The organism is Sphingomonas faeni (genome assembly GCF_040407505.1).
Taxonomy (GTDB): domain Bacteria; phylum Pseudomonadota; class Alphaproteobacteria; order Sphingomonadales; family Sphingomonadaceae; genus Sphingomonas; species Sphingomonas faeni_E.
On record NZ_JAPZPQ010000001.1, the window covers coordinates 622,735 to 679,421 of the forward strand.

At 65.3% G+C, this 56,687-nt stretch carries 52 protein-coding genes, 1 tRNA gene and 1 riboswitch (2 of these 54 only partly in view); of the genes, 36 read left to right on the top strand and 17 right to left on the bottom strand.

The genetic code is table 11. The features are described from left to right. Positions 1-26, top strand: partial view of a double-strand break repair helicase AddA gene (gene addA, locus O6X71_RS02940; protein WP_353464364.1) — the end only. 3,406 nt of this gene lie to the left of the window's left edge; only the last 26 of its 3,432 coding nucleotides appear in the window; the start codon falls outside the window, past its left edge; its stop codon occupies positions 24-26. A 64-nt stretch (positions 27-90) separates the two neighbouring features. After that, on the top strand, positions 91-414 hold the full coding sequence (trxA, locus tag O6X71_RS02945) for a thioredoxin TrxA (protein ID WP_055877560.1): 324 nt from the start codon (positions 91-93) through the stop codon (positions 412-414). Between the two features lie 53 nt (positions 415-467). On the opposite strand, the gene argJ is transcribed toward trxA, so the two are convergent. Continuing rightward, entirely contained in the window at positions 468-1,688 is a 1,221-nt protein-coding gene (argJ, locus tag O6X71_RS02950) for a bifunctional glutamate N-acetyltransferase/amino-acid acetyltransferase ArgJ (RefSeq protein ID WP_353464365.1), read from the bottom strand. A gap of 102 nt (positions 1,689-1,790) precedes the next feature. Here argJ and O6X71_RS02955 point away from each other — a divergent pair, with 102 nt between their 5' ends. The 5 genes from O6X71_RS02955 to O6X71_RS02975 all read left to right on the top strand — a co-directional run bounded on the left by O6X71_RS02955 (position 1,791) and on the right by O6X71_RS02975 (position 6,850). Then, complete coding sequence (locus O6X71_RS02955; RefSeq protein ID WP_353464366.1) at positions 1,791-2,282, top strand: TonB family protein; 492 nt, start codon at positions 1,791-1,793, stop codon at positions 2,280-2,282. A gap of 47 nt (positions 2,283-2,329) precedes the next feature. Next, positions 2,330-2,581: a hypothetical protein gene (locus O6X71_RS02960; protein WP_353464367.1), complete on the top strand. Its 252-nt coding sequence runs from the start codon at positions 2,330-2,332 to the stop codon at positions 2,579-2,581. 99 nt (positions 2,582-2,680) lie between these two features. Continuing rightward, positions 2,681-5,419: a preprotein translocase subunit SecA gene (gene secA, locus O6X71_RS02965; protein ID WP_353464368.1), complete on the top strand. Its 2,739-nt coding sequence runs from the start codon at positions 2,681-2,683 to the stop codon at positions 5,417-5,419. Between the two features lie 266 nt (positions 5,420-5,685). After that, positions 5,686-6,102: a secondary thiamine-phosphate synthase enzyme YjbQ gene (locus O6X71_RS02970; RefSeq protein ID WP_353464369.1), complete on the top strand. Its 417-nt coding sequence runs from the start codon at positions 5,686-5,688 to the stop codon at positions 6,100-6,102. A gap of 127 nt (positions 6,103-6,229) precedes the next feature. Further along, positions 6,230-6,850 carry a CC0125/CC1285 family lipoprotein gene (locus O6X71_RS02975; protein WP_353465049.1) on the top strand — a complete coding sequence of 207 codons (621 nt, stop codon included), beginning with the start codon at positions 6,230-6,232 and terminating at the stop codon, positions 6,848-6,850. Between the two features lie 167 nt (positions 6,851-7,017). Here the strand turns inward: O6X71_RS02975 and mfd are convergent, their stop codons facing one another. Together mfd and O6X71_RS02985 are read right to left on the bottom strand one after the other, a co-directional pair. Beyond that, entirely contained in the window at positions 7,018-10,488 is a 3,471-nt protein-coding gene (gene mfd / locus O6X71_RS02980; protein ID WP_353464370.1) for a transcription-repair coupling factor, read from the bottom strand. A gap of 117 nt (positions 10,489-10,605) precedes the next feature. Then, a complete protein-coding gene (locus tag O6X71_RS02985) occupies positions 10,606-10,872 on the bottom strand; it encodes a succinate dehydrogenase assembly factor 2 (RefSeq protein ID WP_353464371.1) in 267 nt (88 codons plus the stop codon). A gap of 73 nt (positions 10,873-10,945) precedes the next feature. On the opposite strand from O6X71_RS02985, the gene recG reads away from it, so the two are divergent. After that, positions 10,946-12,997, top strand: a complete 2,052-nt coding sequence (recG, locus tag O6X71_RS02990) for an ATP-dependent DNA helicase RecG (RefSeq protein ID WP_353464372.1) — start codon at positions 10,946-10,948, stop codon at positions 12,995-12,997. 4 nt (positions 12,998-13,001) lie between these two features. On the opposite strand, the gene O6X71_RS02995 is transcribed toward recG, so the two are convergent. The 5 genes from O6X71_RS02995 to serS all read right to left on the bottom strand — a co-directional run bounded on the left by O6X71_RS02995 (position 13,002) and on the right by serS (position 17,955). Continuing rightward, positions 13,002-13,319, bottom strand: a complete 318-nt coding sequence (locus O6X71_RS02995; RefSeq protein WP_056058490.1) for a PilZ domain-containing protein — start codon at positions 13,317-13,319, stop codon at positions 13,002-13,004. 107 nt (positions 13,320-13,426) lie between these two features. Further along, a complete protein-coding gene (tyrS, locus tag O6X71_RS03000; protein ID WP_353464373.1) occupies positions 13,427-14,665 on the bottom strand; it encodes a tyrosine--tRNA ligase in 1,239 nt (412 codons plus the stop codon). 100 nt (positions 14,666-14,765) lie between these two features. Next, on the bottom strand, positions 14,766-15,914 hold the full coding sequence (locus O6X71_RS03005) for a M23 family metallopeptidase (protein WP_353464374.1): 1,149 nt from the start codon (positions 15,912-15,914) through the stop codon (positions 14,766-14,768). Beyond that, positions 15,914-16,678, bottom strand: coding sequence for a 5'/3'-nucleotidase SurE (gene surE, locus O6X71_RS03010; protein ID WP_353464375.1), 765 nt, complete (start codon positions 16,676-16,678; stop codon positions 15,914-15,916). The genes O6X71_RS03005 and surE overlap by 1 nt, the downstream gene beginning before the upstream one ends. Next, positions 16,678-17,955, bottom strand: coding sequence for a serine--tRNA ligase (serS, locus tag O6X71_RS03015; RefSeq protein ID WP_353464376.1), 1,278 nt, complete (start codon positions 17,953-17,955; stop codon positions 16,678-16,680). Before serS ends, surE begins: the two co-directional genes overlap by 1 nt. A gap of 103 nt (positions 17,956-18,058) precedes the next feature. On the opposite strand from serS, the gene O6X71_RS03020 reads away from it, so the two are divergent. The 5 genes from O6X71_RS03020 (at position 18,059) to O6X71_RS03040 (ending at position 20,928) form a co-directional block, all read left to right on the top strand. Next, positions 18,059-18,499 carry a host attachment family protein gene (locus tag O6X71_RS03020; protein WP_353464377.1) on the top strand — a complete coding sequence of 147 codons (441 nt, stop codon included), beginning with the start codon at positions 18,059-18,061 and terminating at the stop codon, positions 18,497-18,499. A 101-nt stretch (positions 18,500-18,600) separates the two neighbouring features. After that, entirely contained in the window at positions 18,601-18,876 is a 276-nt protein-coding gene (locus O6X71_RS03025) for a hypothetical protein (protein WP_353464378.1), read from the top strand. Between the two features lie 114 nt (positions 18,877-18,990). Further along, positions 18,991-19,335, top strand: coding sequence for a hypothetical protein (locus O6X71_RS03030; RefSeq protein WP_353464379.1), 345 nt, complete (start codon positions 18,991-18,993; stop codon positions 19,333-19,335). A gap of 673 nt (positions 19,336-20,008) precedes the next feature. Further along, positions 20,009-20,479 carry an RNA polymerase-binding protein DksA gene (gene dksA / locus O6X71_RS03035; RefSeq protein ID WP_353464380.1) on the top strand — a complete coding sequence of 157 codons (471 nt, stop codon included), beginning with the start codon at positions 20,009-20,011 and terminating at the stop codon, positions 20,477-20,479. A gap of 59 nt (positions 20,480-20,538) precedes the next feature. Then, entirely contained in the window at positions 20,539-20,928 is a 390-nt protein-coding gene (locus O6X71_RS03040; protein ID WP_353464381.1) for a PilZ domain-containing protein, read from the top strand. A gap of 50 nt (positions 20,929-20,978) precedes the next feature. On the opposite strand, the gene O6X71_RS03045 is transcribed toward O6X71_RS03040, so the two are convergent. Further along, complete coding sequence (locus O6X71_RS03045) at positions 20,979-21,134, bottom strand: YdcH family protein (protein ID WP_082441033.1); 156 nt, start codon at positions 21,132-21,134, stop codon at positions 20,979-20,981. Between the two features lie 252 nt (positions 21,135-21,386). Between O6X71_RS03045 and O6X71_RS03050 the strand changes: the two genes are divergently transcribed. Together O6X71_RS03050 and O6X71_RS03055 are read left to right on the top strand one after the other, a co-directional pair. Continuing rightward, positions 21,387-21,584, top strand: a complete 198-nt coding sequence (locus O6X71_RS03050) for a DUF465 domain-containing protein (protein WP_056058507.1) — start codon at positions 21,387-21,389, stop codon at positions 21,582-21,584. A gap of 115 nt (positions 21,585-21,699) precedes the next feature. Continuing rightward, on the top strand, positions 21,700-22,161 hold the full coding sequence (locus O6X71_RS03055; protein WP_353464382.1) for a DUF1465 family protein: 462 nt from the start codon (positions 21,700-21,702) through the stop codon (positions 22,159-22,161). A gap of 111 nt (positions 22,162-22,272) precedes the next feature. On the opposite strand, the gene O6X71_RS03060 is transcribed toward O6X71_RS03055, so the two are convergent. After that, a tRNA-Pro gene (locus O6X71_RS03060) sits at positions 22,273-22,349 on the bottom strand. A 108-nt stretch (positions 22,350-22,457) separates the two neighbouring features. Between O6X71_RS03060 and lepA the strand changes: the two genes are divergently transcribed. Continuing rightward, complete coding sequence (gene lepA, locus O6X71_RS03065) at positions 22,458-24,278, top strand: translation elongation factor 4 (protein ID WP_133031123.1); 1,821 nt, start codon at positions 22,458-22,460, stop codon at positions 24,276-24,278. 330 nt (positions 24,279-24,608) lie between these two features. On the opposite strand, the gene O6X71_RS03070 is transcribed toward lepA, so the two are convergent. Further along, entirely contained in the window at positions 24,609-24,827 is a 219-nt protein-coding gene (locus O6X71_RS03070) for a hypothetical protein (RefSeq protein WP_353464383.1), read from the bottom strand. A gap of 305 nt (positions 24,828-25,132) precedes the next feature. Between O6X71_RS03070 and O6X71_RS03075 the strand changes: the two genes are divergently transcribed. From O6X71_RS03075 to O6X71_RS03095, 5 genes are all read left to right on the top strand, one after another. Next, on the top strand, positions 25,133-27,451 hold the full coding sequence (locus O6X71_RS03075; RefSeq protein WP_353465050.1) for a TonB-dependent receptor: 2,319 nt from the start codon (positions 25,133-25,135) through the stop codon (positions 27,449-27,451). Positions 27,452-27,698: 247 nt separating this feature from the next. Continuing rightward, the gene (locus tag O6X71_RS03080; RefSeq protein WP_353464384.1) at positions 27,699-31,067 is read left to right on the top strand and encodes a polysaccharide deacetylase family protein; all 3,369 of its coding nucleotides are present in this window, start codon (positions 27,699-27,701) and stop codon (positions 31,065-31,067) included. A 79-nt stretch (positions 31,068-31,146) separates the two neighbouring features. Then, positions 31,147-31,905: a molybdate ABC transporter substrate-binding protein gene (gene modA, locus O6X71_RS03085; protein ID WP_353464385.1), complete on the top strand. Its 759-nt coding sequence runs from the start codon at positions 31,147-31,149 to the stop codon at positions 31,903-31,905. Then, positions 31,905-32,594: a molybdate ABC transporter permease subunit gene (modB, locus tag O6X71_RS03090; protein ID WP_353464386.1), complete on the top strand. Its 690-nt coding sequence runs from the start codon at positions 31,905-31,907 to the stop codon at positions 32,592-32,594. The genes modA and modB overlap by 1 nt, the downstream gene beginning before the upstream one ends. Further along, positions 32,584-33,195, top strand: coding sequence for an ATP-binding cassette domain-containing protein (locus O6X71_RS03095; protein ID WP_353464387.1), 612 nt, complete (start codon positions 32,584-32,586; stop codon positions 33,193-33,195). The genes modB and O6X71_RS03095 overlap by 11 nt, the downstream gene beginning before the upstream one ends. A 44-nt stretch (positions 33,196-33,239) precedes the next feature. Here O6X71_RS03095 and htpG read toward each other — a convergent pair whose 3' ends face one another. Then, positions 33,240-35,144, bottom strand: coding sequence for a molecular chaperone HtpG (gene htpG, locus O6X71_RS03100; protein ID WP_353464388.1), 1,905 nt, complete (start codon positions 35,142-35,144; stop codon positions 33,240-33,242). A 370-nt stretch (positions 35,145-35,514) separates the two neighbouring features. Here htpG and O6X71_RS03105 point away from each other — a divergent pair, with 370 nt between their 5' ends. From O6X71_RS03105 to O6X71_RS03140, 8 genes are all read left to right on the top strand, one after another. Then, positions 35,515-37,140, top strand: a complete 1,626-nt coding sequence (locus O6X71_RS03105) for a flavin monoamine oxidase family protein (protein ID WP_353464389.1) — start codon at positions 35,515-35,517, stop codon at positions 37,138-37,140. A gap of 259 nt (positions 37,141-37,399) precedes the next feature. Further along, entirely contained in the window at positions 37,400-39,970 is a 2,571-nt protein-coding gene (locus O6X71_RS03110) for a TonB-dependent receptor plug domain-containing protein (RefSeq protein WP_353464390.1), read from the top strand. A gap of 53 nt (positions 39,971-40,023) precedes the next feature. Beyond that, positions 40,024-40,542, top strand: a complete 519-nt coding sequence (locus tag O6X71_RS03115) for a RidA family protein (RefSeq protein WP_353464391.1) — start codon at positions 40,024-40,026, stop codon at positions 40,540-40,542. A 170-nt stretch (positions 40,543-40,712) separates the two neighbouring features. After that, positions 40,713-41,192 (top strand): DUF4126 domain-containing protein, encoded by a 480-nt coding sequence (locus O6X71_RS03120; RefSeq protein ID WP_353464392.1) that lies wholly within the window; start codon positions 40,713-40,715, stop codon positions 41,190-41,192. Next, positions 41,189-42,571 (top strand): FAD-containing oxidoreductase, encoded by a 1,383-nt coding sequence (locus O6X71_RS03125; RefSeq protein ID WP_353465051.1) that lies wholly within the window; start codon positions 41,189-41,191, stop codon positions 42,569-42,571. The genes O6X71_RS03120 and O6X71_RS03125 overlap by 4 nt, the downstream gene beginning before the upstream one ends. Then, positions 42,568-44,226 carry an FAD-dependent oxidoreductase gene (locus tag O6X71_RS03130; protein ID WP_353464393.1) on the top strand — a complete coding sequence of 553 codons (1,659 nt, stop codon included), beginning with the start codon at positions 42,568-42,570 and terminating at the stop codon, positions 44,224-44,226. Before O6X71_RS03125 ends, O6X71_RS03130 begins: the two co-directional genes overlap by 4 nt. 17 nt (positions 44,227-44,243) lie before the next feature. Next, the gene (locus tag O6X71_RS03135; protein WP_353464394.1) at positions 44,244-44,528 is read left to right on the top strand and encodes a UBP-type zinc finger domain-containing protein; all 285 of its coding nucleotides are present in this window, start codon (positions 44,244-44,246) and stop codon (positions 44,526-44,528) included. A 392-nt stretch (positions 44,529-44,920) separates the two neighbouring features. After that, entirely contained in the window at positions 44,921-45,598 is a 678-nt protein-coding gene (locus tag O6X71_RS03140) for a peptidylprolyl isomerase (protein WP_353464395.1), read from the top strand. 368 nt (positions 45,599-45,966) lie between these two features. On the opposite strand, the gene O6X71_RS03145 is transcribed toward O6X71_RS03140, so the two are convergent. Next, positions 45,967-47,583, bottom strand: a complete 1,617-nt coding sequence (locus tag O6X71_RS03145) for an NAD(P)/FAD-dependent oxidoreductase (RefSeq protein ID WP_353464396.1) — start codon at positions 47,581-47,583, stop codon at positions 45,967-45,969. A gap of 54 nt (positions 47,584-47,637) precedes the next feature. On the opposite strand from O6X71_RS03145, the gene cobO reads away from it, so the two are divergent. From cobO to cobS, 5 genes are all read left to right on the top strand, one after another. Then, the gene (gene cobO, locus O6X71_RS03150; protein WP_353464397.1) at positions 47,638-48,243 is read left to right on the top strand and encodes a cob(I)yrinic acid a,c-diamide adenosyltransferase; all 606 of its coding nucleotides are present in this window, start codon (positions 47,638-47,640) and stop codon (positions 48,241-48,243) included. 191 nt (positions 48,244-48,434) lie between these two features. Then, positions 48,435-48,628: riboswitch (cobalamin riboswitch) on the top strand. A gap of 172 nt (positions 48,629-48,800) precedes the next feature. Continuing rightward, the gene (locus tag O6X71_RS03155; RefSeq protein WP_353464398.1) at positions 48,801-49,208 is read left to right on the top strand and encodes a DUF1636 domain-containing protein; all 408 of its coding nucleotides are present in this window, start codon (positions 48,801-48,803) and stop codon (positions 49,206-49,208) included. Then, positions 49,205-50,218, top strand: coding sequence for a nicotinate-nucleotide--dimethylbenzimidazole phosphoribosyltransferase (gene cobT, locus O6X71_RS03160; RefSeq protein WP_353464399.1), 1,014 nt, complete (start codon positions 49,205-49,207; stop codon positions 50,216-50,218). The genes O6X71_RS03155 and cobT overlap by 4 nt, the downstream gene beginning before the upstream one ends. Before the next feature lie 11 nt (positions 50,219-50,229). Then, the gene (locus O6X71_RS03165) at positions 50,230-50,787 is read left to right on the top strand and encodes a histidine phosphatase family protein (RefSeq protein WP_353465052.1); all 558 of its coding nucleotides are present in this window, start codon (positions 50,230-50,232) and stop codon (positions 50,785-50,787) included. Continuing rightward, positions 50,784-51,515: an adenosylcobinamide-GDP ribazoletransferase gene (cobS, locus tag O6X71_RS03170; protein WP_353464400.1), complete on the top strand. Its 732-nt coding sequence runs from the start codon at positions 50,784-50,786 to the stop codon at positions 51,513-51,515. Before O6X71_RS03165 ends, cobS begins: the two co-directional genes overlap by 4 nt. On the opposite strand, the gene O6X71_RS03175 is transcribed toward cobS, so the two are convergent. Genes O6X71_RS03175 through O6X71_RS03185 form a run of 3 tightly spaced genes read right to left on the bottom strand, consistent with a single transcriptional unit; the run spans position 51,495 to position 54,854 of the window. Then, entirely contained in the window at positions 51,495-52,949 is a 1,455-nt protein-coding gene (locus tag O6X71_RS03175) for a cobyric acid synthase (protein ID WP_353464401.1), read from the bottom strand. The two genes, cobS and O6X71_RS03175, sit on opposite strands and share 21 nt — an antisense overlap. After that, positions 52,937-53,875 (bottom strand): adenosylcobinamide-phosphate synthase CbiB, encoded by a 939-nt coding sequence (gene cbiB / locus O6X71_RS03180; protein ID WP_353464402.1) that lies wholly within the window; start codon positions 53,873-53,875, stop codon positions 52,937-52,939. Before cbiB ends, O6X71_RS03175 begins: the two co-directional genes overlap by 13 nt. After that, a complete protein-coding gene (locus tag O6X71_RS03185) occupies positions 53,868-54,854 on the bottom strand; it encodes an aminotransferase class I/II-fold pyridoxal phosphate-dependent enzyme (protein ID WP_353464403.1) in 987 nt (328 codons plus the stop codon). The genes cbiB and O6X71_RS03185 overlap by 8 nt, the downstream gene beginning before the upstream one ends. An 82-nt stretch (positions 54,855-54,936) precedes the next feature. Here O6X71_RS03185 and cobU point away from each other — a divergent pair, with 82 nt between their 5' ends. Both cobU and O6X71_RS03195 read left to right on the top strand, forming a co-directional pair. After that, positions 54,937-55,494 carry a bifunctional adenosylcobinamide kinase/adenosylcobinamide-phosphate guanylyltransferase gene (cobU, locus tag O6X71_RS03190; RefSeq protein WP_353464404.1) on the top strand — a complete coding sequence of 186 codons (558 nt, stop codon included), beginning with the start codon at positions 54,937-54,939 and terminating at the stop codon, positions 55,492-55,494. Positions 55,495-55,818: 324 nt separating this feature from the next. Beyond that, on the top strand, positions 55,819-56,556 hold the full coding sequence (locus O6X71_RS03195; RefSeq protein WP_056058576.1) for a Crp/Fnr family transcriptional regulator: 738 nt from the start codon (positions 55,819-55,821) through the stop codon (positions 56,554-56,556). Positions 56,557-56,561: 5 nt separating this feature from the next. On the opposite strand, the gene O6X71_RS03200 is transcribed toward O6X71_RS03195, so the two are convergent. Beyond that, positions 56,562-56,687, bottom strand: the 3' portion of a protein-coding gene (locus tag O6X71_RS03200; RefSeq protein ID WP_056058579.1) for a hypothetical protein. The gene runs 93 nt beyond the window's last position; the window shows 126 of its 219 coding nt (coding positions 94-219); the start codon falls outside the window, past its right edge — the gene reads right to left on this strand; it ends in the stop codon at positions 56,562-56,564.

Here is a 56,687-nt window from a genome sequence, read left to right on the forward strand (position 1 = left end):
ACTATCGGCCCACGGAGCAAAGCTAGCGCCCCGGTGGTTGAGCGCACACGCGAGCGACCTTAGATACGACTCAACCAAGGAGAATTCACGATGGCGACCAAGCAGATCACCGATGCCAGCTTCGATGCGGACGTGCTGAACGCCGACGGCCCCGTGCTCGTCGATTTCTGGGCGGAATGGTGCGGCCCGTGCAAGATGATCGGGCCGTCGCTCGAGGAAATCTCGGAAGAACTCGGCGAGAAGGTGACGATCGCCAAGCTCAACATCGACGAGAACCCCGACGCGCCCGGCAAGTACGGCGTCCGCGGTATCCCGACGATGATCCTCTTCAAGGGTGGCGCACCGGCGGCAACCAAGGTTGGCGCTGAGCCCAAGGGCCGGCTGAAGGCGTGGCTCGAAGGCGAACTCGCTTAAGCTAAACTCCCTCCGTCATCCCGGCGAAAGCTGGGGTGACGGGATCACGGGTCTCAGCTCCGATAGTCAGCGTTGATCGAGATGTAGCCGTGCGTGAGGTCGCAAGTCCACACCGTGGCTTTGCCCTCGCCGAGCGCAAGATCGACGCCTATTTCGATCTGGTGGCCTTTCAGGTGCGCAGCTACTGGCGCCTCGTCATAGCCGCTCAGCGCCAAGCCACCCTCCGCAACCTGCGTATTTCCGAAGCGGATCGAGAGCGTGTCCCGATCTGCGGGCTCGCCGGCCTTGCCGACCGCCATGACCACACGGCCCCAGTTGGCGTCCTCGCCGGCGATCGCGGTCTTCACCAGCGGCGAGTTGGCAATGCTCATCGCGATGCGGTGGGCGCTGCGGTCGCTGTCGGCGCCGGTCACCTGGATCTCGATAAGCTTCTGCGCGCCCTCGCCGTCGCGAACCACGAGCATGGCGAGTTGATGGCACAGGTCCGCCAGTGCAGCGCGGAAGGCGTCCGCCCCCACGCTGTCATCGTCCTCCAGCGGGACGTTACCGGCCTTGCCTGTCGCGAACGCCAGCACCGTGTCGCTGGTCGATGTATCGCTGTCGACGGTGATGCACGAGAAGCTCGGCGCGTTCGCCTTCGACAGCGCGGCTTGCAGGAATTCCGGCTCGACCGCGACGTCGGTGAAGATGAAGCCGAGCATCGTCGCCATGTCCGGCGCGATCATCCCCGAACCCTTGATGATCCCGACGAGGCTCACGGTGCGATCGCCAATTACTGCCGTCGTCACCGCGCCCTTGGTGAACGTGTCGGTCGTCATGATCGTTGCAGCCGCATCCTCCCACCCGCACGGCGCGGCGGCAAAGGCAGCGTCCAACCCGGCTTCGGCCTTGTCGATCGGCAACGGCACGCCGATCACGCCGGTCGAGGACACGAAAACGTCCGAAGGCTGGCACCCGAGATGCGCCGCCGTCCGCGCCGCGATCGCCTCGACCGCCGCCCGCCCACGCGATCCGGTGAACGCGTTGGAATTTCCCGCATTCACGACCAGCGCCCGCGCCTGACCAAGCGTCAGCGCCGCACGGCACCACTCCACCTCGGGCGACGGGCATTTGCTGGTCGTCAGCACGCCCGCCACCACCGTCCCCGGATCGAGCGTCACGAACGTCAGGTCGCACCGGTCCCACGCCTTGTACTGCGCGCGTGCGACATGCAACGCGACTCCGTCGATCGAAGGGGCATCGGGGAAGGGCAAGGCGAGGGGCGAGGTCTGCATGACGCCTTCATAGTCTCTGCGATCCGGCGGGCAAGATCGCGGGTTGCCCTTGACCCGCTGACGTTTGCCGGTGTCCAACGTCACGGGGAAGAAGGACGCAGCATGATCGACGAGGGCGTGAGCGCAGGACCTGTAAGTCGGTTCGACGGCAGCTCCACCCGCGTAATGGTTGTCGTCGTCGCGTCGATCGTCGCGCTCGGCTTCGCCTTGGCCGCATGCCTCCTGATGATCGCGAGCAACGGCTATCGCTGGTGGCGCGCACCGTTCCCGACGACGATCCCGCGTAGCCTCCCTCTGGCTACCACGCCAGCCAAGCCGATCGGACGCTATGCCGACTGGTTCGATGCCGACGATTATCCCGAGTCCGCGCGGCAGGCCAGCAAGGAAGGTGCCGTCAAAGCAGCGCTGCTCGTCGCGGCCGATGGATCGGTCGAGGCGTGCGAAGTCCTCGTGGGGAGTGGAACCAGCGCACTCGACGAAGGAACGTGCCGGGCCGCGGTTCGCCACGGCCAGTTCATTCCCGCACGCGACGCAAAGGGGCGTGCAATCCCCTCGCGCATCGAATTGCCGCGCGTTCGATGGGCGCTGCCCTGAGACGAACGGTAGATTTTCCGCGCAGGCTCGAATACAGCCGGTCCCGCATGAACCTGCTGCTACTTCTCTCTGCCCTGCTCTCCGCGCTGACCGGCGCGGTACCGGGCATGCGTGGGCAGTCCGCCCAAGCAGTAGTGCAAGGCAACGTCTGCTCTCAGTCGGTAGCAGCAACGCCAGTCAAGGTCTTGATAAGGCCCGTATCTGGCCTTCCCGTGCTGCCGCAGGTTGCCGTCGCCACCACGCTGCGCACGATAGCAATCGTCTCGCTTCCGCTATGGGCAGAGCGCCGCCGCGAATAGCGTCTTGGTGTGACCTTATCGTAACCTTTGGATCCGAGCGATCCGCTTCCGCGTGCGCCCACTGCGTGCCGCCGCGTCTCAAATTCAGGAAATCAGCCCATGTTCGGTGGCCTCGCCAAATCCTTGTTCGGTTCGTCCAACGACCGCTACGTCAAGTCGCTCAACCCGATCCTCGCCAAGATCGCCTCGTTCGAGCCGTCGCTCCAGGCGATGTCGGACGAGGAGCTCTCCGCGCAGACCGTCAAGTTCCGCGCGCGGCTCGCAGAGGGCGAGAAGCTCGACGACCTCCTTCCCGAGGCGTTCGCGACGGTCCGCGAGGCCGCACACCGCGTGCTCGGCCAGCGCCATTACGACGTGCAGATGGTCGGCGGCATCGTCCTCCACCGCGGCGAGATCGCCGAGATGCGGACCGGCGAGGGCAAGACGCTCGTCGCCACGCTCGCGACCTACCTCAACGCGCTGCCGGGCGACGGCGTCCACGTCGTCACCGTCAACGACTACCTCGCGGCGCGTGACGCGGAGTGGATGGGGCAGGTCTACACCTTCCTCGGCATGACGATCGGCGTCATCATCCCGAACCTGTCGGACGAGGAACGCCGCGCCGCGTACGCCGCGGACATCACCTACGGCACCAACAACGAGTTCGGTTTCGACTATCTGCGCGACAACATGAAGTACGAGCGCAGCGCGATGACGCAGCGCGCATTCAACTTCGCGGTGGTCGACGAGGTCGATTCGGTGCTGATCGACGAGGCGCGCACGCCGCTGATCATCTCGGGCCCGACCGACGACAAGTCCGAGCTGTACATGCAGGTCGATGCGGTCGTGAAGCAACTCGATCCCGCCGATTACGACAAGGACGAGAAGCAGAAGACGATCATCCTTACCGAGGACGGCACCGAGAAGGTCGAGCGGATGCTCGAGGCGGCGGGGCTGCTCGAGGGCCAGAACCTGTACGACTTCGAGAACACGCAGGTCGTGCATCACCTCAACCAGGCACTGCGCGCGATCGTTATGTTCAAGTCGGACATCGACTACATCGTCAAGGACGGCAAGGTCATCATCATCGACGAGTTCACCGGTCGCATGATGGACGGCCGGCGCTGGTCGGACGGCCTGCATCAGGCGGTCGAGGCGAAGGAGGGCGTCCAGATCGAGCCCGAGAACCAGACGATGGCCTCGATCACGTTCCAGAACTATTTTCGCATGTACCCCAAGATCGGCGGCATGACTGGCACCGCGGCGACCGAGGCGGCCGAGTTCTACGACATCTACAAGATCAACGTCGTCAGCATCCCGACCAACGTCGAGGTGAAGCGCGTCGACGAGGAAGACGAGTTCTACAAGGACACCAAGGACAAGTTCGCGGCGATCGCCAAGAAGATCAAGCATCACGCCGATCTCGGCCAGCCGGTGCTGGTCGGCACCGTGTCGATCGAGAAGTCCGAGATGCTGAGCGAGTTCCTGGTCGGCGAGAACGTCGACCACAAGGTGCTCAACGCGCGCTTCCACGAGATGGAGGCGCACATCGTCGCGCAGGCCGGACGCAAGTCCGCGGTGACGATCGCGACCAACATGGCGGGCCGCGGCACCGACATCAAACTCGGCGGCAACCTCGAATTCCGCATGCTCGACGAGCATCCCGAACTGGTCGAGGGCACGCCCGAATATGACGAGGCGGCGGCGCGGATCACGATCGAGATCGAGGCGGAGAAGCAGGCGGTGCTCGCCGCGGGCGGCCTGTTCGTGCTCGGCACCGAGCGGCACGAGAGCCGGCGTATCGACAACCAGCTGCGTGGGCGGTCGGGGCGGCAGGGCGATCCGGGGCTGTCGCGCTTCTATCTCAGCCTCGATGACGATCTGCTGCGCATCTTCGGGCCGGACACGCTGTTCGCCAAGATGATGCGCAACAATATCGAGGATGGCGAGGCGATCGGCAGCAAGTGGCTGAGCAAGGCGATCGAGACCGCGCAGAAGAAGGTCGAGGCGCGCAACTACGACATCCGCAAGCAGGTCGTCGAATATGACGACGTGATGAACGAGCAGCGCAAGGTCATCTACGAGCAGCGCGCGGACATCATGGATGCCGATACGGTCGGCGACGTGGTGACCGACATGCGCGCGGAGACGGTCAACGTGATCGTCGGCGATGCGTGCCCGCCCAACTCGTATCCCGAGCAGTGGGACGTTGCCGGGATGAAGACGCGGCTTGCCGAGGTGATGAACCTCGAGCCGCCGATCGACGCGTGGCTGCTCGAGGAGTCGGTCGACCCCGAGGTGATCGAGGAGCGCGTCCGCGCGATGGCGGACGAGGCGATTGCGCAGAAGTCGGCGGATCTCGATGCGGAGACGTGGACGTCGGTCGAGAAGTCGATCCTGTTGCAGAATCTCGATCATCACTGGAAGGAGCATCTGGCGACGCTCGATGCGCTACGCCAGGTCGTCCATCTGCGCGCGTATGCGCAGAAGACGCCGATCAACGAGTATAAGCAGGAGGCGTTCTCGCTGTTCCAGCGGATGCTCGAGACGATCCGCGAGGACGTGACCAAGACGATCGCGCATGCGCAGTTCCAGATGCAGGCGCCGGTCGGGTTGCCCGAGCTCCCAGACTTCATCACGACGCATTTCGACCCGTTCACGGGTGAGGATGATTCGAACGATTTCGATGCGGGCACGCGCGGCCACATCACCTCGACGATGCCGCCGTTGCAGATCCCGCAGCCGCAGGAGGCCGATATCGGCGAGGACCCGGCGAACTGGGAGGGTGTGGTCAGCCGCAATGCGCCGTGCCCTTGCGGGTCGGGACGTAAGTACAAGCAGTGCCACGGGGCTGTTTGAGGGGCTGAGCCTTTCAGGCATTACCACCCCGGCGAAGGCCGGGGCCCAATTGGTGAGGTCAAAGTAACGGGGCGTATCCGTCGTTAGCGGCGTCCCCCATTTGGGCCCCGGCCTTCGCCGGGGTGGTGCGGGATGATACGGCCCCCTTCGTTTTCCGGCGAAGGCGGGGTCCATTCCATTGGCGGTGGCCTGTGGGAAACCTGGACCCCCGCCTTCGCGGGGGAACAGGATTTGGAGCAACGCTCCCGACCGATCGTTAGGACCCCATGCGCCAAGCCACCACGATCCTAACCATCGACACCACCCGCCAAGGCCTGATCGATGTCACCGACAAGATCGCCCGCTGGACCCGCGAACAACGCTTCTCCGAGGGTCTGTTGACGGTATTCTGCCGCCACACCTCCGCCTCGCTCCTCATCCAGGAAAACGCGGCTCCCGAGGTCCAAACCGACCTCGAAGCCTATTTCGCGCGCATTGCCCCCGAATCGCGCGAGTATCTTCACGACGACGAAGGCCCGGACGACATGCCGGCCCACCTCCGCACCGCGCTCACGCAGGTCCAGCTATCGATCCCGCTGATCGACGGCCGACTCGCGCTCGGCACGTGGCAGGGCATTTATCTATTCGAGCATCGCCGCCGCCCGCATCGCCGCACATTGGCGCTGCACTTGATCGGCGTTTAGACGAAACGTGAAAAATGAGTCAGTAAGGTGGCGCATTGGAGCGAACCCGTTCATCAACCGTTCCACCACTGACGGCTAATAAGAGGCGTTTCGCCGCACTCGCCGCGAACGGAGACATACCATGTTCATGAAACCTGGTCGCAAGATCGCATTGGCAGCGCTCGCAACGGGCGCTCTATTGCTGGCCGGTTGCGCGACCGAGACCACCTATCGGCCGGCGACGGGCCAGGGATTCAGCCGCACCGGCTATAGCGACCGCATGGTCGAGCCAGGCCGGTTCCTCGTCAGCTTCGCCGGCAACAGCGTGACGTCGCGCGATACCGTCGAGCGTTACCTGTTCTTCCGCGCCGCCGAACTGACGCTACAGAACGGCTATGATTATTACCTGATGGCCGACCGCGACACCAACCTCCAGTCGCGGACCTATTCGACGCCGGGCATCGGTGGCGGGTTCGGCTATGGCGGCTTCGGCGGCTATTGGGGGCCGTCGTGGCGCTATTACGGCCGCGGCTTCGGCTGGCGCAACTGGAGCCCCTATGGCGGCTTCGGTGGTGGTTTCGGCGGCGGGTATGGCGGGTTCGGTGGTGGCCCATGGGGCAACGACTTCGATATCCGTACGATCGATCGCTATGAGGCGACCGCGGAGATTGTGATGCGCAAGGGCCCGATCCCACGCGACAACATCCGCGCGTTTGATGCGCGGAAGGTCGTCGATAGCATCGGACCGAGTGTCGTTTTGCCGAAGTAAGCTTAGACTTCGAAAAAGAAAAAGGCCGGGCTACCTCAGGGTAGTCCGGCCTTTTTATTACGTTGCTCCCTCTCCCCTGCGGGGAGAGGGCCGGGGTGATGGGCTGTTGTAGAGCGCAGCGCGCGCGGTGCCCCTCACCCAACCCTCTCCCCGGAGGGGAGAGGGCTTTAGCAAGCAGCCTTGGCGAGCCCCTTCGACAATTGCAGCGCCCCGTGCAGCCGCGCCTTCGGATCGCCCCAAGCCCGCTGCAGCACCAGCTTGCTGTCCGGGCGCAACCGGGCGACGCCGTTCAGCCGCTCGACATACGCCAGCAGCTTGTCGATGTTCGGCGGCTTGTCGTCGTGGAACGACACCAGCACGCCCTTCGGCCCGACGTCGATCTTCGATACGCACGCGCGCTTGGCGTTCAGCTTGATCTCGATGACCTTGATCAGATTCTCGGTCGCATCCGGCAGCGGGCCGAAGCGATCGATCATCTCGGCGGCGAACGCCTCGATCTCCTGGCCCTCGTCGAGATCGTTGAGGCGACGATACAAACCCATCCGCAGATCGAGATCCGGCACGTAATCCTCGGGGATGAGGATCGGCGCATCCACGGTGATCTGCGGCGAGAAGTCGCGCGGCCGCGACGAGGTCATGCCGCCGGCCTTGGCATCCATGATCGCCTCCTCCAGCATCGCCTGGTAGAGTTCGAAGCCGACCTCCTTGATATGCCCGGTCTGCTCGTCGCCGAGCATGTTGCCCGCGCCGCGGATATCGAGATCGTGGCTCGCCAGCTGGAAGCCCGCCCCCAGCGAATCGAGATCGGACAACACCTTCAGGCGCTTCTCCGCCGTCACCGTCATCTGTCGCTCGGGCGGCGTCACCAGATACGCATACGCACGCGTCTTCGATCGCCCGACGCGCCCGCGCAACTGATACAGCTGGGCGAGGCCGAAGCGGTCGGCGCGGTGGACGATCATCGTGTTGGCGGATGCGATGTCGATCCCGCTCTCGATGATCGTGGTCGAGACCAGCACTTCGAACTTCTTGTCGTAGAACGCGGACATGCGCTCCTCGACCTCGGTCGGCGACATCTGTCCGTGCGCGACGACGAAGCGGATCTCCGGCACCTGTTCGCGCAGGAAGTCCTCGATCTCGGGCAGGTCCGCGACGCGCGGCGTGACGACGAAGCTTTGCCCGCCACGGTAATGCTCGCGCAGCAACGCCTCGCGCAGCACGACCGGATCGAACGGCATGATGTACGTCCGCACCGCGAGGCGATCGACCGGCGGGGTCTGGATCACCGACAGCTCGCGGATGCCCGACATCGCCATCTGCAGCGTGCGCGGGATCGGCGTCGCGGTCAGCGTGAGCATGTGGACGTCCGCCCGCAGCGCCTTCAGCCGCTCCTTGTGCGTCACGCCGAACCGCTGCTCCTCGTCGACCACCACCAGCCCGAGCCGCTTGAAATCGATATTCTTCGCCAGCAGCGCATGCGTGCCGATGACGACGTCGATCGTGCCGTTCGCAAGCCCCTCCTTGGTCGCCTTCGCCTCGCTCGCGGTGACGAGTCGCGACAGGCGGCCCATGTTCATCGGGAAGCCTTCGAACCGGGCAACGAAGTTGTTGTAATGCTGGCGCGCGAGCAACGTCGTCGGGCAGACGATCGCGACCTGCTTGCCGCCCATCGCCGCGACGAATGCTGCGCGCAACGCGACCTCGGTCTTGCCGAAACCGACGTCGCCGACCACCAGACGGTCCATCGGTTTGCCCGCGGCGAGATCGCCGAGCACGTCCTCGATCGCGCGGTCCTGATCCTCGGTCTCCTCGTATGGGAAGCGATCGACGAAGCTGGGGTAGCCGCTCGCATCGGGTTCGAGCACGTCGCCCGGATGCAGCGCGCGTTCGGCGGCGGTCGCGATGAGTTCGCCGGCGATCTCGCGGATCCGCTCCTTCATCTTCGACTTGCGACGCTGCCACCCCTCGCCTCCGAGACGGTCGAGCGTCGCGCCTTCCTCGGACGAGCCGTAGCGCGAGAGGACGTCGATGTTCTCGACCGGCACGTACAGCTTGTCGCCGCCGGCATAGCTGAGCGCGACGCAATCATGCGGGCTTTGGCCCACGGGAATCGAGGTCAGGCCCTCATAGCGGCCGATCCCGTGCTCGGTGTGGACGACGAGGTCGCCCGGCGTCAGCGTCGCGAGTTCGGCTAGGAACGCATCGGCGGACTTCTTGCGCTTCTTGCGGTGGACGAGGCGGTCGCCGAGCATGTCCTGCTCGGTGAGCACCGCGATCCCAGGCGCGGTGAAGCCGTGATCGAGCGGCAGGACGATCAGCGCGACGCCGAAACTGCGCGCGGTGTCGGCGATGCCGAGCGCGTCCTGCCAGGTTTCCGCGTGCTTGCCGCCCTTCATGCCGTGATCGGCGAGCAGGCTCCCCAGGCGTTCACGCGCGCCGATCGAATAGCTGGCGAGGATCGGTTTCCGTCCCTGCTTCCGGAGCTTCTCGACGTGATCCGCAACGGCTTCGTAGATGTTCGCCTGCGCGGCGCGTTCGGGGCCGAAATCGCGCGGGCCGTCGACGTCGAAGTCGAGCACGGTGTCGCTCGGAGGTTCGTGGAACGGCGAGGTGATATGCGCGGCGAACGCCTCGACGCCCCCCGACCATTCCTGTGCGTCGAGATACAGCGCCTTGGCCGGCATCGGGCGGTAGCTGCCGGGCTGGGCTGCCTCGGCCCGCTTGCGGTTCTCGTAATAGTCGGCAATCGATTCGAGCCGGCTTTCGATCGCCGCGGCGACGCCGTTGTCGCGAACCACCACGTCGTCGGCGCCGAGATGGTCGAACAGCGTCGCCATCTTTTCCTCGAACAGCGGCAGCCAATGCTCCATGCCCGCGATACGGCGGCCTTCGGAGATCGCCTGGTACATCGGATCGCCGGTCGCGGTCGCGCCGAACGCGTCGCGGTAGCGCGTCCGGAAACGCTTGATCGAGTCCTCGTCGAGCAGCGCCTCGGAGGCGGGGAGCAGGACGAAGCCGTCGATCCGGCCGGTGGTGCGCTGGTCGGCCGCGTCGAAGGTGCGGACGCTTTCGATCTCGTCGCCGAAGAAGTCCAGGCGCAGCGCGTGGTCTTCGCCCGACGGGTAGAGATCGACGATCCCGCCGCGCACCGCATACTCGCCCTGGTCGTGGACGGTGTCGGTGCGGACATAGCCGTTCGCCTGGAGCAGCATCGCGAGCTTGTCGCGACCGATCCGTTCACCGGGCGCGAGCCGCGCGACGAGTTGGCGGATGCGGAACGGCGTGAGGACGCGCTGCGTCGCGGCGTTCGCGGTGGTGAGGAGGAGCTGCGGACCCTTGGGCTTGCCTTGCAGGCGTTGCAGCGCGGCGACCCGCTCGGCCATGATGCGGAGCGTGGGCGAGGCGCGGTCGTAGGGGAGGCAGTCCCAGGCCGGAAAGCTCAGCACTTCGAGATCGGGCGCGAAATACGCCGCGGTCGAGGCGACCGCGCGCATCGCTGCATCGTCCGGCGCGATGAACACCGCGCGCGTCTTCGCGGCGCGCGCGAGGTCGGAGAGCAGCGACGGCTGGAAGCCGGACGGCACGCCCGAGAGGATCAGCGGGGCTTTCGCGGAGAGGATCGTCTTGAGGTCTGGCATTGTTTTCCTAAAGCCCTCTCCCCGCCGGGGAGAGGGTTGGGTGAGGGGCCGTTCCGGGCGCTGCGTTTGCGGCTGCCCCTCACCCCGACCCTCTCCCCGGAGGGGAGAGGGAGTGCGTTACTTCACGACCGTCACGTAGTTGATGTCGCGCATCGCCTGCATCATCGGGCCGTCCCATTCGGGCGGGCAGACGATCGAGCCGATAGCCCAGCCCATGATGTCGACATCCTGTTCCTCCAGCAGCGCCTCGAACCAGTCGAGCTGCTCCGGCGTCCATGTCCGGCCATGGGTCGCGAAGAAGCCGCCGATCATCATGTCGGCTTCGCGCGTGCCGCGGTGCGAGCTGCGAAAGCCCAGGCGCTTGAGGCGGGTCTCGTGGTCCATCGTATCTCCAAACACGAAGAGCCGGCGACCCGCTGGTAGCGAGCGTCGGCTAGGCTATAGAGGCCAGATAGTCATGCGACCCGAAATCCTCAATCCGCTGTTCGCCGAAACTCTCGTCCTGAAGGGGGTGGGGCCCGCGCTCGCCAAGCCGCTCGACCGGCTCGGGCTTGCGCGCGTGGTCGACGTCGCCTTCCATCTGCCGATCGGCTACGTCGATCGCCTGCCGCGCACCGAGCTGATGTCGAGCGATGCCGGCCGGATCATCACGATCACGCTGACCCCGCGCGACTACAGGATCAGCGCGGGCCGGGGGCCGACACGGGTGCAGGCGACCGACGAGCACGGCAATTACGTCAGCCTCGTCTTCTTCGGCGGCAGTTCGGGCTGGGCGAAGAAGCTCCTTCCGATCGGCGAGGCGAAGCGCGTCTCGGGCCGGCTCGACGAATACGGCCAGGAATTGCAGATCGTCCACCCCGACATCGTCGAGCCCGACGAGGAGCTGCGCGAGCGCGAGCCGATCTATCCGCTGTCGGAAGGCCTCACCTCGCGGCGATTGGCGGCGCTGACCACGCAGGCGGTCGCGCGCGCGCCGGACCTGCCCGAGTGGATCGAGCCAGGGCTGAAGGCGAAACGCGAATGGCCGGGCTGGCACGAATCGCTGTCGCGCATCCACGCCGACCCGTCGGACGCAAAGGCGCGCGAGCGGCTGGCGTATGACGAGGTGTTCGCGAACCAGCTCGCGATGACGATCGTCCGCGCGGATACCCGCAAGCGGCGAGGGCGGGCGCTGCAAGGCGACGGCCGGCTACGCGACATGCTGAAGCTGCCCTATACTCTGACCGGCGCGCAATCGCGGACGGTCGGCGAGATCGAGGGCGACCTCGCGCAGACCGCGCCGATGCTGCGGCTGCTGCAGGGCGATGTCGGCTCGGGCAAGACGCTGGTCGCGGCGATGGCGATGCTGATCGCGGTCGAGGCCGGTGCGCAGGCGGCGATGCTCGCGCCGACCGAGATCCTCGCGCGCCAGCATTACGAGACGCTCCGGAAAACGCTCGCCGGCTTGCCGATCGCGATCGGCGTGCTCACCGGCCGCGACAAGGGCCGGGTGCGGGAAGCCACGCTGATGGCGCTGGCGAGCGGCGAGATCGACATCCTCGTCGGCACGCACGCGATCTTCCAGGACGCGGTCGGCTACAAGGACCTCGGCCTCGTGGTGGTCGACGAGCAGCACCGCTTCGGCGTCGCACAGCGGATGACGTTGCAGGCCAAGGGTGTCGCGCCGCCGCACCTGCTAGCGATGACCGCGACGCCGATCCCGCGCACGCTGACGCTCGCGCAGTACGGCGAAATGGATGTCAGCCGCCTCGACGAGATGCCGCCGGGACGCCAGCCGATCGAGACGCGCGTCATCTCCGAGGACCGGCTCGACGACGTGGTCAACGCGCTCGGCCGGCATCTGGCGGATGGCGGGCAGGCGTATTGGGTGTGCCCGCTGGTCGAGGAGAGCGAGAAGAGCGACCTTGCCGCTGCCGAGATGCGTGCCGAAACGCTGCGCGCCCGGTTCGGCGACAAGGTCGCGCTGGTCCACGGCCGCATGAAACCGGCGGAGAAGGACGCGGTGATGGCCGAGTTCTCTGCCGCACGCACGTCCGTGCTCGTCGCCACTACCGTGATCGAGGTCGGCGTCGACGTCCCCAATGCGACGCTGATCGTGATCGAACACGCCGATCGCTTCGGCCTCGCACAGCTCCACCAGCTCCGCGGGCGGGTAGGGCGCGGTACCGGGCGGTCGATCTGCCTGCTGATGCGCGGCTCCTCGCTCAGTGAAACATCGCGCGCGCGCCTCGCCCTGATGCGCGAGACCAACGACGGTTTCCGCATCGCTGAGGAGGATCTGCGCCTCCGCGGTGCAGGCGAACTGCTCGGTACCAAGCAGTCGGGCGAAATGGCGTTCCGGCTCGCAACCCCGGACATGATGGCCGACCTGCTGCAATGCGCACACGACGACGCGCGCCTGCTGATCGATCGTGACGGTGGTTTGGAGGGACCGCGAGGGCAGGCAGCGCGGACGGCACTGTATCTGTTCGATCGCGATGCCGGCGTGGCGCTGCTTCGCTCCGGCTGAGCCGTCAGCTGTTGCGGATCATCACCGTGAGCATGGTGTAATATTCGGCGAGCGGGATCGTCCGTTCGAGCTCGCAGCCGATCCGACCGCCGAGCGACCAGCGTACGACCGCGTCGACATAGCCGAAAATCGGCAGGCGAATCCGCAATCGATCGCCCGCGGCCGGATCGCCGTCGCACCGTGCCATCAGGCCGTTGGCGGACATGTTGACCAGCACCAGCTTGACCATGCGGTCGTCGCCGTCGAGCGCATGTGTACGGTGCATCACTTCGTCGCGGGGCTCGCCGCGCGCATCGCGAACGGCCATTGCGTAGCGTGGCATCGATCGCTCCCCTGGAATAACCATCCCGCCTGTGTACGGCGCGCGGCGTGAACCCGATACGAACGGTGATACTTAACGCGACGTTCTTCGAAACGAGAATGCCTCTATTACGAGGGGGTTAGCATCCCATGTCGTTTCTTGCCGAGGCTGAGCCGGACGGGCGACGCGACGTCGATGCTGGTGGTGGCCTCGCGGACGGCCTCGCCATCGACACGCACCGCGCCCTCGGCGATCTTCCGTCGCGCCTCGCCGTTGGAGGCGACGAAGCCCAGTCCCACCAGCGCCTCGACGACGCCGATCAAGCCACCGGAAACGGCGTAGCTCGGCAGTGAGTCGCCTGAAGCGCCCTCTTCGAACGTCTTCCTCGCAGTCTCGGCGGCCTGCTCGGCAGCATCGCGACCGCGGCACATCGCGGTCGCTTCGTTGGCGAGGATGATCTTGGCAGCGTTGATCTCCGCACCTTCGAGTGCTTCCAGCCGCGCGATCTCGTCGAGTGGGAGGTCGGTGAACAGCTTGAGGAAGCGGCCGACGTCGCGGTCGTCGGTGTTCCGCCAGAACTGCCAGTAGTCGAAGTGCGGCAGCTGGTCCTCGTGCAGCCAGACCGCACCCGACATCGTCTTGCCCATCTTGCCGCCATCCGCCGTGGTGATCAGCGGGGTGGTGACGCCGTAGACTTCGGTCGAGTCCATCCGACGCGCGAGTTCAATGCCGTTGACGATGTTGCCCCACTGATCCGAGCCGCCCATCTGCAACCGGCATTCGGCGCGACGCGACAGTTCGAGGAAGTCGTAGGCCTGGAGGATCATGTAGTTGAATTCGAGGAAGCTCAGCGACTGTTCGCGGTCGAGGCGGAGCTTGACCGAATCGAACGCGAGCATCCGGTTGACCGAGAAATGCTGGCCGACATCGCGCAGGAACGGGATGTATTCGAGCGCGTCGAGCCATTCGGCGTTGTCGAGCATCACCGCGTCGGTCGGGGCCCCCACTTCACCCTCAGGCGCGAAGGTCAGGAAGCGCTCGAAGATTCGGCGGATCGAGGCGACGTTGGCCTTGATTCCGTCCTCGCCGAGAAGCTTGCGCGCTTCGTCCTTGAAGCTCGGATCGCCGATCTTGCCGGTGCCACCGCCCATCAGGACGATCGGCTTGTGCCCGGTCTGCTGGAGCCGACGGAGCAGCATGATCTGGACGAGGCTGCCGACGTGGAGCGACGGCGCGGTCGGATCGAAGCCGATATAGCCCGGCACCACCTGTTTGCCGGCGAGCGCGTCGAGCGCGGCGGCATCGGTCATCTGGTGGACATAGCCGCGCGAGGTCAGCGTGGTGAGCAGGTCGGACTGGTAGGTCATGGTGCGTCTCGTTCCCCTTCCGCTTGCGGGAGGGGTTAGGGGAGGGGCTTCCTCGCCCCCATGCCCTCCCCCGACCCCTCCCGCAAGCGGGAGGGGAGAATCACGTTCGTGGCAGTTGAGACGTGGGATCGACGGGAGTCCGCCCCTTGCGCAGTTCGAAGTGCAGTTCGGGGCGATCCGCAAACCCGGTGTCGCCCGACAGCGCGATCGTCTGGCCTCGCTTGACGCTCTGGCCGCGTTGCACGAGCAGCTTCGACGCGTGGCCATAGACGCTCGTCCAGCCGCCGCCGTGCTTGATGATGACCAGCCCGCCCAGCGCCGCGATGCCGTCGCCGACATAGGCGACGACGCCGTCCGCCGCCGCGTGGATCGGCGTCGAGACCGGTACGGCGATCTTGATGCCGTCGTTGCGTTCGCCGCTCGCACCGTGGCCGAAGCGTTTCACGACCTTGCCGTCGACCGGCCAGAGGAACCCGCCGCTTGCGAGCCGCGCCGGCGCGGTGACGACCGCGTTCGAGGGCAGCACGCGGCGCGGTGTCGCGATCGGTCTTGCTGGCGCCTGATTGCTGGCGAGGGCGGGTTCGCCACCGGTCAGGATGTCGTCGATGTCGAGCGTGAACGCCTGCGCCCGCTCGGAGGCGCTGGCGGTGCCGCCGCCGGTGTCGCCGGGGATCTGGATCCGCTGGTCGGCGCGCAGCACGTATGGTTCGACGAGCGCGTTGGCGGCCACGATCCGCGACCATTCGACGCCGTACGCGCGGGCGATCGCAATCCCGGTCTCGCCGCGGCGGACCTGGTGATAGCGGCCACCGGGGATCTGCAACCGTTGGCCGGCTTGGATCGAATAGGGCGATTCGAGGTCGTTCGCGCGCGCGATCGCTTCGAGGCTCGCACCGCTGCGATCGACCACGCGGCTCAGCGTATCGCTCGGCCGGACGACATAGGTCGTGTCGGGGATCGTCTTCGCATCCGCGCTGACGGGGCGTGCCTCCCAGGCGGGGCGCGGGGCGGGCAGGGTGGTGACCTCGCCGGTATCGCGGCCGGGAATGTCCTGCGGCGGCCGGTTATCGCGCGGCGTATCCTCGCGCGGCGAATCATCACGTGGACGCGGCGTATCGTCGCGGCGGGGCGGTGGATCGCGGTACGGACGCTGTGGCGCGTTGCCATAGCCGGCGGGGCGATCGACGTGCGGAATGCACGCGGTCAGGGCGAGCGTCGCCAGTGGAACCAGGACGCCCGCACGCCGCATCAACGATAGGCCTGAGTCAGCATGTCCATCGACTCGAAATGCGTGAGGTCGAGGTGCAGCGGCGTGACCGATACGTACCCCGCCGCGGTCGCTTCAAGATCGGTCGCGTGCGCTGGCGTCTCGACGGTCCGGCCAAGCGCGAACCAGTGATATTCGTAGCCGCGCGGATCGACGTTGCTGACGATCTGCAACCGGCCATAGTCGCGGAAACCCTGGCCGACGACCCGCACGCCCTTCACCGCATCGGCCGGGCCGGCGGGAAAGTTGATGTTGACCAGCGTCCGCGGGGCCAAGGGTGCGTCGACCAGCGGCCGCAACACGCGCTCACCCCAAGCCGCGGCGGCCTCGAACGGCACGTTGTCGCCCATGCCCTCGCGGCTGTAGATCTGGCTCAGCGCGATCGACCGGATGCCGCCCAGCGCGCCCTCCATCGCCGCCGATACCGTCCCTGAATAAGTCACGTCCTCGGCAAGATTTGCGCCGCGGTTGACGCCGGACAGGATCAAGTCCGGCGGGCAATCCTTCATGATCTTGGCGAGTGCCATCATCACCGCGTCGGTCGGCGTGCCCGCGACGGCATATCGCTTCTCGCCATGCTTCCGCACCCGGATCGGCCGCGACAGCGTGAGCGAATGTCCGGCGCCCGATTGTTCCTCGGCGGGTGCGACGATCCAGACGTCGTCGGACAAGGTCCGGGCGATCGTCTCCAGCACCTTGAGACCGGGCGCGTGATAGCCATCGTCGTTGGTCAGCAGGATCCGCATCAGTGCTTCGGTTCCAGGACGGTCAGCCCGCCAAGATATGGCTGGAGCACGGCGGGAACCGCGACCGACCCGTCCTCCTGCTGATAATTCTCCAGCACCGCGACCAGCGTCCGCCCGACTGCGAGCGCCGAGCCGTTGAGCGTGTGGACGAACCGCGTGCCCTTTTCGCCCTCGGGCCGATAGCGTGCGTTCATCCGGCGTGCCTGGAAGTCCGTGCAGGTCGAGACGCTGCTGATCTCGCGATAGCGTGCCTGGCCCGGCAGCCAGACTTCGAGATCATACGTGCGTGCTGCGGTGAAGCCCATGTCGCCGGTGCATAGGAGCATCCGTCTGAACGGAAGCTGCAACGCATCGAGCACGCCCTCCGCGCACGCCGTCATGCGCTCATGCTCGGCCTCGGACATGTCGGGGGTGACGATCGAGACCATTTCGACCTTGTCGAATTGATGCTGGCGGATATAGCCACGCGTATCGCGCCCCGCAGCGCCCGCCTCGGAGCGGAAGCACGGCGTCAGTGCGGTGAAGCGCAGCGGTAGTTCGGCTTCGGTCAGGATCTGTTCGCGGACGATGTTGGTGAGGCTCACTTCGGCGGTCGGGATCAGCCAGCGGCCGTCGGTGGTGCGGAACAGGTCTTCCGAGAATTTCGGGAGCTGTCCGGTGCCGAACACGGCCTCGTCGCGGACAAGAAGCGGCGGCGAGACCTGCTCGAAGCCTGCCTCGGCGACATGATCGAGCATGAACTGGCCAAGCGCGCGTTGCAGCTTGGCCGCAGGCCCGCGGACGAGCGTGAAGCGCGCGCCCGACATCGCCGCGCCGGTCTCGAAATCGAGGCCGATCGCAGGACCGATCGCGTCATGCTCGCGCGCCGCGAAGGCGAACGTCGTTGGCGTGCCACGCGTGTGGACGAGCGCATTGTCATCCTCACCGCCGCCTTCGGGCACGTCAGCCGCGGGAAGGTTCGGGATCGCGGCAAGCATGGCCTGAAGCTCGCTACCAAGCCGCGCCTCGTCGGCTTCCAGCGCGGGCAGCGCCTCCTTCAGGGTTGCGACTTCAGCCATCAGCGCCTGCGCCTTGGCCTCGTCCTTCTGCGCCTTGGCCTGGCCGACCGCCTTCGACAGTTCGTTGCGGCGGGTCTGCGCGGTCTGCGAGTCCGCGATCGTCACGCGGCGCTGTTCGTCGAGCGTTACCAGCGATGCGGACTGCGGTGCGACACCCCGCTTGGCGAGGGCGGCGTCGAAGGCGGCGGGATCGTCGCGGATCAGGCGTATGTCGTGCATGGCCGGGCTATGCCGACCGGCGGGGGCGTACGCAAGGCGGCGCAACCTCCCCGGCACGCGGCGCGTTCACCCCGCATACGCACAGCGAAAAGGAGAGACACGCATGCATCTTCCCCACAACTCCGTCGTGCTCGTCGCGGACGGCCGGAAAATGCTGTTCCTGCGCAACGAGGGGGACGCCGAGTTCCCCAATCTCGTCGTCGAGAAAGCGCAGGAGCAGGACAATCCGGCGACGCGTGACCAGGCAACGGATTCAGCAGGCCGCGCCTCGTCGCCACAGGGCGGTGTGCAGAGTTCGGTAGAACCGACCGATTTCCACCAGATCGAGGAAGATCGCTTCGCCGCCGACGCGGCCGACTTCCTGAAGACCGGCGCGCTTAAGAACGCCTATGACTCGCTGATCGTCATCGCGCCGCCGAAGACGCTCGGCGAGCTGCGCAAGCACTACCACAAGGAAGTGTCGAGCCGCCTCAAGGGCGAACTCGACAAGGACCTGACCGGACATCCGATCAAGGACATCGAAAAGGCACTCATGAGCGCCTGATCGCCGGATAAGAAAAGGCCCCGTCGGAGGAATCCGGCAGGGCCTTTTCTATGCGAAGTTCCAGAGGTTAAGCTGCAACGGCCTTGGGTTTAGCGAAACGCTTGCGCGCGACGAGCGCTGCCGCTGCCGCACCGAACAGCAACACCATCGGCGGAGCGGGAACGGGTGCCGGCGGACCGCCGCTCGATCCCGTGCTGCCGCTGGAACTCGCGCTGCTCGCGCTCGACGCGCTGCTGGCACTGCTTGCACTCGAACCACTTGAGGACGAGCCACTGCTGCCCGACGATGCGGAACTGCCGGACGATCCGTTCGAGCTCCAGCCACCGGTCGAGTTCCAGCCGCCGCTCGATCCCCAACCCTTGCTACTCGATCCATAACCGGACGAACTACCGCTGCTGGCCGAGGACGCGGAGGAGGCGGACGACGCAGACGATGCGCTGCTGGTCGAGGACGACACGTCGCCGCTTGATCCACCCGATGCCGACGAGACGTTGCCGCTCGATCCACCCGAAGCGGACGAGACGTTGCCACTCGAGCCACCGGTCGACGAGGTGCTGGAAATGGTCGCGCCACCCGTACTGGTCGACGATCCGCCGCTCGATGTCGAAGACCCGCCGCTGCTGGTCGACGATCCACCGGTCGAGGTCGATCCGCCGCTCGACGTCGAGGAGATGACGATGCTCCCGCTCGATCCGCCGCTGCCACCGAAGCCGCCGCCAAAGCCACCACCGAAGCCGCCGCCAAAGCCACCACCGAACCCGCCGGGCGTACCGAAGAACCCGCCGCTGCCGCCAACCGCGATCGGATCCGGACCCGCGCCGCCGCCGCCAATGTAACCGGTGCCGACCGGAACCGGGACAGGTGCTGCGTTCGCGACCGTTACAACGGTCGGCGCGCACGTCTGTCGAGTCGTGGTGACCACGCGGCGGACGCGCGGCCGAGTCACGGCGGCAATCTGTGGCCGCGCGACTCGCTTGACCAGGACTCGCTTGGTATTGGCGGTTCGCTGCGGGCGCTCGGCGATATGCACCGCGCCGCCGCCGATCAAAGCGCCACCGCAAGCACACGCGCACAATTTCGCCAGGGCCATCCTCACCGACATATCGTCACTCTTTCGTTGCCGGCACCCTCGTGTTGCCGGATCCCCGTGCGCAGTATTCGGAACTGCTATCCGACTAACTGCAAAACAAAGCGTTAAGCGCAAGTAGCTTAACCACATTCCGGATGGTTAAACGAGGATTTACTTATGCGGAAACCGGCGCGTCATCGTTAACGTGCCGGGCTGGGACAAAGTATAGCCCAGGCATCCCGCGAATCCCTCCCGTGCCGAAAAACGCTGACGCGACATCCGCAATCTGGACGCCGCAATAAAATGTCGGTTTCGGGGCAGAATGCGCAAGCCCTGTCGCTTGTGGTCGCATGAACGTGAGACTATAGGCGCTTTCACCATTTGGGGGCGGTCCTTGGAAATCAGCGAGGCTGATGCGACGGGGCCAGAGGGAGAGTGGTATGGCGACCGTAATGAATCGTGTGGACGATACCGGGAATTCCAGTCGAGATGCCGCCAACGACAGCGGTGAGGATGGCTATCGTCCAGATGCGGACGAGCCGTTCATGAGCTTGAAGCAGCAGGCGTATTTCCGCCGCAAGCTTCAGGAATGGAAGGAATCGATCCTGCGGGAGTCGCAGGAAACGCTTTCGCAGTTGCAGGTCGATTCGTTGCGTGAGGCGGATCTCACCGATCGTGCATCGAGCGAAACCGACTGGTCGATCGAACTGCGCACGCGCGACCGTCAACGCAAACTCGTCTCCAAGATCGAAGCCGCGATCCGGCGGATCGACGAAGGCGAATATGGCTATTGCGAAGTCACCGGCGAGCCTATCAGCCTGGCGCGGCTTGAGGCACGACCGATCGCGACGATGACGGTCGAGGCGCAGGAACGGCACGAGCGTAACGAGAAGGTGTCGCGCGAGGATTGATCGCGCCCACCGACGGGGAAGAGAAAGCTGTGTTCGATCATGGTAAAATCGGTCGCGGCATGAGCATCGACACCGGGTCGCCCGGCGGCAGCGAGAACCGGCGACAGCGTGAGCGGGACAGCTTGCTGCTGGTCGCGCAGGTGCGGATCGGCGACGAGGCGACTACCCGCGAGGCGAGGGTTCGCAATCTGTCCGAGACCGGTTTGATGGCCGAACTCGCCAAGGTCGTCGATGTCGGGACGCCGGTCACGGTGACGCTGCGCGGGATCGGCGAAGTTGCCGGCACGGTCGCGTGGTGCACCGAGGGGCGGATGGGGATATCGCTTAACGCGCCGATCAATCCCCTGCATGTGCGCAAGCCATCAGGTGCGGCCAAATCCGTGTCGTCATCCTATACGGTCAAGGCGTCAGACAGCGCGTACGCCTTGCGCAATCCGAAGCCACTGTAACTCCGGCAAGTAGCTCCCCGGATCGACCCGGGGAGCAGTATCGACGACCGTTATACGCTGACGATCTCTTCCTTCAGTCGCAGCTTCTGCTTCTTCAGGCTCGCCAACAGGTTCGCGTCGGGTAGCGGACGGTGCGTTTCGTCGGCGATCCGCTGCTCCAGCACGGCATGCTTGGTTTCCAGGGCTGTCTGATGAGTCGTCTGCACGGTGGGTTGCCTCCTGCATTCGGGTTGGGGAACGGAGTAAACCACTCCGTCATCGAAATGTCTTCATCGGAAACGGACCAAATCGATTGGTCGAACGATTTGGCGCGACGGACCGAACGTGCGCGGTGGGGTCGTGATTCGTCTTGAAGTACGTTTTCGACCCCGGTCCGCCTTGCAGGGACGGTTTCGCACTCGCGCACTGCGCTGCGTTTGCTAAGGGCACCGGATACGACGGCAGCCATCGGGGGACGAGTGGACGACGCGCAGACCAGAGTTCGACTTGATTCATTGCGGATCGAGCATCGCGATCTCGACGACGCGATCGCCGCCCTCGCGCTGGCATCGACGCCCGACCAGTTGCAGATGGCGCGGCTCAAGAAGCGCAAATTGCGGCTTCGCGACGAAATTGCCTCGCTGGAAGACCTGCTGATCCCGGATATTATCGCGTGATTGCAACGTCCTAAACTGGAACGCGCACGTACTGGCGCATTTTGGGACAGGTGATGGTTAGCGGATCGTTAACCTCTCTGGATGACGTCTGGCCGGTGTGCCATTTGTCCAATCGATGACCCACGCCGGCTATGAATCGCGGATGCAGCGCCGCCTGATCGACGCTCTGTATCGCGAAGCGATGCTGCTGGCCGACGAGGCGCGGACCTATTTCGACGAAGCCGGGCGGGTCGAACGCGAGGCGCTCGATCCGCTGATCCGGGTCAGCTTCAGTTGCGAATCGCTCAAGGTAACGACGCGGCTGATGCACGTCATCGCGTGGCTGCTAACTCAGCGCGCGGTCCAGGCGGGGGAGTTGCGCCCCCGCGACGCGCTCGATCCAGCGCGGCGGCTGGGCGATGCGCCGATCACCGATGCGGCGCTACTTGCGATGCTGCCGACGCGCGCACGCGAAATGATCGGGGCGAGCACCGATCTGCATCGGCGCGTGGCCCTGATGGATGAGGCGCAGGATATGCCGGAGGTAATCGCGAGCCCGGTACGGTCGATGCAGAAGCGGATCGCCAACGCGTTCTAGAGCGCTGAGTTTTGACTCGGCAGCACAGCGGCCCACTGGGCGGTGTGCGCTTCATCATCACGGAGAGTTTGGGTTCGGGGAGGGGGCAAACTCACCCCGTAAAATCGGCAATGGTCGGGGCGATAGGATTCGAACCTACGACCCCTGGACCCCGAGACCAGTGCGCTACCAGACTGCGCCACGCCCCGACAACATTGCCGGTGAGCGCCCTAGCCGCGACATCCCGAACGTTCAAGACAATTATGGAGTGTGCCCGCGATCTATCGCGCACGCGGCGTCGCTGCTAGGAGCGCGCCATGACTCCGCTCGACCGCATCCGCAATTTTTCCATCATCGCCCATATCGACCATGGCAAGTCGACGCTCGCCGACCGGCTGATCCAGGAAACTGGCGGCCTCACCGCGCGCGAAATGTCCGAGCAGGTGCTCGACAACATGGACATCGAGAAGGAGCGCGGGATCACGATCAAGGCGCAGACCGTGCGTCTTGCGTACAAAGCCAAGGACGGCCTCGATTACGTCCTCAACCTGATGGACACGCCGGGCCATGTCGACTTCGCCTATGAAGTGAGCCGCAGCCTGGCTGCGTGCGAAGGCGCGCTTCTGGTGGTCGATGCCGCGCAGGGCGTCGAGGCGCAGACGCTCGCCAACGTCTACCAGTCGATCGAGCACGACCACGAGATCGTGCCGGTGATCAACAAGATCGATTTGCCCGCCGCCGAACCCGAGAAGGTGCGCAAGGAAATCGAGGACGTGATCGGCATCGACGCGTCCGAGGCGGTGCTCGCGTCGGCGAAGTCCGGGATCGGCATCGTCGAGATCCTCGAGGCGATCGTCACCAAGATCCCGCCGCCCAGCGGCGATCCCGAGGCGCCGCTGAAGGCGATGCTGGTCGACAGCTGGTACGATCCGTATCTCGGCGTCGTCATCCTCGTGCGCGTGATCGACGGCGTCCTGAAAAAGGGCCAGCAGATCAAGTTCATGCAGACCGGGACGATGCATCTGGTCGACCGGGTAGGCTGTTTCCGTCCGAAAATCGAGCAGCTGACCGAACTCGGCACGGGCGAGATGGGCTTCATCACTGCGCAGATCAAAGAGGTCGCGCAGACGCGCGTCGGCGACACGATCACCGATGCGAAGCGGCCTGCTCTTGAGGCCCTGGCGGGCTTCAAGGAAGTCCAGCCGGTCGTGTTCTGCGGGATGTTCCCGGTCGATGCGGCCGAGTTCGAGAAGCTGCGCGAAAGCATCTCGAAGCTGCGGTTGAACGATGCGAGCTTCTCGTTCGAGATGGAGACGTCGGCCGCACTGGGCTTCGGCTTCCGCTGCGGGTTCCTCGGGCTGCTGCATCTGGAGATCATCCAGGAGCGGCTGACGCGCGAATATGATCTGGACCTGATCACCACCGCGCCGTCCGTCGTCTATGAGATCGAGCTGACCCACCCCGATCCCTCCGGCACGACACATATCGAGCTGCACAACCCCGCCGACATGCCCGAGCCGAACAAGATCGCGACGATCAGCGAGCCGTGGATCGAGGCGACGATCTACGTCCCCGACGAGTATCTCGGGTCGGTGCTCAAACTCTGCCAGGACCGCCGCGGCATCCAGAAGAACCTCACCTATGTCGGCGGCCGCGCGCAAGCGACCTACGAACTGCCGCTCAACGAAGTCGTGTTCGATTTCTACGATCGGCTGAAGTCGATGTCGAAGGGCTATGCGAGCTTCGATTATCACCAGATCGGCTACCGCGAGGGCGACCTCGTCAAGATGGGCATCCTCGTCAACGAGGAGCCGGTCGACGCGCTGAGCATGATCGTCCACCGCGGTACCGCCGAAGTGCGCGGTCGCGGCATGGTCGAGCGCTTGAAGGAGCTGATCCCGCGCCATCTGTTCAAGATCCCGATCCAGGCGGCGATCGGCGGCAAGGTGATCGCGCGCGAGACGATCAGCGCGATGCGCAAGGACGTGACCGCCAAATGCTATGGCGGCGACGCGAGCCGTAAGAAGAAGCTTCTGGAAAAGCAGAAGAAGGGCAAGCTGAAGATGCGCGAATACGGCTCGGTCAGCATCCCGCAGGAGGCGTTCATCGCGGCGCTGCGGATGGGCGACGACGCGTAGGCGTCCAAGGCTAAGCAGCGCAGCGCTTAGCTGAGGCTAGCGCCAAGCCGGACGGCGACATAGCGGGCTCGTATTCGTCCGTGTCGCGCGAGAACGGCGCTTTGCCACGGCGAAGCTGCGGCCGCATTCGAACGCCACTCCGCTACTTCTTGTTCTCCCGCGAAGGCGGGAGCCCAGGCTGGATCCCCGCCTTCGCGGGGAAACAAGCTGTTCTCGTCTTTACGGAACAAGCGCCGAACCAATCCGAGATGGTTGAGCGGCTTTGCAATGTTGTGAGCCAAACCCCGAATGCCTGCCCGTGGCTGGACGGCGCATCGCGATACGTTGCCGTCACTCGTACGTCGCGACCCCAAACGCGATGTAGCCGATGCACAGGATAATCCGCGTCAGCCACGCCGCTTCGCCGTGCAGTACGACGCTCGCTGCAATCGCGGCGATAAATGCCGCCATGATCGCCCAAGTCTGCCAGGCGAAAGGGAACGGGAAGATGTCGCCCGTCGCACTGGGCTCGAACCAACCCGAACGCCGAATGGTCAGCCAAAATCGCATCACGAAGTCCATAGGGCGAAGCTAGCATGGCGTTTCCGCTTCCTGCCATCGGCAAAAATATCGCACCGTATCGCAAACCTGCAATCACCCAAAACGCCGTAACCAACTGTCATCATACCAACACAATCCCGGCCTAACCGCCCAACCGGGGAGTGAGCGTCGCGAGGCGTCGTCGGGCCGTCCGGGGAGGGCGCTCGATGGCGCGTAGCGACGTTGAGTATTGGGATGTGCGGCCGGTCGTCAGGGACGCCGCCGCACTATTGGGGAATATCATCTTGAAGATTTCGGTCGTTAAGTCGGCGTTGATGCTCGGCGTCGCGTTTGGTTCGGTTGTGGGTGGCTCGACTGCGTTCGCGCAGGCCGCGCCGGTCCAGGATCAGCCCCAGACTCAGGCTGGGCAGTCTGCTCCCGAGGAAGGCTTGGACGACATCGTCGTCACCGCCGAGCGCCGCTCGGAAAACCTCCAGAAGGTGCCGCTCTCGGTCGGCGTCGCGTCGGGCGATGCACTGCGCGCCTATACCGCAGGCGGCGACGACACGCTGCTCGCGCTGTCGGGTCGCGTCCCCGGCCTGTACGTTGAATCGACCACCGGCCGTATCTTCCCGCGCTTCTATATCCGCGGCCTCGGCAACATCGATTTCTACCTCGGCGCATCGCAGCCGGTCACGATCATCCAGGACGACGTGATCCTCGAGCATGTCGTGCTGAAGTCGAACCCGGTGTTCGACGTCCGCCAGGTCGAAGTCCTGCGCGGTCCGCAGGGCTCGCTGTTCGGCCGCAACACCACCGCCGGCATCATCAAGTTCGACACGAACAAGCCGACCAACGACTTCGAGAGCCGTGCATCGGCCTCGGTCGGCAGCTATGGCAGCGTCAGCCTCGATGCGGGCGTCGGTGGTCCGCTGATCAAGGACCTCCTCTCGATCCGCCTGTCGACGTTGCTCCAGCATCGCTCGGATTACATCGACAACGCCTATGCTGGTGTAAGCCAGGACAGCACCGCGACGCCGCGCAAGGACGCGATGGGCGGCTTCGACGATCGCAACGTCCGCGTACAGCTTGCGCTGACACCGGGCGAGCGCTTCACCCTCGACCTGTCTGGCCACGCGCGCTGGTATGACGGCACCTCGACGCTGTTCCATCGCGGGGCGCTCAAGAAGGGTTCGAACGACGTCTCCGCCGAGCCGCGCAACACCGTGTCGCTCGACGAGGGTAACGACAACCCGCAGAGCTACAACACCTATGGCGGCTCGGCGCGTGCGTCCTACGACTTTGGTCCAGCCACGCTGACCTCGATCACCGCATACGAGACCACGTCCGGGTTCAGCCGCGGCGATACCGATGGTGGTGCGGGCGCGAACTTCCCGGTCCGCGGCGTCGCCAACGGCTTCGGCCAGTCGCAGGGCCAGATCCGCGATCTCGATCAATGGTCGCAGGAAGTGCGCGTTGCCGGCACCCCCGGTGGCCGTTTCAACTGGCAGCTCGGTGGCTTGTACTTCGACAACCGCGACATCACCGATTTTTATCAGCGGACGTTCTTCCTGACGACGGCGGCGCGCAATCCCAACAACTGGGTGCGGTTGCATGACGTCAACACCTCGTGGGCGGGCTTCGGCCAGGTCAGCTACGAGCTGATGGACAAGGTGACGGTAACGCTCGGCGGGCGCATCACCGAGGACAAGAAGCGTACGCAACTGCTGAAGACCGTTCAGAATGCGGCTGGCGTCAATCAGTATCCGACCAACTTCCGCCGCGACGTCACGCTGAAGTCGACCAAGCCGAGCTGGGATGCGAGCATCCTGTACCAGGCGAGCCCCGACATCAGCCTCTACTCGCGCGTTGCCCAAGGCTTCCGCGGACCGACGATCCAGGGTCGTTCGGCGGTGTTCAACTCCGACTTCTCGACCGCAAATTCCGAGACGATCCTGTCGTGGGAGACGGGGATCAAGACGCGCCTGCTCGACAATACGCTGACGCTCAACGCCACGGTGTTCGGCTACCGCGTCAACGACATTCAGCTGAACGGCAACGACGTCAACGGCAACGGCATCCTGTTCAACGGCAACAAGGCCGAGGCGTACGGCATGGAAGCCGAGGCTAATTGGAAGCCGGTACCGAACCTCACGCTGGGCGCCGGCCTCAGCCTGTTGCACAGCGCGATCCGGGACAAGACGACCGAGGTGCAGATCTGCGCGCTCAACAACGTCGTGGTCTGCACGCCCTCGGCGCCGGTCCGCGCGGTTCCCGGCGCTTTCGGTACGACGTACTTGGTCAAGATCGACGGCGAGCCGCTGCCGAACGCGCCGGAATACAATGTCGACCTCACCGCGCGCTACGACCAGCCGCTCGGCAATGGCGGTCGCGCGTTCATCGCGGGCGACTTCAACATCCAGGGCTACACGCAGTTCGTGCTGTACAAGACCAAGGAGTTCACCGCGAACGGCAACTTCGAGGGCGGCCTGAAGATCGGTTATGCCGCACCGGACGATGCGTATGAGCTGGCCGTATTCGCCCGCAACATCACCGGCGAGAAGAACCTCAAGGGCGTGATCGAGAACTACATGGCGGCGGTATTCAACGAACCGCGGATCATCGGCGTCTCGCTCAGCGGTAAGTTCCGCTGATTTCTTCCCCCCCTCTAGCAAGCGGGAGGGGCCGGGGGTGGGCTCGCGCTATTGTCAAGCGCGGCGTGCGTTCGAGCCGGGCGCCCACCCCTCGGTCCCCTCCCGCTTGCGGGAGGGGATGCAGTGAGGTCTGCGTCGCTACCTAACGCCCGCGTGACGCATTTTTCAGCAGCGCGGGCGCAAACGGCATTGTAGCGAAATGTTGCGGCGAGTTGCCGTTTTCCTTCGACCGGTTGATACTCGCTCCATGTCGCTCAATCCCGTATTCTATGATGCAAGCGGCCGTCGTCGTCGGCGGTTCACCTTTGGCGTCGCGGCGTTCATCGCCCTGCTGCTGCTGTCGATCGCGATGTTCGCCGTCTCGATCGGCGCGGTGCCAACCGCGCCGCTGCTCCCGATCGAGCCAGAGCATCCCGCGCTTCACAAGCTCCCCGCACCACGCGGCGGCATCCTCCGCGAGACCCGGCGCGACCTCAATTACTACGCCAAGCAGCTGTTCGGGACGAGCGCGGCCAAGCCCGGTGTCGGCAACGGCGCCAACCCGCCGCTCGCGATCGCCTTTCACGCGCCGTGGGACGAAGCCAGCACGGCGAGCCTCGCGCGGCACGTCGAACAGCTCGACTGGCTGATCCCCGGCTGGGTCTCGATCACCGGCAAGGATCACCACATCACCGTGTTCCGCGACCAGGCCGGACGCGACATCCTCAACAAGGCGGTCCACCGGCCGATGATCCTGCCCATGGTGCAGAACGCCGTCGACGGGAATTGGGACGGCGCCGGTAGTGCCGTGCTGTTCGCCGACCCGAAGGCCCGTGCCGCTTTCCTCGACAAGCTGGTGCCGTTCCTCAGCGCGAACCATGCCGGCGGCGTGTTCTACGATTTCGAGGACCTGCCCGCATCGGCGCAGCCCAATTACCGCGCCTTCCTCGCCGAAACGCGCGCGCGCTTTGCCCCGCGCGGTTGGGTCGTTGCGATCGCGGCGCCGGTCGCCAACCCAGACTGGAACCTGCCCGCCTACGCCAAGGTGACCGACAAGGTCTTCCTGATGGCCTATGACGAGCACGAGACGAGTGGCGCGCCGGGGCCGATCGCGTCGCAACGCTGGTTCGCGCGCATGGTCGCCGACGCTGCTCGTGGTATCCCCCCCGCCAAGCTGGTCGTCGCGATCGGCTCCTACGCGTATGACTGGCACGCGGGTGCGGACAGTGGCAACGGCGATGCGCTCGATGTCGAGGAGGCTTGGCAGGCTGCAGCGGACTCGGGGACCGTCCCGACTTTCGACAAGACCAGTGGCAACAGCAGCTTCGCCTATTCGGAGGGCGGGGTGCAGCATCAGGTTTGGCTGCTCGACGCGGCGTCGGCGTACAACCAGATCGCGTTCCTGCAAAAGGCGGGCCTCGGCAGCGTCGCGCTGTGGCGTCTCGGCTCCGAGGATCCCGGGCTCTGGTCGATCTGGGGTCGCGATCATCGGAAACTGCCGATCCCCGATTCGATCGATAACATGCCAGCCGGCACCAACGTCGATATCGAAGGCAGCGGCGAGATCCTCAAGATCGCCGCCGAGCCCGTCACCGGTATTCGCGACGCGGTCCCGGCGAAGGACGGGACGATCGCCGACGTCAACTTCACGCGCATGCCGTCGCCTTATGTCGTGGTCCGAACCGGTTATCGCCCGAAGCAGCTGGCACTGACCTTCGACGACGGGCCCGATCCCGAATGGACGCCGCAGATTCTCGACATTCTCAAGCGCGAACACGCCCCCGCGACGTTCTTCGTCATCGGCGAGAACGCGCTCACCGAACGGCCTTTGCTCCAGCGCATGGTCGACGAAGGCCATGAGATCGGCAGCCACACCTACACGCACCCGAACCTCGCCAACGTCTCGCAGCGGCAGGTGAAGTACGAGCTGAACACGACGCAGCGGCTGTTCCAGGCGTTCACCGGGCGCTCGCTCCGGCTGTTCCGCGCACCCTATTTCGGCGATGCCGAGCCGAGCACCGCGGACGAAATCCTGCCTGCTCTCGAAGCACAGCAGCGCGGCTATATCTCGGTCGGTCTCCACGTCGACCCCGACGACTGGAAGCGGCCGGGTGTGCAGGCGATCATCGACCGGACCATCGCGGGCGTCGAGGCGGGCAATCCCGAGCGTAGCGGCAACGTCATCCTGCTGCACGATGCTGGCGGCAACCGCGCCGAGACCGTCGCCGCACTCCCGATCATCATCGAACGGTTGCGGGCGATGGGCTACAGCTTCGTCTCCGTCTCGACGCTCGCCGGGCTGTCACGCAACCAGTCGATGCCGGTGATTTCATCGAGCGACCGTGTTGCGGCGGTCGCCGATCTCGCGCTGTTCAGCACGCTCGGCGGCATCGTCGTCGCGCTCCGCTGGATCTTTGGCATCGCGATCACGATCGGCATCATCCGCGCTCTGGCCCTGTCGGCGCTCGCGCTGATCCAGGCGCGCCGTGAGTTGAAGACGGTATTCCCGGCGATCGATCCGTCGCGGTTCGTCACGGTGATGATCCCCGCGTTCAACGAGGAGCGCGTGATCGTCCGCGCCGTCGAGGGCGTGCTGGCCTCGAACGACGTCGCGATCGAAGTGATCGTGATCGACGACGGCTCAAGCGACGGCACCAGCCGCGTCGTCGCCGAAGCGTTCGCCGGCGACGACCGCGTTCGCCTGCTGACGTTGGAGAATGGCGGCAAGGCACGCGCGCTCAACCGCGGGCTCGAACTCGCGCGTGGCGAGATCGTGATCGCGCTCGACGCCGATACGCAGTTCGAACCGATGACGATCGCGCGTCTGGCGCGCTGGTTCGACGATCCGAAGCTCGGTGCGGTCGCGGGTAATGCGAAGGTCGGCAACCGCGTCAATTTGATCACCAAATGGCAGGCGCTTGAATATATCACCGCGCAGAACCTCGAACGGCGCGCGCTCGCACGGCTGAACGCGATGACCGTCGTGCCGGGTGCGGTCGGCGCCTGGCGGCTGGAGGCGATCCGCAGCGTCGGCGGCTATCCCGACGACACACTCGCCGAGGACCAGGACCTGACGATCGCGATCCAACGCCACGGCTGGAAGGTGCAGTACGATCAGTTCGCGATCGCCTGGACCGAGGCGCCTGAGACGATGCGCGCGCTCGCCAAACAGCGGTTCCGCTGGGCGTTCGGGACGTTGCAGTGCCTCTACAAGCACCGCTCGGCGATCGGCCGGTCGCACCCTCGCGGGCTTGGCTGGGTCGGGTTGCCGCAAGCGATCGTGTTCCAGATCGTCCTCGCCTCGATCTCGCCGATCATCGATCTCGCGCTGCTAGTTAGCTTCGCTTCGACCTATCTCGCTGTGCAGGCGCATGGCTGGGAGCAGACGAGCCACGACGTCTATACCATGCTCGCCTATTGGCTGATCTTCACCGCGATTGATCTGCTTGCCGCGACGATCGCGTTCGCCTTGGAGCGCAAGGAGCGCTGGCGGCTGCTCTGGCTGCTGATCCCGCAGCGGATCGGCTATCGGCAAGTGATGTACTATGTGGTGCTGAAGGCGATCGCGCAGGCGCTGCGGGGGCCACTGGTCGGCTGGGGCAAGCTGGCGCGGACCGGGCGGGTCACCGCGAACTAGGCGCGCAACGTATCGAACCGACTGGCGTTATGGCCCGGCGCTATATATCGGTACGCGCAAAGTTCGAGAGGTAGGTGGCATGCGGTATCTGACGACGGCGCTGGTGATGGCGGCAAGTCTTGGGGCGACGGGTGCTCAGGCGCAACAGCGCCCTCCGTTGGTGCTCGCTGCCGCGTCGTTGCAGGAGTCGCTGACTGCCGCCGCCGATGCATGGGCGAAGAAGGGGCATGTGAAGCCGACGATCTCGTTCGCGGCATCGTCGGCGCTCGCGCGGCAGGTCGAGTCCGGCGCGCCGGCGGATTTGTTCGTGTCGGCGGACGAGGATTGGATGAACGCACTCGCCGCGAAGAACCTGATCGTCGCCAGCACGCGCGTGACGTTCCTCGGGAACCGCCTCGTCGTCGCGGCGGCGGCCGGGAGCAAGGTGCGGATCCCGGTGCGCCCGCCCGCTGCGCTCGTTCGCGTACTGACCGCCGGGCCGTTGGCGATGGCGGATACCGCCGTGCCCGCCGGAAAATACGGGCAGGCATCGCTGGAAAAGCTCGGCGTTTGGACGCAGGTTTCACCGAAGGTGGTGCGCGCGGAAAATGTCCGCGCGACGCTGGCGCTGGTCGAGCGTGGCGCGGCGCCGCTCGCGATCGTCTACGCCACCGATGCCAAGGCATCGGCCAAGGTTCGTATCGCCGGCGTCTTCCCGGAGACAACGCATCCCCTGATCACCTATCCGATCGCACGGCTGAAGACGTCGACGAACCCGGAGGCGGAAGGCTTCCGCCGCTTCCTCGTCTCGCCTGCGGGTAAGGCGATCTTCGTCCGCTACGGGTTCTCCGCGCGCTAGTGCTCGACGCGACCGAATGGGGGATCGTCGCGCTGTCGTTGCAGGTCGGCGGCGTCGCGATGGCGGTGACCTTGCCGATCGCGTTCGCGCTCGCTTGGTTGCTCGCGCGCGTCCGTTTTCCGGGCAAAGTCGTCGTCGATGCGGCGATCCATCTGCCGTTGGTCGTGCCGCCGGTCGTGACCGGTTGGCTGCTGTTGCTCGCGTTCGGTCCCAATGGCCCGATCGGTGCTTGGTTGCAGGACTGGTTCGGCGTGACGGTCCTGTTCCGCTGGACCGGCGCGGCGATCGCGGCGGGCGTCATGGCGCTGCCGTTGATGGTCCGCGCGATGCGGATCTCGATCGAAGCGGTTGACAGGCGGCTCGAGAATGCCGCGCGGACGCTGGGCGCGGGGCCGTGGCGCGTGTTCTGGACGCTGACGTTGCCGCTCAGTATCCCAGGCGTATTGGCCGGTGCGGTGCTCGGGTTCGCGCGTTCGATCGGCGAGTTCGGCGCGACGATCACCTTCGTCTCCAATGTGCCCGGCGAGACGCAGACCTTGCCGCTGGCGATCTATTCCGCGCTCCAGCAACCCGGCGCCGATGCACTTGTGTGGCGATTGTCCTGCGTATCTGTAGGCTTGTCGTTGATCGCATTGATTGCGTCGGAACTGTTGACGCGCCGTGCGGGGCGAGGTCTCCATGTCCTTTGAGATCGATATCGAGAAACGGCTCGGCGACATGCAGGTGTCGTTGACGCTGGAGGCTGGCGAGGGGGCAACGGTGCTGTTCGGCCCGTCGGGTATCGGCAAGTCGAGCGTGCTCAACATGGTCGCCGGGCTGCTCCGCCCCGATCGGGGGCGGATCGCGGTCGATGGCGAGGCGCTGTTCGATTCAGCCAAGCCAAGCGATGTCGACGTACCCCCCGAGCGTCGGCGTGCCGGCTATGTGTTCCAGGACGCGCGCCTGTTCCCGCACATGCGCGTTCGTGCGAACCTGCTCTACGGCGCCGGCCACGAGCAGGACGAGTTCGAGGACCGGATCGCATTCCTCGGCATCGCTCACCTCCTCGATCGCTGGCCCCGCACGCTGTCGGGCGGTGAAGCGCAACGCGTCGCGATCGGTCGTGCGCTACTCAGCCGCCCGCGCTTCCTGCTGCTCGACGAACCTTTATCGTCGCTGGATCGTGCTCGACGTGAGGAAGTGCTCGTCGCGATCGAACACGTCCGCGACGTCCTGAAGCTGCCGATCCTGATGGTGACTCACGACCCGGCCGAGGCGGAACGGATCGGGACGCAAGTGGTGCAAATGTAACGGTGACCGTCCCTAAACCATCAGGAAGGGAGACGGTCAACGGCTTATTCTAGCGCGCGCGTAAACAGGCGGGCGAGACGGGCGGAAAAGGCACGGGCGTCGACCGGGCGTTCACCGTCGGCGATCTGGGCCTCGTCGAACAGCAAATGCGCCGCGTCCTCACGCAACGTCGCATCTGCGTCGCCAAGCGCCGCCAGCTTTGCGACCAGCGGACTGGTCGGATTGATCTCCAGTACCGGCTTGGCCGCGGGGGGCGCCTGACCGCTCATGGCGAGGATGCGTTCGAGCTGGCGATCCATGCCGCTGTCTGCCGCGACGAGACACACCGCGCTGTCGGTCAAGCGCTCCGATGCGCGCACGTCCGACACGGCATCCGCAAGAGTCGCCTTGACGAAGGCAATGAAGTCGGCAACCTCGGGCGCTGCATCGGACTTAGGCTGCTCGGCCCCATCGACCAGCGGGATCATCCCGAGATCGGCAGCACCTTGCGTTACCGACTTGAACGGTTTGCCGTCGTGATCGATGCCCGCCGTGACCCAGAACCCGTCGACCGAGTCCGGCAGCAACAGCACTTCGATCCCACGCGCGCGGAACCCTTCGAGCTGCGGCGAGGCTTCGAGGCGGTCGAGATCGGTCCCCACCGCGTAATAGATCGCGGTCTGGTTGTCTTTCATTGCCGCGACGTAATCGGCGACCGAACGCCATGCGCCGCCGGACGTCGTGGTCTTGAAGCGCGCGAGCTTGAGCAGCGCCTCGCGCCGTTCGAAATCCTCGTACAGCCCCTCCTTCAGGACCGCGCCGAAATTGTCCCAGATCTTGGCATAGGCCTCGGCATCGCGCGTCGCGAGCTTGTCGAGGTCGGACAACACGCGTCCGGTCACGCCCTTGCGGATCGCAGCGAGCATCGGGCTTTCCTGGATCATCTCGCGCGAGACGTTCAGCGGAAGGTCGGACGAATCCACCAGTCCGCGCATGAAGCGGAGATAGCGCGGCAATACCTCGGCATCGTCGGTGATGAAGACGCGTTTGACGTACAACTTCATGCGGCCGTTGCGGTCGGGATCGAACAGGTCGAACGGCTTCGCCCCCGGCACATAGGCGAGCACCGTATATTCGTGCAGCCCTTCGGCGCGGTAATGAAGCGTCAGCGCGGGTTCGTCATACTGGCCAGAGACGCTGCGGTAGAAATCGGCATAGTCCTCCCCCGATATATCCGCCTTCGGCTTGGTCCAGAGCGCGGCACCGTCCGCGATATCGACCGGCTCGGCATCGGGCTTTTCGCGCAGCGTGATCGGCACCGGGACGTGCCCCGACTGATCCTTGATGAGGCGCTCGACGGTGAAACGGTCGGTGTAGGTGGTCGCGTCTTCGAGCAGGTGGAGCACGACGCGGGTGCCACGGGCAGGGGCGTCGGCGGTCGGCACGTCGACGATCGTGTAGGTGCCGAGGCCGTCCGACGACCAGAGCGAGGCGATGTCCGCGCCAGCGCGCCGCGAGATCACGTCGACCTTCGATGCGACCATGAACGCGGAATAGAAACCGACGCCGAACTGGCCGATCAACTGCGCGCCGTCGCTTCCGCTCGACGCAGCGATCCGGTCCATGAACGCCTTGGTGCCCGAGCGCGCGATCGTGCCGAGCGCTTCGCCCATGTCCTCGGCGGTCATGCCGATGCCGTTGTCCTCGATCGTCAGCGTCTTGGCGTCGGGATCGAGCGTGATCGCGATCGCCAGCCGGGTCTCGTCGCCAAGCAACTCGGGGGCGCTCAACGCCTCGTACCGCAGCTTCTCGCACGCATCGGCGGCGTTCGAGATGAGTTCGCGCAGGAATACGGTCTTATCCGAATAGACCGAATGCACCATCATGTGGAGCAGCCGCGCGACGTCCGCCTCGAAGGCGTGGGTCTCGGGCGCGGACGTCTCGGCAGCGGAAGCGGTTTCGATGGTCATAGGATGTAACAGGTCTCTTGGTGAAATGATCAGTCCGAGAATTGGCCGGAGCACGTACCGAATTCAAGGCCCGCGTGTTCGCACGGGTTGTCGCCACAAGATCGTCACCGCGGCGTTAAAGATTTCATTTGCGTTACACGCCAAAGCAATGTTCAATCCGAATCGTCCAGTCAAAAGATGCAACGTGTCGAGATATCGCGTGCAAAGGAACGATGTGTTCTTTTGTGATCGCTGTCCGACGTCCATCGGGGCTGACGGGGGATGATGATCCTGCAAGGCTGCTGACGGGTTCGACCCGCCGGCAATTCTGATGTTCGGCAAACCCAGGGGGGTGCCGTTTCGGGGGGCCTTGATGACTAGACACGGTGTGATGACACGCAGGACCTTGTTGGGCCGGCTTGGCCTGATGGGAGGCTTGAGCGCAACGCTTGGCGCAATGCAGGCTTTGGGTTTTACCAATGGATTGATCGGTACCTCGCAGGCGGAGGGGCTGGCGATGTTGCCGCCGGGGGTCGGCAAGGGAACGCATGTCGTCGTGCTCGGGGCCGGGATCGCCGGGCTGACCGCGGCATACGAACTCGAACAGGCAGGCTTCCAGGTCACGTTGCTCGAAGCGCGAGACCGGGTCGGTGGGCGCGCCTGGACGGTGCGTGACGGCGACAAGATCGAGATGATCGGGGAGCAGGCGCAGACTGCCAAGTTCTCCGACGGAATCTACTTTAACGCGGGGCCTGCGCGTATCCCGAGCTTTCACCAGGGACTGATCGGGTACGCGAAGAAGTTCGACGTGCCGCTGGAGGTCGAGGTGAATTCCAGCCGCTCGGCCTATGTGATGGGCGAGAACGGCAGCAAAATTCGCATGCGGACCGCGATCAACGACATGCGCGGCCACATCGCCGAACTGTTGGCGAAGGCGATCAACCAGGGTGCGCTCGATCAGTCGGTGACGGCGGCGGACAAGCAGAAATTGCTGCCGTTCCTCAAGACGTATGGCGATCTCGGCACCGACTATGCGTTTGCGGGCACCGAGCGATCGGGGTTCGGGACTGCACCGGGGGCAGGCGTCACCTTCTCGTCGGCGGGCAGCGCGGTGCCGATGGACCAGTTGCTGGCGAACGAACGGCTGCCGATGACGCTGTTCGAGGACAATCTCTACATGCAGGCGACGATGTTCGAGCCGGTCGGGGGGATGGACCGTATCCACGCCGGGTTCGATCGCCATCTGCGCCGTCCGGCGATCCGCGGTGCCGAGGTCACGAAAGTCCGTCACACCGCCCGCGGCGTCGACGTGGTCTACCGCGACAAGGCAAGCGGCGTGGTCGACACCGTGAAGGCGGATTACATCATCTGCACGATCCCGTTCCCGGTGCTCGCGACGATCGATACCGACTTCTCGCCCGCGCTGAAGAAGACAATCGCCGGGGTGGTCTACGATCACTCTAACAAGGTCGCGTTCGAAAGCCCGCGTTTCTGGGAACGCGAACAGATCTATGGCGGCATCTCGTTCGTCGGCGGCCCGACGACCCTGATCTGGTATCCTTCGGCGGGACTGCATTCCGCGCGCGGCATGATCCTCGGCTGTTATTCGTCGGGACCCAACGCCGCCGAGTTCGCCAAGCGGCCGATCGCGGAGCAGATCGCCTTCTCGCGCGGGGTGATCGACCGGCTGCATCCGGGGCATGGCGGCGATCTGGTCAATGGCATCGCGGTGAACTGGCACAAGATCCCGTACAGCCTGGGGCCGTGGCCCGACTGGAACGCGGGCAGCGCCAATGGGCGGCAGGAGGGGCATATCGATACGCCCGAGTTTCGCCTGCTCCAGCAACCCGACGGCCGTGTCTATTTCGCCTCCGCCGCACTCAGCCAGACGCCGGGCTGGCAGGAGGGCGGCATTCAGTCCGCGCAAGGGCAGGTCGTCGCGTTGGCTAAACGCGTCGCGGCGCAGGGCGCCAACCGGGCTGTACTGGGTTCACGCGATGTAAGACGCGCAGCCTAACACCAGTGCCTCAAGGCAAAACGTTGCATATTAGTGACAGTGTCAACAATAGTTGTGTATTAAATCTTCATTAGATCCGAATCAGTTGTCACGCATCTTCCTATAGTCAATCCTGACCAAGGTTAAGTACTTAAGATAATCAGGGTATGGAACTGCGAAATGGTGTTTCGTGGATCGGGTAACTGTTAATAGATGGCATAAGATCATCGAAGAATATTGAGGATGGCTGAAGGCGCTCAACAATAAGGGGGGAAACCTTATGCGGATCGTTACCAGCATTTCACGCGGCGCACTTATCATGGCGCTCGCCAGCGCCGGACACATGACGGCCTCCGCGCAAACCGCGTCGGTTACCGTGACCGATCCCCAGACTGGATCATCCGAGATACCCGACGACATCATCGTCACCGGCACGCGCGCGACAGGCATTACCGCGGCCGAAAGCGCTGCCCCGATCAAGGTGCTCGACGCCGAACTCATGAGCCATGTCGGCCAGCCCAATCTCAACCAGGTGCTGACCCAGCTCGTACCGTCGTTCACCGCGCAGGCGTTCGGCGGCGACACCGCCAACCTCACGCTGTCGGCGCGATTGCGTGGGTTGAGCCCGAACCACACGCTCGTGCTGATCAACGGCAAGCGACGACACGGCACCTCGAACCTCGCCGTCCTCGGCGGACCCTACCAGGGCGCGGCGACCGCCGATCTCGACCTGATCTCGCCAGCGTCGATCAAGCGCATCGAGGTGCTGGAGGATGGTGCCGCCGCCCAATATGGCTCGGACGCTATCGCCGGCGTCATCAACGTCATTCTGAAGGACGACAAGGAAGGCGGCGACGCATCGCTGACCGCGGGAGAGAATTACGATACCGGCGGCCGCACCTATGGGGGAAGTCTGCACCTCGCGACCAAGGTCGGTGAAAACGGCTTCATCAACGTCACCGGCTTCTACCGCTATCATGACTTCACGCAGGTCGGCGGGCTCGATCGACGCGTCACCGATATCAACGGCAAGCTGCTGACGAGCGCGACGACGCCGTCGATAACGCCGCTTCAGCAAAGTCTTTATCCGGGGATGTCCGACTTTCCCTACGTGAACAAGATTAGCGGCGATGCGCAGTCGCGCCTCATCAACCTCCAGTATAACTCGGCGTATGATTTCGGCGGTATCGAGGCGTACAGCTTCGGCACCTATTCACGCCGGGTCGCCAGCGCCTATGAGAATGTCCGGGTGCCGACCCGCGTATCGCGCACCGTCGCGGGCGTGACGACCTATTTCGATCCCGAGGGCGATAGCCCGGTCAACGGCTTTTCCCCGCGGGAGAAGATACGCGAGGAGGACATGGCGTTCACCGGCGGCGTCCGCGGTGACGTCAGCGGCTTCCACTACGACCTGTCGTCGACGTTCGGACAGGACAAGAACGAGATCTATACCGTCAATTCGGCAAACGCCTCGCTCTACGCGGATACCGGCTTTACGCCGACCACCTTCTACAACGGCTTTTTCAAATCGAGCGAGCTGACCGTCAACGCCGATTTCACGCATGAGATCGAAGCGGGCATGGCGGCACCGATCAACCTCGCTTTCGGTGGCGAGTATCGCAAGAACGTCTACGAGATCGGCGCGGGCGATGCTGCGTCCACCTACAAGGAAGGCGGGCAGTCCTATCCCGGTTTCCGCAGTTCGGATGCGGGCGTCAACGGACGGAATTCGCAGGCGGGCTATGTCGATGTCGCGCTGATGCCGGTCGAGGGCTGGAAAGTCGATGTCGCCGGTCGGTACGAACATTACTCCGATTTCGGCAGCAAGTTCATCTACAAGGGCACGACCCGCTACGACTTCTCCGATGCGTTCGCACTGCGGGGCACGTTCTCGACGGGGTTCCGTGCACCGACGCTGGCGGAATCGTTCTACTCCGCGACCAACGTCTCGCCGACCTCCGCGTTCGTGCAATTGCCAGCCAATTCGGCAGCGGCCAAACTGCTCGGTTTCGCCAATCTGAAACCTGAGAAATCGACCAACTACAGCCTAGGCACGGTCATCCGGCCGGTGCCGCGCCTGACGATCACGATCGACGCGTACCAGGTGAAGATCGAGGATCGTATTCTCGGCACGGGATCGCTGTTCGGCGGCGGTGGTGCGACCTCGCCGATCAACGTCAACTTCCCCGTGGTGACCGCGGCGATCCGTGCGAACGGCAACGTGCTCGATCCGACGGTGACGCAGACCGGCATCAACATCTTTACCAACGGCGCGGATACCCGGACGCGCGGTATCGATGTCGTCGCCAGCTATGCGAGCGATTTCGGCGAGTATGGCAATGCCACCTGGACCCTGTCGGGCAACTACAACCAGACCAAGATCACGAAGGTCATGTCGGCCCCACCGCTGGTCAACGTGCTCGGGCAGACGATCACGGTGCCTCTGTTCGATCAAGGCGCCCGCGCCAATATCGAGACCGCATCGCCGCGGGTGAAGGTCATCGGATCGACCTTCTATTCGATCGAGAAATTCTCGATGACCCTGCGCGGTACGGTCTACGGCAAGAGCTCCGCCCGCTACAGCCCGGACGGTGGCACCTTCTACAAGCAGACGATCGGGACTGCATTCATCGGCGACGTCGAACTGAACTTCAAGGCGACCAACGACCTCGAACTGTCGATCGGTGCGAACAACGTCTTCAACAAGAAGTCGCCGACGCTCGGCTTGGTGCCGGGGACGACCAACGCGACCTTGGTCGGCGGCGGCAACCAGCTCGATGCGCCGCTGACGTTCAGCCCGTACGGCATCAATGGCGGCTATTATTATGCGCGCATGAACGTCAGTTTCTAATGTCTGCCGGGCGCCGGAAACATTCGGCGCCCGGTTTCTACGAGGGGATATCTATGACGAAGACTTTTGTTACATCGCTTGCCCTGTTCGCAGCGCTGGTGGGCGCTTCGGTTGCCAGTGCACAGACCCCCAAATCCGGCATCGTCCGCCATACCAATACGCCACCGGGGCTGATTCTGCAGGGTGTCACCGTGCCGGCGGGGGCGAAGATGCTGTATCTTAGCGGGCAACTGGCGGCGCCGATCGATCCCGCAAACAAAACGCCGCCGGCGCAGCTGACGACCGCCGATTTCGGCGATACCAAGACGCAGACGATCAGCGTGTTCACCAAGATCAAGACGATCCTGGCCGCGCAAGGCTATGCGATTAGCGATATCATCAAGCTGACCGTGTTCGTCGCGGGCGACCCGAAGCTCGGCGGCAAGATGGACTTTGCCGGCATGAACGACGCGTTCAAGATGTATTTCGGGACGGCGGAGAACCCCAACACCGTCGCGCGATCGACCGTCCAGGTTGCGGCTCTCGCAGGGCCGGCGTTCCTGGTCGAGATCGAGGCGACGGCGGCGAAATAAAATCACGCGGGGGACGGCCAGTGTTCGCTTTCGATATCAGGTGCTTGGTCCGATCGCGCGGATCATCGAGCGCGACGAGCGACCGGATCGACGCCAGATCGGATGCGTAACGAATTGACGCTTTCGGTAGTGCGTGGGACGATGTCGAACACACCGGATCGGAGACCGCCATGCTCGTCCCCCAGATCGTTCACGGACTGATCCTCGCCTTTGTCATCGGCATCGTCGCGGGGTTGCGCGCGATGCTGGCGCCTGCCGCGGTAGCCTGGGTTGCGAGCAAGGGTATGCTGCCGTTGCAGGGCACGTGGTTGGCGTTCCTCGGCTACCGGTTCACGCCGTGGATCTTCACGCTGCTCGCGGCCACCGAACTCGTCACCGATCAGCTGCCGTCGACGCCCAGCCGCAAGGTGCCGCCGCAGTTCGCCGCGCGCCTGCTGACGGGCGGGGTGTCGGGCGCTGCCGTGGGGTACGGCATCGGTGCGCCGTTGCCGGGGATCGTTCTCGGGATCGTCGGTGCGGTCTTCGGAATTTATGGCGGCGCGGCCTTGCGGGCGCGACTGGCGGCAACGTTCGGCAGCGATCGACCGGCCGCGCTCATCGAGGATGCGATCGCGATCCTCCTGGCGGTGCTGGTGGTGCTGTCGATCTGATGCGGAATTTCGATGCGATCATCGTCGGTGCCGGGCAGGCCGGGCCACCGCTGGCAGGCCGCCTGACCGCCGCGGGCATGGCGGTCGCGCTGATCGAGCGGAAGCTGGTCGGCGGGACGTGCGTCAATACCGGCTGCATGCCGACCAAGACGCTGGTGGCGAGCGCCTATGCCGCGCACCTTGCACGACGTGCAGCGGATTTCGGGATCGCGACCGGTAACGTCACGGTCGACATGCCTGCCGTCGCGGCGCGCGCGCACAAGGTCGCGATGGATGCGCGATCGGGCAACGAGCGCTGGCTCGAGGGTATGGCCGGGCTCACTTTCCTCCGCGGCCACGCCCGCTTCACCGGACCGCGGACGATCGCGGTCGACGGCGAGGAGATGACCGCGCCGCGCATCTTCCTCAACGTCGGCGGGCGGGCGATCGTGCCCCACATGCCCGGTGTCGGCGACGTGCCGCATCTCGACAATACCGACATGGTCGCGCTGGAGCAGATTCCCGCGCATCTCGTCGTCGTCGGCGGAAGCTATGTCGGGCTTGAGTTCGCGCAGATGTACCGAAGGTTCGGCGCCGCGGTGACCGTGGTCGAGCGCGGCGAACGCCTGATCGGGCACGAGGATGCCGACGTGTCCGACGCTGTGCGCAGCATATTGGAGGACGAAGGAATCGCGGTGCGAACCGGCGCGAGCTGTATCGCGTTCGCGCGCCATGCGGACGACGTCGCGGTATCGGTCGATTGCCAGGCCGGCGATCCGAAGGTGATCGGCAGCCACGTGCTGCTGGCGGTCGGCCGGCGCCCCAATACCGACGACCTCGGGCTCGATCTCGCCGGGATCGCAACGGACGAGAAGGGTTATGTCACCGTCGACGACATGCTGCAGACCAACGTGCCGGGCGTATGGGCGTTGGGCGATTGCAACGGGCGCGGCGCGTTCACGCATACCGCGTATAACGATTTCGAGATCGTCGCGGCGAACCTGCTCGATCATGACGACCGGACGCTGAGCGAGCGGCTGGTCGGCTATGCGCTCTATACCGATCCGCCGCTCGGCCGCGTGGGGATGACGCAGGCGCAGGCGGAGAAGACGGGGCGGCCGATCCTGGTCTCGAAACGGCCGATGACCCGCGTCGGCCGCGCGGTCGAAAAAGGCGAGACGAAGGGGTTTATTAAGATCGTGGCGGATGCGGAAACACAGCGGATTTTGGGAGCGGCGATCCTCGGCACCGGCGGCGACGAGGCGATCCACGGGATCCTCGACATGATGAACGCCGACCAGCCGGTATCCGCGTTGCGCTGGGCGGTGCCGATCCACCCGACCGTATCCGAACTGATCCCGACGCTGTTGCTCGAGCTCGAACCGGTGGTGCAGACATGAGCGATCTCGGCGCGCGCGACCACCAGATGTTTCCGGTGCTCAACGCGGAACAGCTTCAGACGGCAAAGCGCTTTGCGAGCGGTCCGGCGCGCGTGTTTGCCGCGGGCGAGCAGGTCTATGCGATCGGCGAGCACGGCGTCGCGGCATGGCTCGTGCTCGAAGGAACGATCGACGTCGTCCGTCGCGATGGGCTCAGCCACGAGGCGCCGATCACTACGCACGGCCCCGGGCAGTTGACGGGCGAGGTCAACCAGCTTGCCGGGCGCCCGACGATCGCTGGCGGCACGGCTGGCCCCCAAGGCTGTACCGCGCTGCCGTTCGATCCGGTGCATCTGCGCGCGCTGATGGTCGGCTCGGCGGACGTCGGCGAGATCGTGATGCGCGCGTTGATCCTGCGCCGCGTCGGCCTGATCGAGCAGGGCAGCGGGGGGACGGTGATCGTCGGCCTGCCGGACAGTCCCGACGTCGTCCGGCTACAGGGGTTTCTCACGCGATCGGGCTATCCGAACATCGTCCTCGATGCGGCATCCGACGACGAAGGCCGTGCATTGGTCGAGCGGACCGGCGTCGCGTCGAGCGATCTGCCGCTCGTAGTCTGTCCCAACGGTACGGTGCTCAAAAGGCCGTCTGATATCGAGGTCGCGGCGTGCCTCGGGATCACGCCAGAGCTCGATCCCGACACCGTGTACGACGTCGCGATCGTCGGTGCGGGGCCGGCGGGGCTGGCGGCGGCGGTGTATGCGGCGTCGGAAGGGCTTTCGGTGATCGTGCTCGACGAGCGTGCGATCGGCGGACAGGCGGGGGCGTCGGCTAGGATCGAGAACTACCTGGGCTTCCCGACCGGTATCTCGGGGCAAGCGCTGGCCGGGCGGGCGTTCAACCAGGCGCTGAAGTTCGGCGCGGAGATCGCGATTCCGCTGACCGTCGAACATCTCGATTGCGACGAGGATCGGCCTGCGGGCGACCCGCTCGCGCTCGAACTGCCGGGCGATCGACGCGTCCAGTCGCGGACGGTGATCGTGGCATCGGGCGCGCGGTATCGGCGGCCAAACATCCCCGACCTGGCCGAGTTCGAGGGTGCGGGCGTGTCCTATTGGGCATCGCCGATCGAGGCGCGGTTGTGCGAGGGCGAGGAGGTCGCGCTGGTCGGCGGTGGCAATTCGGCCGGGCAGGCGGTGGTGTTCCTAGCGCCGCGGGTGAAGCACCTGCACCTGATCGTCCGACGCCCTTTGGCCGCGACGATGTCGAAATATTTGATCGACCGCATCGCCGCGCTACCCAACGTGACGATCCGCGTCGGCACCGAGATCGTCGGGCTGGAGGGCGAGCGCGCGACCGGACTGACGGCGGCGATCTTCCGCCAACGCAGCGACGGCGTGGAGACGCGCTGCCCGATGCGACACCTGTTCCTGTTCATCGGCGCGGACCCCAATGCGGGTTGGCTGAAGGGCTGCGTCGACACCGACGACAAGGGGTTCATCGTCACCGGTGCCGCCGCGCTGCCGTTGCAGACGAGCCGCGCGGGCGTGTTCGCGATCGGCGACGTCCGCGCCGGATCGACCAAGCGCGTCGCGGCGGCGGTCGGCGAAGGCGCGGCGGTGGTCGCACAGATCCACACGGTTTTGGCCGACATGGCGGAAAGGCACGCGGAATGAGCTACGGTTGCACGCATATGAATACGATCCGCGACGTGACGCCGAGCGCGAAGGGGTGCGAGGAGTGCCTCCGGATCGGCAGCGAGTGGGTGCATCTGCGGCTGTGCCGGGAATGCGGTCATGTCGGCTGTTGCGACGACTCCCCGCACCGCCACGCGACCGCACACTTCCACGCGACGCGGCATCCGATCATCGAGGGCTACGATCCGCCGGAGGGCTGGGGTTGGTGCTTCGTCGACGAGACGATGGTGGACCTGCCGGACCAGACGTCGCAGGTGGGGCCGATTCCGCGCTATGTTTGAGGGGGGGCATTGTGGTCGAAGCGGTGTGATTCGGCTCTACGAGCTACCCTGCGCGCAAGAAAGTTTAAGACGAACTGCTCACAGGTGCACTACCCCGGCGAAGGCCGGGGCCCAGTTGGCATGGCCTGAGTGACAAAGCGCAAACCTACATCACCGACGTTTCCCAACTGGGCCCCGGCCTCCGCCGGGGAGGTGCCTACTCGGACGAATGGAACTAAGTCGAACCGCTCGCTGGTGCATGCTGAGCGGTGCAAAACCGACGTTGGTACCAAAGGTGATCACCGGTTTACTCCACGTCACTAGATACCCCCCCCCCCGCGCTTGCCTCGCCGCAAACGGACAGGTAGCCGACGCCATCGGTAAAGGCGTGAGTGATCGAAATGCGGCGTTTGATGATCGGCTTCGTAGCCATTGCGGCCTTGGCGACGGCAGGAACGGCGCAGCCGGCAAAGCGGCAGGTTCAGCGCGCCGAACCGGGACCGAAGCCGGGCCTTGTCCGCGTCCGCATCGTCACGTCGGAGGGGCCGATCCTGCTGGCGCTCGACGCCCGCCACGCACCGAAGACGACCGCGAATTTCCTCGCTTATGTCGATGACGGTCGGTTCGACGGCACCGATTTCTACCGCGCGAGCCGACAGAAGTCCGCGCCGAAGTTCGGCTTTATCCAGGCAGGCATCCGCACCGATGCACGAAGGATACTGCCGCCGTTTCCGCTCGAGACCACGGCGATGACCGGGATCAAGCATCTCGACGCGACGATCTCGATGGCGCGGGGGATGACGCCTGCGTCGGCGGGTGGGAATTTCTTCATCACGATCGGCCCGGCGCCAGCGATGAACGCACGCGCGGGCTATCCGGGCTATGCCGCGTTCGGGCATGTCGTCGCGGGAATGGACGTGGTGAAGCGTATCCTCGCCAAGCCGACCGGCGGTGGGATGGACGCGTTCAAGGATCAGATGATCCTGAAGCGGGTCGCTCTGGTGAGTGCGCGGCGGCTGGATGGGATGGCTAAGCCGACTGGGCTGCCGCGGGCGTGGTTGATCGAGACGGGGCCTCAGCGGTGGAGGTGAGGGGTGGGCGGCTGTACGTCGACTAATGTCGCTACGAACGTTTGTCAGTTTGGTCAGGGGAGTCGCGTTTCCCTTACACGATTCTGAAGCAAAGGTGGTTGCCATCGACTTCTACACCGCCCCGGCGAAGGCCGGGTCCAATTGGAAAGGTCAGAGTTATGGCAGTTTGCCTTTAGGTCAGCAGTCCCCTAATCGGGCCCCGGCCTCCGCCGGGGAGGTGCCCTGGAAGTCGTCCTGACAATCAGGCCTGAAACCTCAGTGTCGCAGCCTTATCTGTTCTCCCGCGAAGGCGGGAGCCCAGGATAACGACCGCTACCGCCTGTGATTTCTGGGCTCCCGCGTGCGCGGGGGAGCAAGGAGCTTCAGCGTTACGCCGTCAGGCTAAGCGCAACCGCTTCCGCAACCTTGATACCGTCGACCGCCGCCGAGAGGATGCCCCCCGCATAGCCTGCGCCTTCGCCGGCCGGGAACAGGCCGGCGGTGTTGAGGCTGACGAAATCATCGCCGCGCGTGATCCTGACCGGCGACGAGGTCCGCGTCTCGACCCCCGTGAGCACCGCATCAGGATGATCGTAGCCGGGGATCTCGCGCCCGAACGCCGGCAGTGCCTCGCGCAACGCAGTGATCGCAAACTCCGGCAGGCACTCCGACAGGTCGGTCATGTGGACGCCCGGCTTGTACGACGGGATTACCGACCCCAGCGCAGTCGACGCCCTCCCCGCGAGCAGGTCGCCGATGCGTTGCGCGGGAGCCTTGTAGTTCGAGCCGCCCGCGACATAGGCGCGCGATTCCCAATGGCGTTGCAGCTCGATCCCGGCGAGCGGGTGGCCGGGATAGTCGCGCTCGGGGTTGATGCCGATGACGATCCCCGAGTTCGCGTTGCGTTCGTTGCGCGAGTATTGGCTCATGCCGTTGGTCGCGACGCGGCCCTCTTCGGAGGTTGCGGCGACGACGGTGCCGCCCGGGCACATGCAGAAGCTGTAGACGGTCCGCCCGTTCTTGCAGTGATGCGACAGGCTGTATGCCGCCGCGCCGAGATCGGGATGGCCTGCGCACGGCCCGAACCGGGCTTCGTCGATCCAGGATTGCGGATGCTCGATGCGGACGCCGATCGAGAAAGGTTTCGCCTCGACGTGAACGCCCTTCGCATGGAGCATTTCGAACGTGTCGCGGGCGCTGTGGCCTACCGCGAAGACGACGTGGTTGGCTTCGAGATAGTCGCCGTTGCTCAGGTGGAGGCCGCGGAGTTGACGCGTGCCGGCCTCCTCGACGATGTCGAGGCCGTCGACGCGGGTTGAGAAGCGATATTCGCCGCCGAGCGCCTCGATCGTCTCGCGCATGCTCTCGACCATCGTGACGAGGCGGAAGGTGCCGATGTGCGGGTGCGCTTCGGTCAGGATTTCGGGTGGCGCGCCAGCTTTCACGAACTCAGTCAGGACCTTTCGGCCGAGATGGCGCGGGTCCTTGATCTGGCTCCAGAGCTTGCCGTCGGAGAAGGTGCCGGCGCCGCCCTCGCCGAACTGGACGTTGGATTCGGGGTTGAGGACGCTTTTGCGCCAGAGTCCCCAGGTGTCCTTGGTACGTTCGCGGACGACCTTGCCGCGGTCTAGGATGATCGGGCGGAACCCCATCTGCGCCAGGATCAGCCCCGCGAACAACCCGCACGGTCCGGCGCCGACAACCACCGGACGGGGGCCGGTGTAGCTCGCGCCGCCCTTGGTGACGAAGCGATACCCCGTGTCCGGCGTGCGCTGGACGTGGCGATCCTTGCGGAAGCGCGTGAGGATTGCGTCCTCGTTCTTCAGCGTGACGTCGACCGAATAGACGAGCTGGATGTCCATCTTGTCGCGGGCATCGTGCGCGCGTCTCGCGATGGTGTAGCGGATCAGGTCGCGCGGGGTGACGCGCAGGCGATCGCGGATCGCGGCGGGGAGCGCTTCGTCGGCGTGGTTGAGCGGGAGCTTGAGGTCGGTGATGCGGAGCATGTCGGTCGCTCTAGCGCCGCGCGGCGCGATCCGCCATCGGGTGCAGGAGAGGACATGACCATGCGGACCGACGATGAGCAGAATGCCAAGAGCGCCAAGCGCAAGGAGGTCCACGACCGGATCGTCGCGAGCAAGACGATCGAGAAGGGGCTGGTCATCGTCCACACCGGCAAGGGCAAGGGCAAGTCGACCGCCGCATTCGGTATGGCGGTGCGGATGATCGGGCATGGGCGCAAGGTCGGCGTGGTGCAGTTCGTCAAGGGCGCCATGGCGACCGGCGAGAAGGCGATCTTCGATGCGTTCCCGGAGCTGTGCGAGTTCAAGCCAATGGGAGAGGGGTTCACCTGGGACACGCAGGATCGCGCTCGCGACATCGCGGTGGCACGCGAGGCATGGGACGAGGTGAAGCGGATGATTGCCGATCCGTCCTATGCGATGGTGGTGGCGGACGAGCTGAACATCGTGTTGCGGTATGAGTATCTGCCGGTCGACGAGGTGCTCGCTGTGTTGGCGGCCAAGCCCGAGATGACTCATGTCGTGGTGACCGGGCGGAACGCGCCGGATGCGCTGATCGAGGTGGCGGATCTGGTGACGGAGATGACGCAGGTCAAGCATCCGTTCCGGTCGGGCGTGAAGGCGCAGGCGGGCGTGGAGTTCTAGGCGGGTTCGTACTCTACGGCCCAATACAACCACCGTCCGTCATCCTGACGAAAGTCAGGACCCAGGGTAACGGGCGGTGGCCTTCGTGGCTCTGGGTCCTGACTTTCGTCAGGATGACCGGAGGGCGTGGGGACGGCTGGCAGACTTCTAACCTACGTAGCCGTGCCTTGCGCCGTGTCTTCCTCCCGCCTATCGCTCCGTCCGCGACAGGTTCCCCCGATGCTCACGCGGAGGGGGATGAAAATGGGAACGGGAAACACCCGGCTGCCCCTGCAACTGTACGCGGCGAGCCATCGTGCCTCATGCCATTGGGATAGTCCCGAGAAGGCGGCGCGGACGGCGTTGACCCGCGAGCCAGGAGACCTGCCCGTCGCGGTCGTCTTTCGTCCGGCCAGGGTGCGCCGAACGGACGGGTAACACCCCGAGCGACGACATCGCTTCGCTTCGCGCGGAGGTCGGAGGCGTGCGCCTTTTGATCTTCGTGCGGTGCGGGACCGACTGTCCGAAGGGGTTCCTATGCCAAGTTCACGTCATTCTAAGATCGTCCGGGGACGGACATGCTGAAGCCCGCCGAGGACGGCGTCGCCGTGGTCGCGTGCAACACGTGCCGCCATTCCGCCGACGCGCGCGACGATGGTGACGGCGTGCGGGGTGGCGCACGGCTGGTCATCGCGCTGAAGGCGGTGCAGGCGAGCGATCCTGCCTATGCCGACGTCGCGGTGCAGGAGATGCCGTGCCTGTTCGCATGCCAGGATTTCTGCACGATCCACCTGCGAGCACCCGCCAAGGTAGGCTATGTGCTGGGCCGGTTCGAGCCTACCGAAGACGCCGCGCGCACGATCCTCGATTACGCGCGGCTCTACGGCGAGAGCGCGTTCGGGCAGGTGCCGTTCAAGCAATGGCCGCAGGGGGTGAAGGGCCACTTCATCACGCGTACGCCGCCCGCCGGGTTCGTCGTGGAATGACCTTCTTTCCGACGGCCGGAGCATTTCTGTCATCCTTGCGCGCGTTGCCGCAGCCGGACGAAGCCGCTCGATCGGCGGCGGTGGCGCGTCAGGGGCAACTCACCAAACCGCCGGGTTCGCTCGGGCGGTTGGAAGAGATTGCCGTCTTCATGGCCGGCTGGCAGGGCCATGAACGCCCGCGGCTCGATCGCGGCCGGGTGATGATCTTCGCGGGTAATCACGGCATCGTCGATCGCGGCGTCAGTGCGTTTCCGTCTTCCGTCACCGCGCAGATGGTGGCCAATTTCGAACATGGCGGCGCGGCGATCAACGCGCTGTCGCGCGCGGCGGGGCTCGATCTCAGAGTCGTCCCGCTCGATCTCGACCGGCCGACGACCGATTTCACCGTCGCCCCGGCGATGTCGGAGGAGGAATGCCTCGCGGCGATCAACGCGGGCGCCGCCGTCGTTGCGGACGCGCCCGATCTGATCGTGCTCGGCGAAATGGGGATCGGCAACTCGACCTCCGCCGCCGCGCTGTGCCTCGCCAGCTTCGATGGATCGGCACGCGACTGGGTCGGGCCCGGTACCGGAGTCGACGACGACGGCATGGCCCGCAAGATCGCGACCGTGGAGGCCGGGCTGGCGCTGCACCGGGACGCACTGAGCACGCCGTTCGAGACGCTACGCAGGCTTGGCGGTCGTGAACTTGCGGCAATCGCAGGCGCGGTCATAGCTGCGCGTTTCGCAGGCGTACCCGTCATGCTCGATGGCTTCATATGCTGTGCCGCGGTCGCGCCGATCGCCGCTGCGTGCCCGGATATCCTCGCACATTGTCTTGCCGGCCACGTGTCGGCCGAGCCGGGTCATGCGCGCTTGTTGCGGGCATTGGACCTCGATCCCCTGTTGTCGCTGGGCATGCGGCTCGGCGAGGGAAGCGGCGCGGCGACTGCGACCTTGCTCGTTCGCGCGGCGCTGGCGGCGCATGACGAGATGGCGACCTTTGCCGAGGCGGGGGTCTCGGTCGCGTGACCGGTTCGCACATGCTGTACCTGATGCGGCATGGCGCGCCCGTCCGCGAAGGTATGTTGCTGGGGCACACGGACGATCCGGTAACGGAGGCCGGCGTTGCGGCATGCGTCCAGCGAGCCGCAGGGCTGGAAGTTGCCGCGATCGTGTCATCCGATCTGAAGCGTACGCGCGATTGCGCGACGGCGATCGGCAGCGTGCGGGGCATCGTCTGCGCCGCCGATCGACGGTGGCGTGAACTCGACTTCGGCGCGTGGGACGGGTTACGTCCCGCCGATATCGATCCGGCCGCCTTCGCGCGGTTCCACGACGATCCGGACGCCGCCCCGCCGCCGGACGGGGAGCGATGGTCCTCGTTGCTGGACCGGGTCGGCAATGCCTTGGCGGTACTTCCGTCGGTGCCGACGTTGGTCGTCACGCATGGTGGCACTATCCGGGCGGCGCTCGCGGATCTTTGCGGGTTCGACCGGCGGCAGACATGGGCGTTCGACCTGCATTATGCCGCGCTTGTATCGTTGCGGATCTGGCCCGGGTTGGATCGGACTGTGCAGATCGTAGGGCTGGCGACGTGAAGCGGCTGGTCGTCGCGTTCGGTTTCCTGACGCGCCTGCCGATGCCGCGCGTCGAGGCCGGGGCAAACGACTTTGCCGCGGCGATCCGATACTACCCGCTGGTCGGACTGGCGATCGGCGTGCTCGTCGCCGCGGCCGGATGGGCAGGCGCGTCGATCGACCCCTGGACCGGGGCCTGCGCCGCATTGCTGGTGTGGATCGCCGTCACGGGAGCGTTGCACCTCGACGGGCTGGCCGATCTCGCCGACGGACTGGGTGCGGCGCATGGCGATCGGACGCGGTTGCTCGCGGTGATGGCCGATCCGCATATCGGCAGCTTCGGCGTCGTCGCGATCGTCGCCCAGATGATCGCCAAGCTCGTGCTGCTGCACGCGGTCGGGCTGACGGCGTGGTGGTTGGTCATGCTGGTACCGTTTGCGGCGCGCATGGGGCCGCTGGCCTGGGCAGTCCTGTTGCCGCCGTTGCGGGCGGGCGGATTGGGCGCCGCGGTCGCCGGCGCAGTCCGATCGCGCGATCTGGTCGGCTGGGGACTCATGCTGGCGCTGGCTGCCGTCGCGGCCCCCGTGCTGTTGGCGGTTCCGCTCCTGATACTGGCCGTCGCGGCCTGGTTGCGGCGTAAATTGGGTGGCGTCACCGGAGACGCGCACGGGGCGGGGATCGAGCTTGTCGAGACGGGCGTCCTGCTCGCTTTTGCCATCGCCGGTGCGTCAGCCGGCGCGCTGGGCTAGGCCGAGCATCGCATCCAGATCGACGTGACGTTCGAGCGTCGCCGCGATCGCGTCGAGCGCGGCATCGATCGAGGCCGCATGGTCAGGTCCGACCGCGTCGACGCCGAGCCGGGCCAGCCACGCCGCGCGTTGGTCGGCGAGGCCGAACAGGCCGTGGACGTAACTCCCGTGGACCAGTCCGTCGGCGCTCGTCGCACCTTCCGCGCTGCCGTCGGAGCGATGACCGACGGGGCGGTTCAGGTCACCGCCGGTCGTCGCGCCCAAGTGCATCTCATACCCTTCGAAGCGCGCGCCGTTGGCGATCCCCTCGATCCGCTCGAGCGTCTTCGTCGCCGTGAGAACCGTGTCGACATCGAGCAGCCCCAGCCCCGCGACCGTCGTCGCCGCGCCTTCGATACCGTGCGGATCGGCGATGCTGCGACCCAGCATCTGGAAACCACCGCAGAGGCCCAGCACCGGCTTTCCCCGGCGGTGATGCGCAAGGATATCGATGTCCCAGCCTTGCCTGCGCAGGAAGGCCAGATCGGGGATCGTGGCTTTCGAGCCCGCAAGCACGATCATGTCCGCCTCGGGGATCGGGGTGCCGGGCGGGACCATCACCAGCGCGACGCCTTGTTCGAGGCGTAGCGGATCGAGGTCGTCGAAATTGGCGATCCGCGGCGTGATCGGGCAGGCGATCGTTACGCGACGGTCGACCGACGCGGAGCGGCGTTCGAGGATCACGGCGTCTTCACTGGGCAGGCGCGCGGCGTCCGTTAGCCAGGGTACGACGCCGTAGCCGCGCCATCCGCTGCGCGCCTCGATCGCGCGATAGCCATCGTCGAACAGTGCGGGATCGCCGCGGAACTTGTTGACGAGGAAGCCGTGGATCATCGCCGCGTCGGCAGGGTCGATCACCGCGCGCGTGCCGACGATTGAGGCGATGACACCGCCGCGATCGATATCGCCGACCAGGATCACGGGGACATTGGCGGCGCGGGCGAACCCCATGTTGGCGATGTCGCCTGCGCGCAGGTTGATCTCCGCCGGGCTGCCTGCGCCTTCGACGACGACGAGATCGCAGCTTGCCGACAGTCGCTCGAAGCTGTCGAGCACGTCGACGAGCAGGCCCTCGCGTCCTTCGCGCCACCGTGCGGCGGCGAGCGTGCCGCGGACCTGCCCACGGACGATCAATTGCGACGTGCGATCGCCCTGCGGCTTGAGCAGCACTGGGTTCATGTCGACGCTGGGCTCGACTCGACACGCGATCGCCTGCGTCGCCTGCGCGCGGCCGATTTCGCCACCGTCGGCGGTGACGGCCGCGTTGTTCGACATGTTCTGCGGTTTGAACGGGCGGACCGACAGTCCCCGGTTGGCGAACGCGCGGCACAGTCCGGCGACGAGCACGGACTTGCCGACGTCGGAGCCGGTCCCCTGGAGCATCAGAGCCGCCATGCGAGTACTCCGGCGATGACGAGGAGAAGGATGCAGGCCCGACGATAGATGCCGAGCGCCGCGCGGAGGTCAGTAGCGGTTACGTCGCGGCGACCGTCGCCGATATATGGCTTTGCGGTGACGATGCCGTCATAGGCGATCGGTCCGGCGAGGCGCAATCCGAGTGCGCCCGCCATCGCCGCTTCGGGCCATCCTGAGTTGGGCGACGCATGGTTGCCGGCATCGCGGACCATCGTCCGCCAACCGCCACAGCTGGCAACGCAAAGCAAAACGCCGCTAAGCCGGGCGGGAATGAGGTTGGCGACATCATCGATCCGCGCCGCCGCCCAGCCGAATGCGCGCCACCGGTCCTCGCGGTGCCCGATCAGGCTGTCCGCGGTGTTGATCGCCTTGTACGCCCAGAGGCCCGGTAGCCCGGCGACCAGCAGCCAGAACAGCGGCGCTACGACGCCGTCGCAGACGCTTTCCGCGAGGCTCTCGATCGCGGCCCGCGCGACGCCGGCTTCGTCGAGTGTCGCGACGTCCCGGCCGACGATCATCGCGACGCGGGCGCGGGCTGCTTCCAGGTCGCCGCTTTCGAGGGCGCGCGCGACCGGCACGACATGGTCGTACAGGCTGCGGATCGCGAGCCCAGGCGCCGCCATCAGGGCGATCGCGATCCAGGCCATGGGACCGAACACGAGCCGCACGAGGGAAGTCGCAGCGAGCGCTACCCCGACCGCAACTGCGACGAGAACAACGATCGTGATGACACCGGCGGCGCGGCGGATCGTGTCCGATAGTGTAGGGCGGTTCCAGCGCGTCTCGCCCCAGCCGATCATTCGCGCGAACCCGCCAACCGGATGACCGATCCGCGCATAGAGCGGCGCCGGCCAGCCGACCGCCGCGTCGATGATGATCGCCAGGACGGCAACCGGCTCAACCATCGTCAAGTGCTTCGTCGAGCCGCGCGAAGGCGTCGTCATCGCTAGGGACGCCCATACGCAGCCAGCGGGGCGAGTGATCGAAAGTGCGGGTGAGGATGCCGACCTGTGCAAGCCGTTCGAACAGCGCGGGTGCCGTGTCGGTCTCGATCAGCCGGAACAACGCGCATTCGCCGCGAGCTTGAAGCCCCTGACGTGCCAACATCGCGTCGAGCCTCCCGGCGCGTTCGTCGATCGAGACCCGCGCCGCAGTGATCCACGCGGTGTCTCGGTAGGCCGCGCTGCCATAGGCCACGGCGTGCGCCGATATCGGCCAGCTGCCGAGCCGCTGGCGCATAACGGCGACGTGCTCCAGCGGCCCGATCATGAACCCGAGCCGCACGCCGGGCAGGCCGAAAAATTTGCCGAACGACCGAAACACGATCGCGCGGTCGTCGGGGCGGAGCAGGGGGATGAGGCTAGATCCGGGCGCTACGTCGGCAAACGCTTCGTCCACGATCAGGAAGGCACCGCTGCGGGCGATCGTCAGCAGGCGTTGCGGCGTGTCGCACTGGCCGTCCGGATTGTTGGGGTTGGCCAGCAACAGCGTGCCGTCCGCGACCGTCTCGATCGCATCTCGCGCTATCGGAACGGCACCGTCGATCGCTTCGGCATGCGTGGCGTAGCTCGGCACGACGAACCGGGCGGGGGTAGGCAGGTCCAGCGCGGCCAGCATTCGCAGACCGAGTTCACTGCCCGGCAACGCGACGACCCGGTCCGCGGTCGTACCGAATACGGCAGCAGCGGCGGCTTCAAGATCCGCGATCGCGGCGGGCGAGGGGAGGCTGTGCAGATTGACCGTCGGAACGCGATCGGTCGGCCACGCGCAGGGGTTGATGCCGGTCGACAAGTCGAGCCAGGGTCTCGGCGCATCCGGATAGTGGACGGCGGCGAGGTCGATCCGTCCACCGTGGATGCGCAGGGCGTTCATACCGTCTTTCATTCGGATCCGCGGGCTTTCGCTTGATCTTCGGGGCGTCATCGTCATTCCCGTCTCGTCGAGCAAGCGCGAAGGAAACGGTAGGATGCAATCGGTCGGGACGCCGTTCGGAAAAAGCCTGTTTGTGCTGGGTGGCGCGCGCTCGGGGAAGAGCCGCCACGCGCAAGGCATGGCCGAAGCCGCGGCGACGGACCAGGTGACGCGGCTCGTCTATATCGCGACCGCGCAGGCTTTCGACGGCGAGATGGAGGATCGGATCGCGCGCCATCGTGCTGACCGTGACGATCGGTGGCGGACGGTCGAGGCTCCGCTGGCGCTTGGCGAGGCGCTGAAGAGCGAAGACGGCCCGGACGTCGTGATGCTGGTCGATTGCTTGACGCTGTGGGTGTCGAACCTGCTGCTAGCCGACGAGGCTATAGCCGCGCGCGTGGACGATCTGGTCGAGACGATCGCTCGGTTGGAAGGCTGTGTGATCCTCGTCTCGAACGAGGTCGGGTTGGGGATCGTCCCAGACAATTTGCTGGCACGGCGTTTCCGGGATGAGGCAGGGTTGCTGCACCAGCGGATCGCGGCGCAGGTCGACTCCGTCGATATGGTCATGGCCGGGTTGGTTCAGCGCTGGAAGACACCGAACGCTGGCTGAAGCTATCGGAACGACTATCGATCATCACTTTCGCGACGAGCAAGTATCCGTAGCACAGGAAAGCGATCATTTGATCGATGCTAAAAACTGATGTGGTTTTTATACGCTCGTATTTCTCGAACATGATCGGTAGAGCAAGAAGTCACTAATTTTGATTTTATTTGTGCAACCCCAAAATTAATTGGAGCATATCGGTCCGCTCAAACATTAATTAAAACATTTCCGTTCGAGCTATGTTAAAAGAGCTTATCGCCAGCCGATTTTTGGGCCCTGACGACCGAGAGATGCATGTGCTCCCGCCCCGAATTTTGCGGGATTACTCTCATGGCTACGACGCTCAGCCCCCTGGCGCTGATGGTTCGGAAGTTGGAAACGCACGCTGTGCTGGACGACGGCGACCGCAAGGCGCTGCTCGCGCTGCCATATACGTTGCGCACGTTCGAGCCGTCTTCCTATCTCGTGCGCGAAGGCGATGCGCCGGATCAGTGCGCCGTCCTGCTGTCGGGGTTCGCATATCGCCAGAAACTGACCGGCGCCGGCATGCGACAGATCGTGTCGCTGCACATTCCCGGTGAGCCGCTCGACTTCCAGCATCTGTTCCTCGACGTCGCGGACCACAACGTTCAAACGCTGACCCGCGCCGAGGTTGCGACGATCCCCCGATCGGCGCTGCGCGAACTGGCGCGGAACCGTGCGGCTATCAGTAACGCGATCTTCGTCAACACGCTGGTCGAGGGATCGATCTTCCGCGAATGGATCCTCAACATCGGTCGCCGCGACGCGCGATCGCGGCTGGCGCATTTCCTGTGCGAATTCGCCATACGTCTCGACATGCAGGGGCTGACCGGTGCCGATGGCTATGAATTGCCGATGAGCCAGGAGCAGCTTGGTGATGCCCTTGGGCTGACGGCGGTGCATGTGAACCGCACGATAAAGTCGCTCGAGGCGGACGGTCTGATCGGCCGCAATCGTCGCCGGATCAGTTTTCCGCAATGGGATGCACTACGTGAACTCGCGGACTTCTCGAGCCGCTACCTGCATCTTGCCCAGCAGACCAGCTGACGGTCCTATCGTTGATGCGCGTGATCGACCGAATCGATTATCCGCCCGCCAGCCATGAAGACGGCGATCGGGCAGGCCGCGAACAGCAGCCAGCCGCCGTATCCGGGATATTGCTGGAGGTAGTGCATCCC

What these genes read in the sequence shown, in the direction of transcription:
- recG (WP_353464372.1), top strand. Translation starts at nt 10,946, where the DNA reads ATGCGACCCGAAATCCTCAATCCGCTGTTCGCCGAAACTCTCGTCCTG.
- O6X71_RS02995 (WP_056058490.1), bottom strand. Translation starts at nt 13,319, where the DNA reads ATGCCACGCTACGCAATGGCCGTTCGCGATGCGCGCGGCGAGCCCCGC.
- O6X71_RS02960 (WP_353464367.1), top strand. Translation starts at nt 2,330, where the DNA reads ATGAACCTGCTGCTACTTCTCTCTGCCCTGCTCTCCGCGCTGACCGGC.
- serS (WP_353464376.1), bottom strand. Translation starts at nt 17,955, where the DNA reads ATGCACGACATACGCCTGATCCGCGACGATCCCGCCGCCTTCGACGCC.
- O6X71_RS03155 (WP_353464398.1), top strand. Translation starts at nt 48,801, where the DNA reads ATGCTGAAGCCCGCCGAGGACGGCGTCGCCGTGGTCGCGTGCAACACG.
- O6X71_RS03145 (WP_353464396.1), bottom strand. Translation starts at nt 47,583, where the DNA reads ATGCTCCGCATCACCGACCTCAAGCTCCCGCTCAACCACGCCGACGAA.
- O6X71_RS03070 (WP_353464383.1), bottom strand. Translation starts at nt 24,827, where the DNA reads ATGCGATTTTGGCTGACCATTCGGCGTTCGGGTTGGTTCGAGCCCAGT.
- surE (WP_353464375.1), bottom strand. Translation starts at nt 16,678, where the DNA reads ATGCGGATCCTGCTGACCAACGACGATGGCTATCACGCGCCCGGTCTC.
- cobO (WP_353464397.1), top strand. Translation starts at nt 47,638, where the DNA reads ATGACCATGCGGACCGACGATGAGCAGAATGCCAAGAGCGCCAAGCGC.
- O6X71_RS03080 (WP_353464384.1), top strand. Translation starts at nt 27,699, where the DNA reads ATGTCGCTCAATCCCGTATTCTATGATGCAAGCGGCCGTCGTCGTCGG.
- O6X71_RS03105 (WP_353464389.1), top strand. Translation starts at nt 35,515, where the DNA reads ATGACACGCAGGACCTTGTTGGGCCGGCTTGGCCTGATGGGAGGCTTG.
- O6X71_RS03075 (WP_353465050.1), top strand. Translation starts at nt 25,133, where the DNA reads ATGCTCGGCGTCGCGTTTGGTTCGGTTGTGGGTGGCTCGACTGCGTTC.
- O6X71_RS03195 (WP_056058576.1), top strand. Translation starts at nt 55,819, where the DNA reads ATGGCTACGACGCTCAGCCCCCTGGCGCTGATGGTTCGGAAGTTGGAA.
- O6X71_RS03115 (WP_353464391.1), top strand. Translation starts at nt 40,024, where the DNA reads ATGACGAAGACTTTTGTTACATCGCTTGCCCTGTTCGCAGCGCTGGTG.
- O6X71_RS03165 (WP_353465052.1), top strand. Translation starts at nt 50,230, where the DNA reads ATGCTGTACCTGATGCGGCATGGCGCGCCCGTCCGCGAAGGTATGTTG.
- O6X71_RS03130 (WP_353464393.1), top strand. Translation starts at nt 42,568, where the DNA reads ATGAGCGATCTCGGCGCGCGCGACCACCAGATGTTTCCGGTGCTCAAC.
- O6X71_RS03005 (WP_353464374.1), bottom strand. Translation starts at nt 15,914, where the DNA reads ATGCGGCGTGCGGGCGTCCTGGTTCCACTGGCGACGCTCGCCCTGACC.
- O6X71_RS03020 (WP_353464377.1), top strand. Translation starts at nt 18,059, where the DNA reads ATGCATCTTCCCCACAACTCCGTCGTGCTCGTCGCGGACGGCCGGAAA.
- O6X71_RS02975 (WP_353465049.1), top strand. Translation starts at nt 6,230, where the DNA reads ATGAAACCTGGTCGCAAGATCGCATTGGCAGCGCTCGCAACGGGCGCT.
- cbiB (WP_353464402.1), bottom strand. Translation starts at nt 53,875, where the DNA reads ATGGTTGAGCCGGTTGCCGTCCTGGCGATCATCATCGACGCGGCGGTC.
- O6X71_RS03140 (WP_353464395.1), top strand. Translation starts at nt 44,921, where the DNA reads ATGATCGGCTTCGTAGCCATTGCGGCCTTGGCGACGGCAGGAACGGCG.
- O6X71_RS02955 (WP_353464366.1), top strand. Translation starts at nt 1,791, where the DNA reads ATGATCGACGAGGGCGTGAGCGCAGGACCTGTAAGTCGGTTCGACGGC.
- dksA (WP_353464380.1), top strand. Translation starts at nt 20,009, where the DNA reads ATGGCGACCGTAATGAATCGTGTGGACGATACCGGGAATTCCAGTCGA.
- O6X71_RS02970 (WP_353464369.1), top strand. Translation starts at nt 5,686, where the DNA reads ATGCGCCAAGCCACCACGATCCTAACCATCGACACCACCCGCCAAGGC.
- O6X71_RS03095 (WP_353464387.1), top strand. Translation starts at nt 32,584, where the DNA reads ATGTCCTTTGAGATCGATATCGAGAAACGGCTCGGCGACATGCAGGTG.
- O6X71_RS03055 (WP_353464382.1), top strand. Translation starts at nt 21,700, where the DNA reads ATGACCCACGCCGGCTATGAATCGCGGATGCAGCGCCGCCTGATCGAC.
- modA (WP_353464385.1), top strand. Translation starts at nt 31,147, where the DNA reads ATGCGGTATCTGACGACGGCGCTGGTGATGGCGGCAAGTCTTGGGGCG.
- argJ (WP_353464365.1), bottom strand. Translation starts at nt 1,688, where the DNA reads ATGCAGACCTCGCCCCTCGCCTTGCCCTTCCCCGATGCCCCTTCGATC.
- O6X71_RS03120 (WP_353464392.1), top strand. Translation starts at nt 40,713, where the DNA reads ATGCTCGTCCCCCAGATCGTTCACGGACTGATCCTCGCCTTTGTCATC.
- secA (WP_353464368.1), top strand. Translation starts at nt 2,681, where the DNA reads ATGTTCGGTGGCCTCGCCAAATCCTTGTTCGGTTCGTCCAACGACCGC.
- cobU (WP_353464404.1), top strand. Translation starts at nt 54,937, where the DNA reads ATGCAATCGGTCGGGACGCCGTTCGGAAAAAGCCTGTTTGTGCTGGGT.
- O6X71_RS03110 (WP_353464390.1), top strand. Translation starts at nt 37,400, where the DNA reads ATGCGGATCGTTACCAGCATTTCACGCGGCGCACTTATCATGGCGCTC.
- htpG (WP_353464388.1), bottom strand. Translation starts at nt 35,144, where the DNA reads ATGACCATCGAAACCGCTTCCGCTGCCGAGACGTCCGCGCCCGAGACC.
- tyrS (WP_353464373.1), bottom strand. Translation starts at nt 14,665, where the DNA reads ATGACCTACCAGTCCGACCTGCTCACCACGCTGACCTCGCGCGGCTAT.
- O6X71_RS03175 (WP_353464401.1), bottom strand. Translation starts at nt 52,949, where the DNA reads ATGGCGGCTCTGATGCTCCAGGGGACCGGCTCCGACGTCGGCAAGTCC.
- trxA (WP_055877560.1), top strand. Translation starts at nt 91, where the DNA reads ATGGCGACCAAGCAGATCACCGATGCCAGCTTCGATGCGGACGTGCTG.
- cobT (WP_353464399.1), top strand. Translation starts at nt 49,205, where the DNA reads ATGACCTTCTTTCCGACGGCCGGAGCATTTCTGTCATCCTTGCGCGCG.
- O6X71_RS03135 (WP_353464394.1), top strand. Translation starts at nt 44,244, where the DNA reads ATGAATACGATCCGCGACGTGACGCCGAGCGCGAAGGGGTGCGAGGAG.
- mfd (WP_353464370.1), bottom strand. Translation starts at nt 10,488, where the DNA reads ATGCCAGACCTCAAGACGATCCTCTCCGCGAAAGCCCCGCTGATCCTC.
- O6X71_RS02985 (WP_353464371.1), bottom strand. Translation starts at nt 10,872, where the DNA reads ATGGACCACGAGACCCGCCTCAAGCGCCTGGGCTTTCGCAGCTCGCAC.
- O6X71_RS03040 (WP_353464381.1), top strand. Translation starts at nt 20,539, where the DNA reads ATGAGCATCGACACCGGGTCGCCCGGCGGCAGCGAGAACCGGCGACAG.
- O6X71_RS03185 (WP_353464403.1), bottom strand. Translation starts at nt 54,854, where the DNA reads ATGAAAGACGGTATGAACGCCCTGCGCATCCACGGTGGACGGATCGAC.
- lepA (WP_133031123.1), top strand. Translation starts at nt 22,458, where the DNA reads ATGACTCCGCTCGACCGCATCCGCAATTTTTCCATCATCGCCCATATC.